51 protein-coding genes (2 of these 51 running past the window's edge) are annotated in these 57,671 nt (G+C 44.3%); 30 read left to right on the top strand and 21 right to left on the bottom strand.

Annotated elements, in window-relative coordinates; genetic code table 11:
- From SFU91_04845 to SFU91_04775, 15 genes are all read left to right on the top strand, one after another.
- Positions 1-593, top strand: partial view of an NAD(P)H-dependent glycerol-3-phosphate dehydrogenase gene (locus SFU91_04845; GenBank protein ID MDX2128345.1) — the 3' portion only. It extends 409 nt beyond the left edge of the window; only the last 593 of its 1,002 coding nucleotides appear in the window; its start codon lies beyond the left edge, outside the window; its stop codon occupies positions 591-593.
- A gap of 59 nt (positions 594-652) precedes the next feature.
- Complete coding sequence (locus SFU91_04840) at positions 653-1,489, top strand: Rpn family recombination-promoting nuclease/putative transposase (protein MDX2128344.1); 837 nt, start codon at positions 653-655, stop codon at positions 1,487-1,489.
- Between the two features lie 166 nt (positions 1,490-1,655).
- Positions 1,656-3,851, top strand: a complete 2,196-nt coding sequence (gene scpA, locus SFU91_04835; protein MDX2128343.1) for a methylmalonyl-CoA mutase — start codon at positions 1,656-1,658, stop codon at positions 3,849-3,851.
- Positions 3,848-4,210, top strand: a complete 363-nt coding sequence (locus tag SFU91_04830; protein ID MDX2128342.1) for a hypothetical protein — start codon at positions 3,848-3,850, stop codon at positions 4,208-4,210. The genes scpA and SFU91_04830 overlap by 4 nt, the downstream gene beginning before the upstream one ends.
- Positions 4,211-4,472: 262 nt before the next feature.
- Entirely contained in the window at positions 4,473-5,717 is a 1,245-nt protein-coding gene (locus tag SFU91_04825) for an HlyD family efflux transporter periplasmic adaptor subunit (GenBank protein MDX2128341.1), read from the top strand.
- A 36-nt stretch (positions 5,718-5,753) separates the two neighbouring features.
- A complete protein-coding gene (locus SFU91_04820; protein ID MDX2128340.1) occupies positions 5,754-6,455 on the top strand; it encodes an ABC transporter ATP-binding protein in 702 nt (233 codons plus the stop codon).
- A 17-nt stretch (positions 6,456-6,472) separates the two neighbouring features.
- Entirely contained in the window at positions 6,473-7,768 is a 1,296-nt protein-coding gene (locus SFU91_04815; GenBank protein ID MDX2128339.1) for an FtsX-like permease family protein, read from the top strand.
- Positions 7,769-7,796: 28 nt separating this feature from the next.
- Positions 7,797-9,059 (top strand): FtsX-like permease family protein, encoded by a 1,263-nt coding sequence (locus SFU91_04810; protein MDX2128338.1) that lies wholly within the window; start codon positions 7,797-7,799, stop codon positions 9,057-9,059.
- A 37-nt stretch (positions 9,060-9,096) separates the two neighbouring features.
- Entirely contained in the window at positions 9,097-9,771 is a 675-nt protein-coding gene (locus SFU91_04805; protein MDX2128337.1) for a hypothetical protein, read from the top strand.
- Between the two features lie 285 nt (positions 9,772-10,056).
- On the top strand, positions 10,057-11,643 hold the full coding sequence (locus SFU91_04800; protein MDX2128336.1) for a T9SS type A sorting domain-containing protein: 1,587 nt from the start codon (positions 10,057-10,059) through the stop codon (positions 11,641-11,643).
- Positions 11,644-11,701: 58 nt separating this feature from the next.
- The gene (locus SFU91_04795) at positions 11,702-12,133 is read left to right on the top strand and encodes a TonB family protein (protein MDX2128335.1); all 432 of its coding nucleotides are present in this window, start codon (positions 11,702-11,704) and stop codon (positions 12,131-12,133) included.
- An 87-nt stretch (positions 12,134-12,220) separates the two neighbouring features.
- A complete protein-coding gene (locus SFU91_04790; GenBank protein MDX2128334.1) occupies positions 12,221-13,636 on the top strand; it encodes a sigma-54 dependent transcriptional regulator in 1,416 nt (471 codons plus the stop codon).
- Positions 13,637-13,732: 96 nt separating this feature from the next.
- A complete protein-coding gene (locus tag SFU91_04785; GenBank protein MDX2128333.1) occupies positions 13,733-14,188 on the top strand; it encodes an NfeD family protein in 456 nt (151 codons plus the stop codon).
- Between the two features lie 61 nt (positions 14,189-14,249).
- Positions 14,250-15,272: an SPFH domain-containing protein gene (locus tag SFU91_04780; protein MDX2128332.1), complete on the top strand. Its 1,023-nt coding sequence runs from the start codon at positions 14,250-14,252 to the stop codon at positions 15,270-15,272.
- 182 nt (positions 15,273-15,454) lie between these two features.
- On the top strand, positions 15,455-16,228 hold the full coding sequence (locus tag SFU91_04775) for a hypothetical protein (GenBank protein ID MDX2128331.1): 774 nt from the start codon (positions 15,455-15,457) through the stop codon (positions 16,226-16,228).
- Positions 16,229-16,366: 138 nt separating this feature from the next.
- On the opposite strand, the gene SFU91_04770 is transcribed toward SFU91_04775, so the two are convergent.
- A complete protein-coding gene (locus tag SFU91_04770; protein ID MDX2128330.1) occupies positions 16,367-17,059 on the bottom strand; it encodes a hypothetical protein in 693 nt (230 codons plus the stop codon).
- 240 nt (positions 17,060-17,299) lie between these two features.
- Here SFU91_04770 and SFU91_04765 point away from each other — a divergent pair, with 240 nt between their 5' ends.
- The 6 genes from SFU91_04765 (at position 17,300) to SFU91_04740 (ending at position 22,783) form a co-directional block, all read left to right on the top strand.
- On the top strand, positions 17,300-18,460 hold the full coding sequence (locus SFU91_04765) for a Glu/Leu/Phe/Val dehydrogenase (GenBank protein ID MDX2128329.1): 1,161 nt from the start codon (positions 17,300-17,302) through the stop codon (positions 18,458-18,460).
- 170 nt (positions 18,461-18,630) lie between these two features.
- The gene (locus SFU91_04760; GenBank protein ID MDX2128328.1) at positions 18,631-19,716 is read left to right on the top strand and encodes a serine hydrolase domain-containing protein; all 1,086 of its coding nucleotides are present in this window, start codon (positions 18,631-18,633) and stop codon (positions 19,714-19,716) included.
- Between the two features lie 97 nt (positions 19,717-19,813).
- Positions 19,814-20,209, top strand: coding sequence for a 30S ribosome-binding factor RbfA (gene rbfA, locus SFU91_04755; GenBank protein MDX2128327.1), 396 nt, complete (start codon positions 19,814-19,816; stop codon positions 20,207-20,209).
- Positions 20,210-20,333: 124 nt separating this feature from the next.
- Positions 20,334-20,918 (top strand): ferritin-like domain-containing protein, encoded by a 585-nt coding sequence (locus SFU91_04750; GenBank protein ID MDX2128326.1) that lies wholly within the window; start codon positions 20,334-20,336, stop codon positions 20,916-20,918.
- A 36-nt stretch (positions 20,919-20,954) separates the two neighbouring features.
- Complete coding sequence (locus SFU91_04745; protein MDX2128325.1) at positions 20,955-21,815, top strand: purine-nucleoside phosphorylase; 861 nt, start codon at positions 20,955-20,957, stop codon at positions 21,813-21,815.
- A gap of 56 nt (positions 21,816-21,871) precedes the next feature.
- Entirely contained in the window at positions 21,872-22,783 is a 912-nt protein-coding gene (locus SFU91_04740; GenBank protein MDX2128324.1) for a DUF2490 domain-containing protein, read from the top strand.
- Here the strand turns inward: SFU91_04740 and SFU91_04735 are convergent.
- Positions 22,760-25,153: a hypothetical protein gene (locus SFU91_04735; protein ID MDX2128323.1), complete on the bottom strand. Its 2,394-nt coding sequence runs from the start codon at positions 25,151-25,153 to the stop codon at positions 22,760-22,762. The two genes, SFU91_04740 and SFU91_04735, sit on opposite strands and share 24 nt — an antisense overlap.
- A gap of 195 nt (positions 25,154-25,348) precedes the next feature.
- Here SFU91_04735 and SFU91_04730 point away from each other — a divergent pair, with 195 nt between their 5' ends.
- The gene (locus SFU91_04730) at positions 25,349-25,984 is read left to right on the top strand and encodes a hypothetical protein (GenBank protein ID MDX2128322.1); all 636 of its coding nucleotides are present in this window, start codon (positions 25,349-25,351) and stop codon (positions 25,982-25,984) included.
- 253 nt (positions 25,985-26,237) lie between these two features.
- On the opposite strand, the gene SFU91_04725 is transcribed toward SFU91_04730, so the two are convergent.
- On the bottom strand, positions 26,238-26,390 hold the full coding sequence (locus SFU91_04725) for a hypothetical protein (protein MDX2128321.1): 153 nt from the start codon (positions 26,388-26,390) through the stop codon (positions 26,238-26,240).
- A gap of 39 nt (positions 26,391-26,429) precedes the next feature.
- Here SFU91_04725 and SFU91_04720 point away from each other — a divergent pair, with 39 nt between their 5' ends.
- The 4 genes from SFU91_04720 (at position 26,430) to SFU91_04705 (ending at position 30,723) form a co-directional block, all read left to right on the top strand.
- A complete protein-coding gene (locus SFU91_04720; GenBank protein ID MDX2128320.1) occupies positions 26,430-27,728 on the top strand; it encodes a Glu/Leu/Phe/Val dehydrogenase in 1,299 nt (432 codons plus the stop codon).
- Positions 27,729-28,532: 804 nt separating this feature from the next.
- Positions 28,533-29,933, top strand: a complete 1,401-nt coding sequence (gene bchZ, locus SFU91_04715; protein ID MDX2128319.1) for a chlorophyllide a reductase subunit Z — start codon at positions 28,533-28,535, stop codon at positions 29,931-29,933.
- Between the two features lie 12 nt (positions 29,934-29,945).
- Entirely contained in the window at positions 29,946-30,560 is a 615-nt protein-coding gene (locus SFU91_04710) for a hypothetical protein (GenBank protein ID MDX2128318.1), read from the top strand.
- Between the two features lie 4 nt (positions 30,561-30,564).
- Positions 30,565-30,723 (top strand): hypothetical protein, encoded by a 159-nt coding sequence (locus tag SFU91_04705; GenBank protein MDX2128317.1) that lies wholly within the window; start codon positions 30,565-30,567, stop codon positions 30,721-30,723.
- A 177-nt stretch (positions 30,724-30,900) separates the two neighbouring features.
- On the opposite strand, the gene SFU91_04700 is transcribed toward SFU91_04705, so the two are convergent.
- The 3 genes from SFU91_04700 to SFU91_04690 form a co-directional block, all read right to left on the bottom strand.
- Positions 30,901-32,253 carry an amidohydrolase family protein gene (locus SFU91_04700; protein MDX2128316.1) on the bottom strand — a complete coding sequence of 451 codons (1,353 nt, stop codon included), beginning with the start codon at positions 32,251-32,253 and terminating at the stop codon, positions 30,901-30,903.
- A gap of 1 nt (position 32,254) precedes the next feature.
- Positions 32,255-35,356 (bottom strand): amidohydrolase family protein, encoded by a 3,102-nt coding sequence (locus tag SFU91_04695; protein MDX2128315.1) that lies wholly within the window; start codon positions 35,354-35,356, stop codon positions 32,255-32,257.
- 278 nt (positions 35,357-35,634) lie between these two features.
- Positions 35,635-35,796 carry a hypothetical protein gene (locus SFU91_04690; protein MDX2128314.1) on the bottom strand — a complete coding sequence of 54 codons (162 nt, stop codon included), beginning with the start codon at positions 35,794-35,796 and terminating at the stop codon, positions 35,635-35,637.
- A 92-nt stretch (positions 35,797-35,888) separates the two neighbouring features.
- Here SFU91_04690 and ggt point away from each other — a divergent pair, with 92 nt between their 5' ends.
- The 3 genes from ggt (at position 35,889) to SFU91_04675 (ending at position 40,680) form a co-directional block, all read left to right on the top strand.
- Positions 35,889-37,619, top strand: a complete 1,731-nt coding sequence (gene ggt, locus SFU91_04685) for a gamma-glutamyltransferase (GenBank protein ID MDX2128313.1) — start codon at positions 35,889-35,891, stop codon at positions 37,617-37,619.
- Positions 37,620-38,404: 785 nt separating this feature from the next.
- On the top strand, positions 38,405-39,601 hold the full coding sequence (locus SFU91_04680; protein MDX2128312.1) for a hypothetical protein: 1,197 nt from the start codon (positions 38,405-38,407) through the stop codon (positions 39,599-39,601).
- Positions 39,586-40,680: a T9SS type A sorting domain-containing protein gene (locus tag SFU91_04675; GenBank protein MDX2128311.1), complete on the top strand. Its 1,095-nt coding sequence runs from the start codon at positions 39,586-39,588 to the stop codon at positions 40,678-40,680. The genes SFU91_04680 and SFU91_04675 overlap by 16 nt, the downstream gene beginning before the upstream one ends.
- A gap of 4 nt (positions 40,681-40,684) precedes the next feature.
- On the opposite strand, the gene SFU91_04670 is transcribed toward SFU91_04675, so the two are convergent.
- On the bottom strand, positions 40,685-40,825 hold the full coding sequence (locus tag SFU91_04670; GenBank protein ID MDX2128310.1) for a hypothetical protein: 141 nt from the start codon (positions 40,823-40,825) through the stop codon (positions 40,685-40,687).
- Positions 40,826-41,144: 319 nt separating this feature from the next.
- Between SFU91_04670 and SFU91_04665 the strand changes: the two genes are divergently transcribed.
- Positions 41,145-41,885 carry a Rieske 2Fe-2S domain-containing protein gene (locus SFU91_04665; GenBank protein MDX2128309.1) on the top strand — a complete coding sequence of 247 codons (741 nt, stop codon included), beginning with the start codon at positions 41,145-41,147 and terminating at the stop codon, positions 41,883-41,885.
- Positions 41,886-41,898: 13 nt separating this feature from the next.
- On the opposite strand, the gene SFU91_04660 is transcribed toward SFU91_04665, so the two are convergent.
- The 14 genes from SFU91_04660 to SFU91_04595 form a co-directional block, all read right to left on the bottom strand.
- Entirely contained in the window at positions 41,899-43,779 is a 1,881-nt protein-coding gene (locus tag SFU91_04660; protein ID MDX2128308.1) for a cytochrome c peroxidase, read from the bottom strand.
- A 66-nt stretch (positions 43,780-43,845) separates the two neighbouring features.
- On the bottom strand, positions 43,846-45,411 hold the full coding sequence (locus SFU91_04655) for a hypothetical protein (GenBank protein MDX2128307.1): 1,566 nt from the start codon (positions 45,409-45,411) through the stop codon (positions 43,846-43,848).
- A 262-nt stretch (positions 45,412-45,673) separates the two neighbouring features.
- A complete protein-coding gene (locus SFU91_04650; protein MDX2128306.1) occupies positions 45,674-46,096 on the bottom strand; it encodes a PAS domain S-box protein in 423 nt (140 codons plus the stop codon).
- Positions 46,097-46,253: 157 nt separating this feature from the next.
- Positions 46,254-47,003 (bottom strand): glucose 1-dehydrogenase, encoded by a 750-nt coding sequence (locus SFU91_04645; GenBank protein MDX2128305.1) that lies wholly within the window; start codon positions 47,001-47,003, stop codon positions 46,254-46,256.
- A 40-nt stretch (positions 47,004-47,043) separates the two neighbouring features.
- Positions 47,044-50,847 (bottom strand): magnesium chelatase subunit H, encoded by a 3,804-nt coding sequence (gene bchH, locus SFU91_04640; GenBank protein ID MDX2128304.1) that lies wholly within the window; start codon positions 50,845-50,847, stop codon positions 47,044-47,046.
- Between the two features lie 144 nt (positions 50,848-50,991).
- Positions 50,992-52,371, bottom strand: coding sequence for an FG-GAP-like repeat-containing protein (locus SFU91_04635; protein MDX2128303.1), 1,380 nt, complete (start codon positions 52,369-52,371; stop codon positions 50,992-50,994).
- Positions 52,368-53,624 (bottom strand): T9SS type A sorting domain-containing protein, encoded by a 1,257-nt coding sequence (locus SFU91_04630; protein MDX2128302.1) that lies wholly within the window; start codon positions 53,622-53,624, stop codon positions 52,368-52,370. Before SFU91_04630 ends, SFU91_04635 begins: the two co-directional genes overlap by 4 nt.
- 101 nt (positions 53,625-53,725) lie before the next feature.
- Entirely contained in the window at positions 53,726-54,637 is a 912-nt protein-coding gene (locus SFU91_04625) for an enoyl-ACP reductase (protein ID MDX2128301.1), read from the bottom strand.
- A 177-nt stretch (positions 54,638-54,814) separates the two neighbouring features.
- Positions 54,815-55,129 (bottom strand): DUF2480 family protein, encoded by a 315-nt coding sequence (locus SFU91_04620; protein ID MDX2128300.1) that lies wholly within the window; start codon positions 55,127-55,129, stop codon positions 54,815-54,817.
- 3 nt (positions 55,130-55,132) lie between these two features.
- Positions 55,133-55,315: a hypothetical protein gene (locus SFU91_04615; GenBank protein ID MDX2128299.1), complete on the bottom strand. Its 183-nt coding sequence runs from the start codon at positions 55,313-55,315 to the stop codon at positions 55,133-55,135.
- A gap of 77 nt (positions 55,316-55,392) precedes the next feature.
- Positions 55,393-55,776 (bottom strand): hypothetical protein, encoded by a 384-nt coding sequence (locus SFU91_04610; protein ID MDX2128298.1) that lies wholly within the window; start codon positions 55,774-55,776, stop codon positions 55,393-55,395.
- Entirely contained in the window at positions 55,733-56,059 is a 327-nt protein-coding gene (locus SFU91_04605; GenBank protein ID MDX2128297.1) for an iron-sulfur cluster assembly accessory protein, read from the bottom strand. Before SFU91_04605 ends, SFU91_04610 begins: the two co-directional genes overlap by 44 nt.
- An 86-nt stretch (positions 56,060-56,145) precedes the next feature.
- Positions 56,146-56,568, bottom strand: a complete 423-nt coding sequence (gene iscU, locus SFU91_04600; GenBank protein MDX2128296.1) for a Fe-S cluster assembly scaffold IscU — start codon at positions 56,566-56,568, stop codon at positions 56,146-56,148.
- Positions 56,569-56,623: 55 nt separating this feature from the next.
- A protein-coding gene (locus SFU91_04595; GenBank protein MDX2128295.1) for an IscS subfamily cysteine desulfurase crosses the window boundary here: on the bottom strand, positions 56,624-57,671 show its 3' portion. It continues 182 nt past the right edge of the window; only the last 1,048 of its 1,230 coding nucleotides appear in the window; the start codon falls outside the window, past its right edge; its stop codon occupies positions 56,624-56,626.

Here is a 57,671-nt window from a genome sequence, read left to right as displayed (position 1 = left end):
CAAGCCACGCGGAGGAGCTTTCACGCAAACAACCGACGACAGTAGTCGTTGCTTCGCATGATTTGAAAACATCGCGCAAAATTCAAGAAGTCTTTACTGCACCGATGTTTCGAGTTTATGTGAATACAGATGTTGTTGGTGTTGAACTCGCCGGTTCAGTAAAAAATATAATGGCGATTGCCGCCGGAATTGCCGATGGCGTTGGGTTTGGCGATAATGCCAAAGCCGCGATTATCACGCGTGGGCTCGCGGAGATGTCGCGCCTTGGAGCGCAATATGGCGCCAATCCACTCACCTTTTCAGGCCTTGCCGGAATTGGAGATTTGGTCGTGACCTGTGCCTCTCGACATAGCCGAAATCGCTATGTGGGTGAGCAAATCGGCAAGGGCCGGAAACTTCAAGAAATTATCGATGAGATGGTCATGATTGCCGAAGGCGTTTCAACCACCAAAGCCGTGATGGATCTTGCTAAAAAAGCCGATGTCGAAATGCCCCTCACAGAAGCTGTTTATAAAATGCTCTATGAAGGGAAAGATGCGCGCACCGCGGTTTATGAACTCATGACCCGCGAGCCAAAGCATGAATTGATGTAACTTTGTCTTAAACTCGTTTCGTGAAGAAGAAATTATTGAAGCCTTATTAAAGCAATGGTATGAAAGCGATTTATATCAACCCTTTTACCGATTTCGGTTTCAAAAAAATTTTTGGTGAAGAAGCCAGCAAGCCCCTGCTTATGGATTTTCTCAATGCCTTGCTTGCGCCAAAGAAAAAAATTGTGGATCTCACTTTCAAAAATGCCGAGCAACTTGGCATCACCGATATTGAACGAAAAGCTGTTTATGATATCTATTGTGAAAATGAAGATGGCGAGAAATTCATCGTTGAGCTTCAAAAGGCAAAACAAAATTATTTCAAAGATCGAACCGTTTACTATTCCACTTTCCCGATTCGTGAACAAGCTGAAAAGGGCACTTGGAATTACAATCTCAAGGCCGTTTACTGCATCGGTATTTTAGATTTTACTTTTGATGACTACGAATCAGAAGCTGAGAAATCTCAAGTGCTTCATACCATTCTCCTGAAAAATCAGAATGGAAAAGTTTTCTATGATAAGCTCACCTTCATTTACCTTGAAATGCCAAACTTTAATAAAAATGAAGATGAATTAACTTCAAGGCTTGATCAGTGGCTATACTTCATAAAGCACTTAGAAGACTTCACCGAGATTCCTAAAATCTTTAAAGATTCCATTTTTCTTCAGGCTTTTGAAAAAGCGGAGATTGCTAAATTCAATTCACCCGAATTAGACCGCTACGAAAGCAGCCTCAAGCAATACCGCGATTTGAAAGGCGTGAATGATACTGCCTTTCATGAAGGAAAATTAGAGGGAAAATTGGAAGGGCTTCTTGAAACGGCACGCACAATGATAAAAGAAGGTGAATCCCTCGAAAGGGTTAAGAAATATACTGGTATTTCGATTGAAGATTAAAATAAATTAGCCAAAGAAATTCGAGAATAAATAGGAATTGTTACAAGGCCTGTTTCAATTTTTTTCTTAAAACTCTTCATAAAAGACTGTACCTTTATCCCATATCATTGGCTCTGTGGAAACAATCGTGAGCCACCGGCAGATTCAGTAACCAAATGTCGCCGCAATGTCAAACCTTACACCAAAGTTCGCTTCTTTTCAGGACGCCCTGAAAGCCTTCACCGAAAGTTCTCTTTTTGCAAATCCAACCGATAGGAAGCGTCTAGATGCAGAAAATCCCAAGTTCGAGACGGCCGAGCGAATTCCGATTCCACATCAATTCACCAAAGAGGACATCAAAGATTATAAGCATTTAGATTATGCTGCCGGTGCACCGCCATTTTTACGAGGGCCTTATGCTTCAATGTATGCCGCAAGGCCTTGGACCGTTCGCCAATATGCCGGGTTTTCAACCGCCGAAGAATCAAATGCATTTTATAAGCGCAATTTGGCGGCAGGGCAAAAAGGACTTTCCGTCGCCTTTGACCTTGCAACGCACCGAGGATATGATAGCGATCACCCTCGCGTTTCCGGCGATGTCGGTAAGGCTGGTGTCGCAATCGATACCCTCGAAGATATGATGCGGCTTTTCGAAGGTATTCCGCTTGGGGATATTTCCGTTTCGATGACGATGAACGGTGCCGTGATTCCAATAATGGCCTTTTACATTCTTGCTGCAGAGGCCCAAGGCGTTCCAAAGGAAAAACTCTCCGGCACCATACAGAACGATATTCTGAAGGAATTTATGGTGCGGAATACATTCATCTATCCACCCACACCTTCAATGCGCATCATTGGCGATATCTTTTCTTACACGGCCAAGAATATGCCAAAGTTCAATAGCATCAGCATCTCCGGCTCTCACATGCAAGAAGCCGGCGCTACCGCCGATATCGAACTCGCTTACACTTTAGCAGACGGGCTTGAATACATTCGCACCGGATTGAAAGCGGGTCTTTCGATTGATGACTTCGCACCGAGGCTCTCCTTCTTTTGGGGCATTGGAATGAATTTCTTTATGGAAGTTGCGAAACTTCGTGCTGCACGCGTGCTCTGGGCAGAAATCGTGAGCAACTTTCAACCGAAAAATCCAAAATCAATGGCGCTGCGTGCCCACTCGCAAACCTCCGGCTGGAGCCTTACCGCGCAGCAACCGTTCAATAATATTGTTCGAACCTGTATTGAAGCTTTAGCCGCAACTTGCGGCGGAACGCAGTCGCTTCATACCAATGCACTCGATGAAGCCATCGCTTTACCAACCGATTTTTCCGCTCGCATTGCCCGAAACACTCAACTTTATCTGCAAGAAGAAACTGACTTATGCCGCATTATCGATCCTTGGGGCGGCTCATACTATGTTGAATACCTTACCGGAGAACTGATCAAAAAAGCGAAGGCGCATCTCGAGGAAATTGAATCACTTGGGGGGATGACAAAAGCAATCGAGCAAGGATTACCTAAAGCAAGAATCGAAGAAGCGGCAACACGAAGGCAAGCGCGAATTGATACCGGAAAAGAAGTGATTGTGGGTATCAACCGATTTCGAACGGAGCATGAAGAACCGCTCGATACACTTGAAATCGATAACACCGCCGTTCGCGCCTCACAGATTGAACGCATCGAAAGAATTAAGCGTGAGCGAAATAACGCCGATGTGAGTGCTGCCCTTGAGTCACTTCGCGAAGCGGCGGCAACCGGAACCGGAAATCTCTTGGCGCTCGCCGTTGAAGCCGGACGAGCAAAAGCAACGCTTGGCGAAATTTCTTCAGCACTTGAAAAAGTTTTTGGTCGGTTTAAGCCTGAAATCAAAGCCATCAGTGGCGTATATGCAATGGAAACAGCACATGATAAATTGGTGGAAGAGGCGCGAAAGCTTTCAGATGAATTCGCGGCTCGTGAAGGCCGAAGGGCAAGAATCCTTGTTGCGAAAGTCGGGCAAGATGGGCACGACCGTGGGGCAAAAGTCATTTCTACAGCCTTTGCCGATTTAGGCTTCGATGTGGATATCGGTCCGCTTTTTCAAACGCCCGCCGAAGTCGCAAAACAAGCCGTAGAAAGCGATGTTCACATTCTTGGCGTTTCGAGCCTTGCCGCCGGTCATAAAACATTGGTGCCCGAAATTATCGGCGAATTAAAGAAATATGGACGCGAAGATATTTTAGTTGTTGCCGGAGGGGTCATTCCCGAAAAAGATTATGCATTTCTTGAGAAAGCCGGTGTGGTTGCGGTTTTCGGTCCCGGAACAGTAATCGCAGATGCAGCAAAAAGACTTCTAAACATTTTAATCAGTCTTCAAAAGCCAATTCAAACCGGTCGTCAATGACAATAATCGTTACAACAATAATTGTAGGTGTGCTGATTGCAGTTCTCTACAAAACCTTTCTTGCAAAGGAAGGCTTAGGCAGGAATCCTGAAACCGGTCAAGAATTTGAACGCGATCGATTGAGCCAACAAATTGAAGAGAATGCAGAAAGAAGCCGAAGAAATAATGGCGATGATTCCGGCGAAAGCTTCATGAACACGGTAATGATTGCCGATTCGTTAACCAATGACCCAAAAAGTGAAGATTCTCGTGATTCTGAAAGTGGAACAGATTCCGATAGTGATTCCGATTCAAGCACAGGGTCAGATTCAAGCGGCGACTCCGGCGGCGACGGTGGCGGTGGCGACGGCGGCGATTAATCACCGCGAACTGGTTGAAACCGCACACATAAGTGTTCGAAATCGAACACTTTTTTTTATTCAATCATAAAAATTCAAAATCACTCAAAAAATTAACCCACCTGAAATCCCTTATCCCACTTCACACAAGCGGAGTTAATAAAGAAAATCACAACTTTGGCATAAGGTTTGACTACTTGTATGTGAGGAATTCTTGGAATAAGAAGACATAAATGACCAAGAAAACCCCTCAATTGGAAATATTTCGAAAGAATCAAAAGCAATGGATAGACCAATACAACCGGAAGTATTACGACGAAACGCTCAAAATAAATGGCTGAAAATCGGCGGTGGTGTGGCTTTTGTCTTAATGATTTTCCTTGCAATTAGTTCGCTGCTTCAGCCAAAAATTGAACGGTCTTTGGTGCGAACGGCTTTGGTCGAAAAGGGTGATGTCGATGCCGGAATCGGCGCAACCGGTGTGGTTGTTCCGGAAGTAGAAGAAATCATCACAAGCCCAATGGATTCTCGTGTTCTGAAGGTTTTGCATCGTGCCGGAGATACACTCAAGAGCGGTGAACCTATTTTATTGCTTGATGCGGGGGAAGCCTTCTTAAAACTTTCACGCCTTTCCGATCAAGTAAGCCTCAAAAAAAATGCCCAAGAACAACTTCGGGCAACCCTTCAAGGGAGAATCAAGCGATTGGCCTCTGATATCAAAATCAAAGAATTGGAGGTGAAACAAAATCGTGTAAAGCTTGATCAAAATTCTCTGCTCTTTGAAAAGGGAATTGTTTCTAAAAACGACTTAGAGCAAGCCTCACTTGCTTTGGAACGCGCCCAAGCCGAGCTTGCTCAATTACAATTGGATCAAGAAAATGCCACACTTTCAACCCGTTTGCAATTGGAAGGCGTTGAACTTGAAATGAACATTCTTGACAAAGAAAAAAAACAAGCAACCGATGAATATGAGCGATCAATTCCAAAATCGCAACGTCCCGGCATTCTCACCTTTGCGCTTCAAACGGAAGGAGTCACGGTTCGCCGAGGAGAGACGGTCGCGCGGGTCGCAGATCTAAGTGCGTTTCGAATTGAAGCCAGTGTTTCAGATGTACATTCAAAAACAATTTATGTGGGCATGCCCGCTGAAATTCAACAAGGCACAGAAATCATTAAAGGCCACATTGGCTCCATTCAACCAACGGTTGAGAACGGTGTAGTCAAAATTTTTATCACACTTGATCAATCAAAGCAATCCAGCTTTCGCTCCAATCAACGCGTTGATGTGACACTGATTGCCGGAAAACGACTCGCAACCTTGCGTGTCAAAAAGGGTGCGATGATAACCGCCAATTCGAAGCCGGCAGTCTTTGTTGTGCGAGGGTCAAAAGCCATTCGAACGGAAATAGTACTCGGGATTTCAAATTCGGATTACATCGAAATATTAGGCGGCCTTCTTGAGGGCGATGAGATCATCCTCAGTGATATGAAGGAGTATGCCGGTGCAAAAGAAATTTCAATCAAATAAGCATCTACTTTTAAATCAACAAAAATACACACCGCTATGTTGAGACTAGAGAATGTCAATAAAATTTATCGTACCGATACGCTTGAAACCCTAGCACTTTCAAGTGCCAATTTATCGATTGAAGCCGGCGAATTCGTCTCAATTATGGGCCCCTCCGGCTCCGGAAAATCAACGTTGCTGAATATTATGGGGCTCTTAGACACACCCACAAATGGCGTAATCGTGTTAGATGAAAAACCCATCATTTCATATAGTGATAAAAATCTTGCAAAACTTCGTAATGAAAAAATTGGATTCATCTTTCAAACCTTTCACCTCATCACCGACCTTCGCGTGACCGATAATGTCGAACTGCCATTGCTTTATCGGAACCTTTCTACAGGCGAGCGACGCGCTTTGGCACTCGAAGCCCTAGAGCGTGTGGGTCTTTCCTCGCGAACAAAGCATTTCCCAAATCAACTCTCAGGTGGCCAGCAGCAGCGCGTGGCAATTGCACGTGCAATCGTTGGGAAGCCAAAACTCATACTAGCTGATGAACCCACCGGAAATCTTGATTCTCATATGGCTGGTGAAATCATGAATATTCTTAAAGAACTTAACCGTGAGGGTGCAACCATTGTAATGGTTACTCACGACGAGCGAATGGCCGAAGAAACCCATCGCATTATCCGAATATTTGATGGAAAATTAGTCGGAGATGCCGTCCACAATGAATTTGCAGGCAATAAAACCGCTTAAAGAATTAAGGAGAAAAAATGATTAAAAACTATATCACCATTGCGCTGAAGGTTCTCATGCGCCGCAAATTCTTTACCGCCGTGAGCCTTTTTGGAATCAGTTTTACACTCATGACGCTTGTTGTGGCAAGCTCATTCTTAGATTACAGCTTTTCTGCCAAAGCGCCGGAAGAAAAATTTGATCGTGTGCTTTGGGCGGAGCGATACAGGATGCGCAGCCCCGACAAAAATTCCAATTGGAGTAGCGATGGTACGGGCTACTATACCGTTAATCATTATCTGCGTAAGTCGGTTGAAAAACTTGGCGATATGGTAGAAAAGTATTCAGTATTTACAAATAGTGGCGGGGGCATCATTTATCTCGAAACCGAAAAAATCAGCTTCCGAAATCGCCGAACAGACGGTGCTTATTGGGAAATCATCGACTTCGAGTTTCTTGAAGGACGAGGACTTTCAGACGATGACGATAAAAACCGCAATAATGTATGTGTCATTAACGAAACACTTCGCAACCGTTTCTTTAAGGGTGAGAATGCCGTGGGAAAAACCGTCTTATATGACGGCTATAACTATAAAGTTGTGGGTGTTGTCAAAGATGTCCCTGAAACACGCAGTATTGCCTTTTCCGATATGTGGCTGCCGATAAGTTCGACGCTCAACCAAAACTACAACAAAATTCCAACAGCCAATGAAGATCTAATGGACGGCGGTTATCAAGCAATGTACTTGGTGAAAAGTAAAGCGTTTTTCGATGAAGTGAAAACCGCCTCGCAAGCTGCATTGAATGAAGTCATCTTTCCCGACCCCAAAGAGTACAGCTTTCTCGAAACTCGCCCACGAACGAAATTTGAGTCTGTCTCAGCCAATCTATTCTTCGATTGGGAGCAAATGCTATCCACAGAACAGTCTCATAAACTCATGCTGGGTATAATTCTAGCTTATCTTGTTTTTATGATTTTGCCGGCAGTTAATCTTATCAACCTCAATACCAGCCGAATGATGGAACGCGCTTCCGAAATTGGTGTAAGAAAAGCCTTTGGTGCAGCGAGCCCCACATTAGTTACTCAGTTTATTATTGAGAATGTTTGCCTTACGGTAATAGGAGGCGCTATAGGGTTAATCCTCTCTGTATTTGCTTTACGAATGATAAATGAAAGTGGAATATGGAAGTATGCAGATTTCGGATTGAACTGGAAAGTCTTTCTAATCGGCCTTTTTCTTTCGTTACTATTTGGTGTGATATCCGGAGCCTACCCGGCTTGGAAAATGTCGCGCCTGAATGTGGTTCAAGCTCTTAAAGGAATTCGAAGCTAAATGACATGAGAAACAAAAGGAGAATACAATGATTAAACATCTGATCAAGTTGGTATGGAATCGCAAGAGAGAAAATGTGCTGATGAGCATAGAACTCTTCTTTGCCTTTATGGTACTTGCAATGATTGCAACTCAAAGCTATAGTCTCTATGAACGCTGGAAGCAGCCGCTGGGATTTAGCTATGAAAATATTTGGCATCTCTCCATTAATACCAATTCAAATGAAAACCGATGGACCGAGGAGCGGATCAAGGGATATGAAAACCTCATTCGTGAATTGAAATCCATAGATGGCGTTGAAAGCGTTACGATGTCTTCAATGACGCCTTTTCATAACATGAATTGGAATAGTTCAGATAGCAGCGGAATCCTTGCCCAGCCGGTGATGGTGGAGCGAATGGGCGTTGATGATAACTATGCGGAAACAATGGGCATTCGGGTGATTGAAGGCCGTTGGTATGAAAAAGCGGACGATGCCTTAGACTATTACCCGGTTGTGGTCAATCAAGCTCTTGCCAAAGCCTTATATGGCGATGAATCCCCTATAGGTAAACAACTTCTCCCTCGATACGAAACACCTGAGATTCTTGCTCGCTGGCAAAAGCGATTCCCAAATCGGGTTCGTAAACAAAATCGAATTGTGGGCGTTGTCGATGCGTTTCGTAAACAAGGAGAATTTGATGAAACCAAATACTTTGCGTTTAGCCGAGTCAACACGAATGATACGCTCGCGTTCCCGCCTGAAAACTTTTTCATAAGGGTTCGTGCCGATAAAATGACCGGTGAATTCGAAGCCGCAATGGTAAAAAGACTTGAACCTCTTATACCGGGTTGGACCTATGCCACGGAAACTTTGAAAGCTCATCATGATCAACGCTTCAAAGAAACCATTTCCCCAATGATCACTTTCGCAATTGTAGGAGGATTTCTCATTCTTATGATCTCGCTCGGAATTGTTGGGGTGGTTTGGCAAAATGTCGCGCGAAGAACCCGAGAAATCGGTTTAAGACGGGCGGTAGGAAGTACTGCAAATCTTATCTACTCGCAGGTTCTGCTTGAATTGCTTGTGGTCGCTGTGTTTGCAATTGTAGTTGGAAGTTTTGTATTTCTTCAATTCCCGATTCTCGATGTCCCGTTTCTTGGTTTTATTGAAGGCTTAAGTTGGAGACATTATTTAGTTGGGTGTGGTGCATCCTGCGTAGTGCTACTTGCAATTGCATTTCTATGTGCTTTGTATCCCAGCCGTGTCGCAACAACGGTTGCCCCGACAGAAGCCTTGAGGTATGAATAATTAAATAAAATCCTTAATCGTACAGAAGGTCACCAAAATGGGAAATAAACTTGTTCCAAAAATTATTCTAGAAGGAACGCGCCTAACCTTCAAAACAGATATTGCCTTCAAGCTTAATGAACATCCTGAGGTCACGGGCAAGAGGAAATACCGCTATCACAATCCGGTTGTTTCCGGAGAGTGGTGCGGTTTCACCAATACGCCTTGGGGAAGAGGACTAATCAATTTTAATCCGGATGAAGAAGCAAAAGCAATTGCAACTTATAACACTTGGGTGACTCTCTTTGAGCAGCTTAGGTACTACTCGTGGATCGTTGATCGGTTTCATCTCTCTACCGCGATGTTTCAATTTCTTCAGCACCAGCGCGAACTCGATTTTCAATGGCTTGAAGAGCGGCTTTCACGACTGAATTTTAGACTCATCTTTTTAACACGCACTGCCGAGTCCTTCGAAGCTGCGCGCAAAGAGCGGTTGAAAGTTTCAGGTAACCCAAAACAATATGATGATCTCACACGCTTTGTTCGTGAGCAAGAAGTTCTGACCCAGCTCGTGAAAAACTCGAAACTGCAAAGCCTTACGGTTGATATCTCCGATAACAATCTTGAGCGCGCCGTTGAATCCATTGCAGCTTGGATGAAAGATACAGGTGGCCTTACCCTTGAAGATTTACCTGAAGATTTATTTATCGGCAACTCAAAATATTCTTGTTAGTCGCGAATCCCAATATTAACAAGCCTTTAGACCAACAGAAAAAAATTCTCTTTTAACACGAAGTTTACAATTCAATTGAATCCTAAAAATATTTCCCTTCGTAAAGTAGATGTGTGAAGTAAAAATCTGAAAAAAAAGTATTTCACATATCCGTTTCTCTCAGACTAAAAGTAAAATTTGAAAACATCATTAAGTAAAAGTAAGAACACTGAAAAAGTCATGCATTATAGTCTAACAAATTACTCAGTATTATCAGGATTACTAAGTTTGAGTCAACTCCGAAGCATGTTGTCCCATTTTGCTTTGCTGCTTTTACTGCTTTCTTCACGTGGGATGGCGCAAAGGCGTGCCATCGATCATATTGGCAATTCGAATAAGTCATTCTATGAAAGCTTTCTCGATTTAAGCTTTGGTAATAATGGTGTTGGGTATCATCAGTTTGGAAACAACGATCGTTTTTATGCGGTGGCAGTTCAAGCAGATGGAAAAATCGTTGCCGTTGGTGAAACCATCACAGGATCATTCTCTTCTAACCTCATTGTTGGTAGATTTCTTTCAAACGGAGAGTTTGACAATAGCTTTGGAACAGGTGGAAAAGTCTTTTTCAACTTCGGTGAGCAAGACATTGCTCGTGATATACTCATAGATATTGACGGTAAAATACTGATTGCCGGAAAGATGAACGATAAATTCGGGGTGCTTCGTCTTAAACCCGATGGCACTTTAGATTCCTCATTTGGGAGCAATGGTGCCGTAATTCTTAATCAATCTGACCTGACGCATGAAGCACGCAGTATGGCCATTCAACCCGATGGTAAAATTGTAGTCGCTGGAGGTACACCAACTTTTCTCAACGAAATCTTTTGTGTCGTTCGCCTTACTTCAAAGGGTGATTTAGATGAAACATTTAGTAGCGATGGCAGAGCCGTCTATGGCTTCGGAGGATTCGATGATGTGGCGCGCAAAGTATTGGTGCATCAGGTTGAAGGGCAATTAAAAATTACTGTCATAGGATCGAGTACCATTAATGGCAATGCCGATTATGCTGTCGTGCGATTTAAGGAAGATGGAACGCTCGATGAATCGTTAGCGGGAACAGGCGCTTTGCGATTCCCCTTCGAAAACGGAAACGAATTTGGGCGAAGTGCCGTCATTTTAGAAAATGGCGACCTGATCATTGTCGGTGATGTGCTCTCAACCACTGCCTCTCGTATCGGAATGATGAGGCTTAAACCAAATGGCGAACTCAATGAAAACTTTGGAAACTCGGGTAGAAAATTTTTGGAGAACAACACAAACTGGTCAAATTTTTATCCGCAGAAATTAAGACGAAACGGAAATAAGCTAATGATTGGGGGACATGTAAGTGGCTCATTCGGGCTTGATTGGTTTCTCTATCAAATTAACGAAGATGGAAATCTCGATGAATCCTTCGGCAATTCGGGTGTCATCACTACAAATTTTGGTGCGAGCGAATATGCGAATGATTTTCTTGTTCAGACCGATAAAAAAATCATCCAAGTAGGCCATAACAGCACGCGGACAATGATTGCAAGGTATAGCGTTTCACCACTTAGAACACCAAGCAATGAGAATGAAATCAATGGATTTGAACTGGTTCAAAATTATCCGAACCCGTTCAACCCAAGCACAACGATTTCATATCGGCTTTCCAAGGCAGCGCCTGTAAGCTTGAAAGTCTTTGATGCCTTGGGTCGTGAAGTCGCGACACTGACAAATGGCTTCAAACAGGCGGGGACTCATCAGGTTCAATTTGATGCTTCAAAACGAGGATTATCAAGTGGCGCATATTTCTACAGGTTGCAAGTAGAAAACAGAACTTTGAGCAAAAAAATGGTTCTCACAAAATGAATTTTTTTTTCTGTACATCATCAAACACTGATAACTTAATTTGAAAGGACAACATCGTATGAAAAGACAACTCATCTTTAGCCTACTCTTAGGCGCAGCAATGTTTGCAACCGAAGCCACAGCAAACGAAAAAAACTCCCTCAAAAGTGGAGTGATTAATTCAGAACACGCTCGAGAAGGGGAATCAACCTTAGCGAAGAATCTTCGGGCAAAAATGAGTTTCCCGGAAGTCGCTCGCAGGCTCGGGCTACAAGGAAGCGTTCTGGCAGAACTTAAAATAAACGCCGATGGGGAAATCAACGAAGTCGTTATCCTTGAACCTTCGCAATATGCTGTCTTCAATGAGAGTGTTCGAAATGAACTGACCGGTGCAAACGTGGCATCATTCTTCAGCGATGATGACATGCCAAAAAGCGTAAAAATTAAATTTACTTACACCAAAAAATCTGTTCGTATCGAAAGCCGCGGTGAAGAAATATCGGCTGAATAATTTATGACGCATCATTTCGTTGGTTGTAAAAACCCGTTTGCTCAGTAGGGCGAACGGGTTTTTTTGTTTTTATTGAGTGTGATAAATATGAAAAAAGCAACGACCATTCTTATTGCTGACGACGACACATCCGTTGTCGCTTCACTCTCTCTGCTCCTAAAACAAAGCGGTTACCAAGCCTTTTCCTCGGCAAACCCAAAAGAAACACTTGAAGTGCTTCAAAAAGAAAAAATTCAAGTGGTAATTCAAGACATGAACTTCACCCGTCGAACCGACGGTGAAGAGGGGCTTATTCTTCTTCGAGAGATTAAAAAAAAATATCCTGAGCTTCCGGTAATCTTAATGACAGCGTGGGGATCGATCGCCTTAGCAGTAAAAGGAATGCAATGGGGTGCAGCTGATTTTATTACAAAACCGTGGACAAACGAAGAAGTGCTGCATCGCATTGAAACCCAAGTAGGTTTAAAAGAGGTGGATTTTGAAAAAAAGGGTGAGTCGAATTTAAGTCGAGAGTCGCTTGATCATCAGTTTGATTTCAGTATGATCATCGGCGAAAGCCCCAAAATCTGCTCTGCGCTTGAAATTATTGGTCGTGTTGCAAAAACAGATGCCCCCGTTCTCCTTTTGGGCGAAAGCGGCACCGGAAAAGAACTCTTTGCAGAAGCCTTGCATAAAAACTCAAATCGCCATAAAGGTCCATTTGTCAAAGTCAATGTGGGCAGTATTCCTAACGCACTGTTCGAATCTGAACTCTTTGGGCATGTAAAAGGCGCATTTACCGATGCCAAGCAAGATCGCAAGGGGCGATTCGAAATGGCTTCGGGCGGCACCATTCTTCTAGATGAAATAGGGGATCTCGATTATGCTTCACAAGTCAAACTCCTTCGCGTCATTCAAGAACGAACCTTTGAACCTTTGGGCTCCAGCAAAACCCAAAGTGTGAATGTGCGTATCGTAGCCGCCACCCATCGAAACCTTCAATCGCTCATTGCCGAGGGAAAATTTCGAGAAGATTTATTCTACCGCCTTAATCTCATCACAGTGATGATTCCGCCGCTGAGGGAAAGAGTTGCAGATATTTCGGCGATAGCGGAATACTATCTCCGTCATGCCTCGCACCTCTATCACACCTCTTTCGATAGCAAGGAAAAGAAAAATTTATCCTTTACCGCAGGCGCAATTCGCTTCTTGAAAGAGCAGCCGTGGAAAGGCAATGTGCGCGAATTAAGGCATGCCATTGAACGCGTGGCACTTCTTGCCACATCACCCGAAATTTCAGAGCAAGATTTTATTCGAGTGCAGTCGCTTCTTACCGACTCAATACCCTCCGGTTCAGGATTTCCAACACTTGGAACAATGACACTTGACGAAATGGAACGCACAATGATAGAAAGGGCAATCGAAGAGCATAATGGGAATATTTCAAGAATTGCGGAATCGTTAGGTATCTCGCGCGCAGCCCTTTACAGAAGGCTCGAGAAATTCAGAATCACAATTCCATAAAGCGATTAGCTAAAATTGAATAAAAACTCTCTAAATTCCGTATGAAATTTAATCTTTTAGAAATTCTACTCGCAAATGACTTAAAACTGTTAATGTATGGATTGGAATACAATTGATAACTATTGGTTTATTGCAGCCGTCATACTTCTAATTATTGAAATTGTAACTCCCGGCTTTGTATTGGCCAGTTTCAGTATTGCAGCTTTTGCGGCCGGTTTTTGCCAAATGATCGGACTTGGAATTGGTTTTCAGTTATTTGTTTTCGCGGCAGTCTCCTTGGTCACTTTTGCTACGCTGCGCCCAATCGCAAAAAAATATTTCTATCATTCAAAACCGACCATTCAGACTGGTGTCAATGCAATAATCGGGAAAGATGCCAAAGTGATTGAATCCATTCAAAACGAATCCGGTGTTGGAAGGGTAAAAATTTTGGGCGGAGAAGATTGGAAAGCCTCATCTTTAACCGGTAATCCTATTCATGAGGGATCCATTGTTGAAATTAAACGCGTCGAGGGTGTCACTTTGATTGTTGAAGAAAAGAACACCCTTTAAGAGAGTTTCTTCACACGATTCTGTTGGCAATCTTTTACAATAACTAAAAAACACAACCGATATGGGATTTCTTATTTTCTTAGGGCTTGTTGCCCTTTTTGTGATTATTCTGATTTCGAAAGGTGTGCGAATTATTCAGCAAGCCGAGGTAACCATTGTCGAGCGTTTAGGTCGTTACCACAAAACACTTGAAAGTGGTATCAATATCATTGTTCCAATTATTGATAAACCCCGCGAAATAGAATGGCGATATACCCGAACCGACCCCGCCGGTCGCACAGTTTATATCTCAAGTCGAACGAGTAAAATCGATATGCGAGAAACGCTTTACGATTTCCCGAAGCAAAATGTCATTACCAAAGACAATGTGACAATGGAAATCAACGCTCTCGTGTATTTTCAAATTATTGACCCCGTTAAGGCTACATACGAAATCGGCAACCTTCCCGATGCCATTCAGAAAATCACGCAAACCACGCTGCGCAATGTCATCGGTGAATTAGACCTTGACGAAACCCTCACTTCACGCGATACCATCAACGGAAAACTCAGAATTATTCTCGATGATGCCACCAATAAATGGGGTGTAAAAATTAACCGCGTTGAACTTCAAGACATTGTTCCGCCGCGTGATATTCAAGACGCAATGGAAAAACAAATGCGCGCCGAGCGTGAACGCCGTGCCGCAATCTTAAACGCCGAAGCACAAAAGAAATCAAGCATATTAGAAGCCGAGGGCGAACGCGAATCTCAAATCAATAAAGCGGAAGGGGATAAACGCTCCAATATTCTCCGTGCAGAAGGTGAAGCCGAAGCCCGCATTAAAAAAGCCGAGGGGGACGCCACCGCGCGAATCCGAACCGCCCAAGCCGAAGCTGAAGCGATTCGTTTGGTGACCGAGGCCATCTCTAAATCCAGTAACCCGGGTAATTATCTCATTGCCGTCCGTTACATCGAAGCAATGAAAGAAATGGTGAGCGGAAAAGACAACAAGGTGATTTACTTGCCTTATGAAGCAACTGGAATTTTAGGCTCTCTTTCAGGGATAAAAGAGCTCTTTGGAAACGAACCGAAAAAACCTTAATCACTAGGTTCACAGAATTTTTTTGTAAGTGAAGAAGCGCCAAAGAGCGCTTCTTCACTGTTTATAGATCTTTTGAAAAAAAATTAATTCGACTAAAACGACCAAGCCGCTTTTGGGGTTCTCTTAATGTGTAGTCATAAGAAGTGATGAAATGAATAATTGTAATTGCGATTTTGCCCTTCATGAACAAAGCAAATCAAAACGACCAAGCTGGAGAAACATTTAATCAAAACCCAACCGCGTCGCCCAAACCGATCAGACGAAAATTTTCGGGTTTCCGCCTAAACAACAATGATATATCAGCCAGCATTATTTTAGGGACTGAGCGAACCCCACAAGCAATGTGGTATCAAGCTCGTCCGGCTGTATTTTATGCCCTAACCTTTGCCATCATTTGCTCCGTTGCTGCATTTGCACTAAGCGGTAAAGCCATATCAATTCAATTCGGGTCAGTTTTCGGAATCATTTTTGGCTCCCTTTACTTTTCTATCCAAAGGGTGTTAATTCGAAACTACGGAGAATCAATTTTTAGCTTGCTGATTCACGGGTTTTCGGGAGGAGTTTCAGGGGTTATTGCCTCTGTATTCACAAAGTTAATTCATCCCTACGGCATCTATAAAGATGTTATCGATGCTATCTATGGTACCGGTGTGGGAGTAAATTCCGAACCTGAAAGAGCGTTTTTTATTATTATGGGTGGCGCATTTTTTGGCGGGTTCTTGGGAGTTACGCAATCACTTTTGGCTGTTGCAAGGCTCTCTGCGATGCAAACAGAAGAAGAAAGTAACGATGGAAACAAAGCCGCGTCTAATGAAGAAAGCGAAGCGGAAAAATTGGAGGAGAGAATAAATCATTCAAGAGATCAACATCCAAAAAGACAGTCGCCTCCCAATCGTGTGTATGCGCCGAGAGGGATTGGCCGAAATGGGATGTTCGGCGGTTTTAGTCACAATTGATATTCAAAAAGTACACTTAAAGCACCTTGAATCAGCAACGCACTTTAGGCGAACTTTATTCAAAACATAATCGGCACCTTAGAATTTAACCCTTGCCATCCTGCAAGGGTTTTTTTGTTTCCGTTCAAGCAGTCACAATTAAAAAGAAAAGGAAATGAGCACCCCTAAGTCATGAATCGGCGAGGGCGTGAAAACCAAGCGCGTGCGAAGTGCGTCTTCAAGCGGAGCATGACGAGAAGTCGAAAGCAAAAATTGCCACAAGTCGAACCCCAAAAGAAAAGCACCTTGAATCAAAACGCCAATTCCACTGCCAAATAGCGCGTCTTCATTTTTCCGATTTCGCGATAGTGCCATTAAGGTAATGCCTACACCCATATACCCAACATCAAGCCCAAGATTCACTAAAAGAACTTTTGAAAAGGAATGCTCCTCGTTCAACTCACTTAGCAAAGCCGATGAAGAATTTGAAATCGAATCAAGCCCCGCGAAATCTTGCCCAATCCCATATAGCGCGAATCCCGCAATCGCGGCATTCACTGCGCCCCACCCAACAGCTTGATAACCTGCATATTTTGCCTTTGAGGAAGAATTCAGTGATAAGGCCACCCCGCTTGCAATTGAGACCGCCGCCCAACCCGCCAAAACTTTCATTCCGGATGATTGACTCTCAAGACGTCGCGTTGTAAAATGCGTCACTTCAGGAACATTTTCCGGTATAGAATTCGACACTTGTCCAAAAAGAAAATTCTGACCAGCAAAAAGCAAGATGATTATGAGGAACAACAGACGTTTTGCTAAATCTGAAGGAAAAGGAATGCGAAGTAATGGCATAAATTTTTTTTGAAAATAAAATTTGATTAAAAAAGCGAAAGTGCAACTCTGATAGTAAAATCAATGACCTACAGGCGATTTAAAAAAATTAAGGAAATGAGTATGGATGCGATTAATCGTTTGCTTTTGGTAAAATCTTTTCTAACTTGCTTTCACATTGCTGATAACTTTAGTCACATTAAACGAACTTTATTCCGTTATAAAAAACGGATTTTTTCCAATTAACTCACATTGACCATTATGACCAATTTTGCCGTTGCTCCTGAAGAAGTTGTCTCCCTTTCGCTCTTTGAAGAACTTCAAAAATTTGAACACGAACAGCTTGTCTTTTGCTCCGACCCTAAAGTTGGATTAAAAGCCATTATTGCTATCCACAATACCACGCTTGGCCCAGCTTTAGGTGGGACAAGAATGTGGACTTATGCAACCGATAACGAAGCAATTATCGATGCCCTACGCCTTTCTCGCGGAATGACTTACAAAGCCGCTGTTGCGCGCCTTAATTTGGGCGGCGGAAAAGCCGTGATTATCGGTGATTCCAAAAAGCACAAATCAGAAGCCCTTTTCCGAACCTACGGCCGCTTTGTCGAAGGGCTTGCCGGCCGCTATATCACAGCCGAGGATGTCGGCACCGATGTGCGCGATATGGAAATGGTGCGGATGGAAACCAAGTATGTCACGGGGATTTCTCGCGCGCTGGGCGGTAGCGGCGACCCTTCTCCCGTCACCGCACTCGGCGTTTATATGGGCATGAAAGCTGCTTGCGCCGAGCGATATGGCAACGATAGCTTGAGCCGCAAAGTGGTAATTGTTCAAGGCGCCGGGCAAGTGGCGTATCACCTTTGCGGATATCTTCGCAGCGAAGGCGCAATCGTGAAAATCACCGATATTTTCGAAGAAAAGGCTCGCAGAATAGTGACAGAATACGGCGCTGAGTATGTCAAGCCCGATGAAATATTTAATCTTGAAGGTGCCATCTTTTGTCCGGCAGCGCTTGGTGGCGTGCTTAATAGCGACACCATTCCAAAACTGAAAGTAGATATTGTGGCAGGCTGCGCTAATAATCAATTGAAGGACGAAGGGTTTCACGAGCAAATGCTCATCGATAAAGGCATTTTGTATGTGCCCGATTTTGTGATTAACTCCGGTGGGCTGATTAATGTGGCCAATGAACTTGAAGGCTACAACCGCGAACGCGCGCTCTCGCAAGTGAAGGAAATCTATGATGTCATTCGCGATATTTTAAGAGTAGCCAAACGCGATAACATCCTCCCGAATTCCGCGGCAATTGCCCTTGCGGAAGACCGCTTACAGAAAATCGGGATGATTAATAATATTTACGCCGGCGTCAGTCGCTACAACGGCCGCTTGGGTGAAATGAACAATCATCGAACAAAATAGATCTGAAACTCAAATCATTTCAAAAGGGTTACTCGAAAGGGTAACCCTTTTTAATTTCAAAAACTGAAAGAATGAAACTCAAGTCCATTTTCATAAAATTTGGGGGAGCTCTTTGTTTATTTTTTCTCTGTTTTAGCTGTTCCAATCAGAATAGTGAAATAAAAAATTCATTGATTAGCAAGTATCCCGTGATAACCCAAGCCTTCACCGATACCCTTTCCACTTATCTTCAAGAGTACCCCGAAGGGGCGGAACTCGCCATTGCGGTGGTGAAAGATAGCCTCGTTGAGTTTTACGGAGTGCGAGTTTCAGCCAATGAACTGCTGACAATCGAGAACGCCGAGAATATTTATGAAATTGGCTCCATTACCAAACTCTTTACCTCAATTTTATTTCTTTCGTCTGTTTCGCGCGGAGAAGTGGGGCTGAATGATTCATTGCAACAGTTTTTCCCTTTCCCCTTAAAAGCGGGTGAGCGAGCCGGCACGCCGGTAACACTGACCCATCTCTCCAATCACACATCCGGCTTGCCGCGCGTGGCGGGTTCATCTATAAAACCAATGATTGAATTTATCACGAGTTTTAAGTACAACCCTTATCGTTCGTTTACACAAGAGGCGCTTGAAAACTATTTGAAAAATGAAATGGAATTGGATACCATACCGGGCACCACAGAAAGTTACTCCAATTTGGGTGCATCGCTTTTGGGAGAAGCGTTGGTGAGGCGAACCGGTAAAAGTTATGAGGTGTTGCTGCAAGAACGAATTTTTCAACCGCTTGGCATGACGCAAAGCACCACTAAACGAGATGCAATTGAAGGTAAGCTTGTGAAGGGGATTAACTTATTTGGCGGCGAGGCAACCAATTGGGATTTTGCTGTCTCTGCCCCCGCGGGAGCGATTCTATCTTCTGTAAAGGATTTGTCGCGTTTAGTGCAAGCGGCTTTAGGGCTCACGCCTACAGCGTTAATTGAGATATTAGATCAATCGCGTAGAGAAACCTTCCGCGTGAATGAAAGCAGCGGGGTCGGCTATGGCTGGCAAATTGCTTATCGCAAAAGCGGCGAACCGATTTATTGGCACAATGGTGCAACCGGCGGATATACTTCTGCGCTTGCCATCAACCCCGGCAGAAATTCCGGTGTGGTGGTTCTATCGAATGTAAACCCGTTTACTGCTGAAAATCTCACGACGCTATGCTTCAAGCTTTTGAGGGTTATTGAATCCCGAAGTGAAAGCGAAAGCAATCTGTTATAATGAAGAAAAGCAGCGAGAAAAGTTCGAAATGCGAAGCTCGAAAAATGAAAGTAAATCTCTAAAAGAGGTGTAACTTCTTAGAACAAAAAAAATCATTATGTCAATTCGAACAGAGCGAGTGGCCGAGCTGCTTCAACGCGAACTGGGCACTATTTTTGAGCGCGAACTTCCACGCAACGGCGGGTTAACGACTATTGTCAATGTGAAGGTCACGCCCGACCTTGGAATTGCAAGGTTTTATTTATCCGTCTTAGGTAGTAAAGACCTATCGCAATCCATTTTGGAGCATTTACGCAAGGAGAATAAGCATTACCGCAAAGAGCTCGCGTTCAAGATTCGAAATCAATTTCGCCGAATCCCTGAACTTGAATTTTACCTTGATGATTTTACGGAACAAGCCTCTCGCATCGATGCGTTGCTGAAAGAAGCACGTAAAAACGAAACTCGAAATTCAAACCATACAGGCGAAAGCGAAACCACTAAGAATGAATAGAATCATTAGGTCACATAAAAAATAATCGTGCGATTCCTCACAGCCCTCAACTTTGGCTCAAAGTTTTTTGTTGATTCATTGTATTATAAAAAGCTTTTTCGATTTAGAATCAATTTCAACTGATATGAACCGTCGTGACTTCCTCAAAAACACCAGTCTTCTTAGCCTTGCCGGCGGTGCCGGTGCGGCATCGCTATTACTCAGTTCTTGCGAATCAAGCGTAACAAGCAATGATAAAGTACTAGAAACCGATCTTGCATTTTTAACCGAGGCTGTTGAAATGGAAGGTGTTGCCGTTAAAACCTATGATGCAGCCGCAAGCTCAGGATTGATTACTGATACGTCGTTGCTTTCGGTGGCAGTGCTTTATCGCGATCATCATTATTCTCATTTTCAAGAGTTAAATGCTTTGCGACGCCGCTTAGGTTTTGCATCATACGACATAAATATTGCACTCCCTGATGCACGAGTTAGCGGCTTAACCAATCAAACCAGTGTACTCACTTTAGCAAGAGATTTGGAGCTCCAAGCAGCAGAAGCATACTTCCGTTGGGTCACTGGAGAGCTAAACATTCCCGAAGTTCGCAGGTTCTTTGCCAATACTTATCCGATTGAAACTGCACACTTTATTGTCTTAAAGGGTGTTTTAAGCGGTGATATTCCCGGTTCTATCGACTCCTCCCAATTGGAGTTTCTAAAAAGATCATAGTTTTTAAGGGCATTTTACTAAGGTGATAAAGTCCAAATGATGAAAGCTGAATCGATTGATGCTCACACTGAAGAAGAATGGGAATCGCGCGCTGAGGAAGCCGCCGGATTCATTCTTCGAAAGATAGGCGCATTTCGGCCGCGAACCGCTGTGGTGCTTGGTTCAGGGTTAGGTAGCTTCGGTGAAAGAATTTCTCCTTATGCCTCAATTGAGTTTTCCGAAATTCCTCACTATCCTTTGCCGGGCGTGGCAGGGCATCAAGGAAAAATGATTTTCGGAACCGTAAGCGAAGCCGGGCGAGAAAATCAAGTGGTGCTCTTCAAAGGTCGCTCACATCTCTACGAAGGCAAGCATCCCGAAGAAGTCCTTTTCTACCTCAGGCTGCTTTCAAAACTTAAAACATCAAATCTCATTCTCACGAATGCAGCAGGCGGCGTAAACCCCGAGTTTGAAGCGGGCGAGCTTTGCCTCATCACCGATTTTCTGAACCTTCAATTGCCCTATCTATTTCGCTTTGGAAGAAAGTGGCAAGGGACGAAAAAACCGTTGATTCCTTTCGATGACGCATTGATGAAATTGGCGATAAAAACCGCTCTTGAAAAATCCATTCGCCTGAGAACAGGCGTTTATGCAGGGCTTTTAGGCCCTTCGTATGAAACCCCCGCCGAGATTCGCACGCTTGGGCGAATGGGCGCGGATTTGGTAGGAATGTCCACGGTGCTTGAAGCAACGGTAGCGGCGGAGCGAGGATTGAAAGTCTTGGGGATTTCGCTTGTAACCAATAAAGGTGCGGGGCTTTCTCTCGAAAAACTTTCTCACGAAGATGTTCAGCATGTTGCAGAAGCGGCAAAGGAGCGATTTTCAAGCATACTTTTCGGTATATTAGCGGCTGTTTAATTAATCGCTGGTACTGAAGCACGCTCAGTACGCGCACATTCGGATTATACGTATTAATGCAGCCCGAACCTGCGCACAAAATGATTGCTGCTACGCCACTTCTTGTGTTTTTCTTTTATTGTTTTTTTCTTTGCGCATTTGCGCTCCCCTTTGCTTTAAGCCCAAACAAATTTTTCCCAATAAAGCACTCGCCTCCAAGGCAATTCGGAATCAAATCACGTGCAATCGGAAGATCCAAATCGGTGATACGCGCAGTTTGGTTGGGGTATCTACTCGTCATGCAAAGTGCCGTTGAACCCATTCTAGCGCAGCCTTTTACCCACGATGCCGCCTCGTGGTCGAGCGGACTCGCTATTGTGCGGTTCAAAGAGACGCCGCTTTCATTCAACGGGTTTGTTCAAGTGCGATTTATTCAAAACAGCACGCAATTTCAGACCACCGTTTTTAGTGGGCTTTTGAATTATCGCATTTCACCTGATTTTTCTGCAGGCTTAGGCTATACCGCGCTCACCCCAATCAACAATCGTATTCTTGAAATTGCATTCCTGCAAGGCCTTTGGGAAGTAAAATTGGGGCAAGTGGCTATTCCAATTCGAGCAAGGGCGGAGTGGCGGTGGTATGTGGGCGTGAACAACTTTGATGATTTGCCACCGGGCTCGTGGCGATTTCGACTCCGTGCCGATGCTGTTGTTCCGATCTCAGAGTCATTGAGCGGAGTGGTCAATAATGAATATTTCTTCATCCCCGAAACCCAATTCTTCAATCAAAACCGCTTTCAAATCGGGCCCCGAATCATCTTTTCCCCCTCGGTTTCACTCGACGTGCTCTATCAAAACAGAATCATTGGTTCAATCCCGAATGCAGCAAATCGAATGGAACATACCTTCCTTACAATGCTAATTTTCAAGCTTGATTTCAATTACTTTGAGCGCGAGTCGAATTCATCAACGACGACCAAAACGAATTGAATAAAGCGAGCGGTGTGCTTTACTTGCGGATGACACAAGCTGTGTGTAGGGTGAATCAAGTACATCAATAAACCCGATGTTGTAATTCTCTCCGTCCGTTCGCCCCGTCAAGGCTTGATCTGCATATTGAAACCAATGACATCCAACCAATTGAGGTTCCTTTGAAACGGAGGCCACAAACGCTTCATAGGCTAAAGCACGCGCAGCGGTGGAGTGTTTATTCACCAACCCACCCGAAAGACCGCGATCTTCCGCGCCAAAATGAAATTCACCAATGATAATCGGTTTAGTTAAGGTCTTATTGGTTTGGGCAGCTCTGAACACCTTAATCCGCTTCCAAGAAGTGAGCGAATCCGCATAAACATTAAAACTAACCACATCGCACAGTTCATTTGATGCTTGAATCAATTCAGGCGTGAAAGTGGCAAAACGGCAACCGAGATACAAGTGGTTTGAATCAACTCGTTGAAGGGCTTGGCGAACCGTTGAAAAATAAGCTCGTGCAAAAATCAAGGTCAGATGAGAGAAATCGGATGTTGCTTCCGCGGTTAATTCAGCGGGGAAACTTAAGTTCTCCCAAGAAGCTGGACGAGAAGAGAGTCGCCACGAATTGGTAAGCGCCTCTATAGAGCCGTTGTAACGCGCTTTAAGAGAATCTATCAATACTTGGCGTGAAACCGATGTGGAAGAAAAGATTTGCTTGATTAAATAAAATGAATTTGAACCATCGGGCGTGATATCCCACGGCAGTTCATTATCAATAAAGTAACCTAAGATCATCGGGTCATTTCGCAAATCGTTTCCGGTAAGGTTTTTCCCATTTGCACGCGCAATTTCATTTTGAAATACCCGTAACGCGTGCTCTGCAAAAGCTGGATGAAAAACGTCGGGCATAAAATAATCCGGACGAATTGACGGGGCACCGATATAACTATAAAGGGTTATCACATAAGGAAGTTTTCGTGAAGGCAGAACATATTGCTCTCCCTTTCTTTCTCTTAGCGAGCGCGCGGCTGATTGCGGGGTAAAATCGTTTGACCAGTTTCCAACTGTATTAAAACCCCACGAGCGCAAGCGCCTATAAGCGATATCGGGAAGAATTCGGTAAAGGTCTCTCGGATTTTGTGGTGAATATTTGAGAAGACAATTCTGCCAGTAGTAATTCACCATTGAACTGCCAACACCCGGGAAATATCCAAGATCAGGGATTTCTTTGGTCAGTCCTTCACTTTTTTCGGGTATGGTTTGGTGAAATCGAGCAAATGATGCTGCTTTTCGTGAAGAAGCCGTTTCACTCTTATCGGGAGATGGCAATTGATATTCAACTTCATAACTTCCGCTATGGGTCGTCAAAAGCCCCATTCCCAAAGAAAAAAATGGGTTTGTGGTGTTGCTTCGAGAAGGTGCCATAAACCACCACTTTTCGTTTGCCATTCCCACACGAAAGAACCCCGCTTTTCCAATGACATTCGAAAATGTTAGTGATTTTCGCCAAGCGCCTATTGCATTTTGCTCCGGTTGCGTCGCTTTAGACAATGCCTTGGATTCTTTCTGTCGCTCACGAGTAAGAAACTGGGCTGCTTGTGATCTATTTGAATTTGAAGGGAGCTTGCCTTCCCAATTTCCATACGCAAACTGACCGTAAGCATCGATTATCCCTCGGAAGAGGGAATCAGAATTAAAGAAAAAGACACGTTGAACTTGCAGCGTATCGAAGGAAGGATTCTTAACCGATAGCAGCAAAAGAGAAATGGAACTCTCTTCAAATCCTTGAGGTGAAAGAACATTCCACACCGGTAAAGCCCCACCCAATGGAGGATAGCCCTTCAAGCGTTTCGGAGAATCATTTGCATAAGCCGAAGGGAAATACAAATGAATGCGGGATTGCTTTTGAGGCGGCAGACGAACCCAGCCCGAAAGCCTCGTGGATTGATCGAATGGCTTTGAATCGAGCCCAAGAAAAATAAAAACTTCACGGTGCATCGGGTTAAAGATATCAATGCCTACGGCAGTTTCTCGAGCATCGGCAAATGATTTAAGAGCAAGAGAAGGTTCAAAGTGAAATCGCGCCTCGCCCCACGCTTCTCCTTGATGTTGGGGTGGCAATTGATAAACAAAAGTGAGTGCAGAATCTGAAACGGCTTCGGCACGGACAAACGAATTCGTTGATACTTTAGCCATTACCATTTCACCCTTTTCAAGCTTTACAGTATGGTGTAGAGGAGATTGTGCTGATTCCTGAGCAATGATTGGAATACAAAAACTCATTGCTATTGAGAGAACCACGCACATCATCAACGCGCGATGACTCGACCTTGAAATGGAAATCAATCCATAAAACTGATGGGTGCTTGTATTGAAGGTGATCATTGATGTGCCACGAACCAGAAGTATTGTGAAAGGTGATTTGTTTGTGAAGTGCTCTACGTAAAAACCCGTAGTAAATGATGCAGCATAAAATTACGCATTTTTGCCGATGGATTTGCACGTAACAAAGGGTGTAACTTTGTGTAAGAAATTTATCAAAAAAGAGAACAAAAGGTCATACAAACTTTGGAGGTACAAATGAAAAAGAAAATAATTTCAATCCTGATAATCGTAATGTCGTTCATCACCTTGCCGTATGGCTCGGTGGCGCAAACTGTAAATGAAAAGCTTGAAAAGTTCGCTTCGATTCGAATTGAAAACGGCCAATTGGTAACATCCGATGTAGAATTGCTTTTCCCCGAATTTATTCAAACCCAAAAGCTTCGCTTGAACGGCGGTAACCCGAAATCGGCTGCGGTATTTCAAACGGTAAATTCAATTGCGCATGAAGCGCTCGCAGCGGATTTGGTATTCACCGTACAAATCGCAAAGCCAAGAGCGAAAACAAACACCTTGCTTTCGTCTATCGTGAGTGAAAAGGCAGGCATCAAAGCCGCGTTAGTTGAAAAAATTCAAATGGTTCAAAGCAAAGGTTCGGCAAAATCGGCAGTGGTGATGAAAGAAATGAAATCATCTTCAACGGTACTTGTTGCGTCAATGGAAGAGTTTGAATCTGCTTATCCGAATTTGGTTTCGAATAAGGTTTCACTTGTTTCTGAGTCTAAACTTACCCCTTCAATGAAGGAATCAAAAGGCTTAAACTATGAACAGATTTCGATAACCCTCATTCGCGAATTGAAGGAGTCGAGTGAAACGCCGGTTGCCGGAAGATAAATACGGAGTTGTTCTTTGTGCTGTTGTTGCATAGCGGAAACAGTGTGTGGTTTTCGCTTTGTTGGTAGAGACACGCATCGGGTGAAAGCTCGGTGCGTGATTTTTTTAAAGACGGCTTGTGAAGAGATTCATTTTGAATTGACGGGTTAAAATGTATTTTTGTTGCCCGATATTAACGGAAGGCATTTTTGCCGTTATAATGTCAGGAAAGAACATTGAACATTCCATTAACTGAGAGACAACGCCGTTTTATTCAACGGCAAAACTGATTTATGGCCATTGATACCGGTGCCCTGTCCCAAATATACTGCCCTTCTCTATTGCCAATAAAGGCGAATCGAATTTCATTCCAATTTTCCATCTCAACTACTTCCAATTTCGGAGCGATAACCGAACCGGGAGTCATATTTCACAATTTGTTCGCAACTAATTTAAGGAGAACCAAATGAGCACACCATTAGCCACGGCGGTCTATAAAGAGCCTGCGCCGATTAAAGACAAAGACAATCCTTTTGAATCGATGATGGAGCGGTTTAACATCGCCTCCAAAATTCTTCAGCTTGAAGATGGGGTATATGAATTTCTGAAAACCCCGGCGAAGCAAGTGATTGTCTCTATTCCAATTCAAATGGATGACGGGCGAATCGAAATCTTTGAAGGGATTCGCGTGATTCATAACGATATTCTTGGCCCTGCAAAAGGCGGTATTCGTTATGCTCCTGATGTTACAATTGACGAAGTGAAAGCGCTTGCCGCGTGGATGACGTGGAAATGTGCTGTTCTTAATCTTCCCTTTGGTGGCGCAAAAGGAGCCGTTCGGTGCGACCCGACAAAACTTTCAAAAGTAGAACTCGAAAAAATCACGCGCCGCTACACCGCCAATCTCTTTCATATTTTTGGGCCTGATAAGGACATTCCCGCGCCCGATATGAATACCAACGAGCAAACAATGGCGTGGATTATGGATACCTATTCAATGCACGCACAGCATACCGTTACAGGCGTTGTCACAGGAAAGCCGCTCATCTTAGGCGGCTCGCTCGGCAGAAAGGAAGCCACCGGCCGCGGCGTGATGATTTGTACGCTTTCTGCAATGGATAAATTGGGGATGTCGCCGTCGAATTCTACGGCCGTTGTCCAAGGCTTTGGAAATGTTGGCTCTATTTCCGCCAAATTGCTTTACGAGCAAGGCCTGAAAGTGGTTGGCATTAGTGATGTGACCGGAGGGTACTACAATCCGAAAGGATTCAATATTCCAAAGTGCATTGAGTATGCACAAAACAACAAAGGCTTGCTCACCGGCTTACCTGAGTGCGATAAAGTGACTAATGAAGAGCTTTTGGAATTAAATTGCGATGTCCTCGTCCCGGCTGCTAAAGAAGATCAGATAACGATACGAAACGCCGGCAAACTTCAATGCCGCTTGATTGTAGAAGGCGCGAATGGACCAATGACCGCCGATGCCGAACCGATTGTTTGGGAGCGCAATATCCGTGTGGTGCCCGATATCTTGGCCAATGCGGGTGGGGTAACGGTTTCGTATTTCGAGTGGGTGCAAGACCGGCAAGGGTATTTCTGGTCACTTGAACGGGTTAACCGTCGCTTAGAACGTGCAATGCGCGCTTCTTTTGAAGCCGTTTATGAAACTGCGATTCAACACAAAACCACGCTAAGAATCGGGGCGTATATTTTGGCAATCGATAAAGTTGCCAAAACCTTAAAATTACGAGGAATTTACGGTTAAAATCGAATTTCAGTAGTTGATTTATGATAGAGATTACCTTTTTACCGTTTAGGGTGTCTAAAAATCGGAATAAAGGTAATTAATTTGATGAAAAAGTAAGGTCAGAGTTATTACAAATTGTAATGAAAGGAGATCGTTCTTGATATAATTCGGTGAAAAGGAAACGGATATAGGGCAAAACTGTGAATTTAAGGGTATAGACAAGTTTTTTTTATCTTTGGCACGCTATTTGCAAAATCATACATCAGTTAAACTATCTAATCGATAGTGATCTTTGTGTTTTGTTTTGGGTGATGAGGAAAAGGTCGGCTTCGTGCCGGCCTTTTTTGTTTTAAAAAAAATATGATGTGTAATCCTTCGCGCTCCAAAGTGAGGTGATTGAGCCTGCCACTGCACTGAGCCTCTCGAAGTGCACTCTTCACGAAACTATGGCTTCGACAAGCTCAACCCCCTCAATTTGGTTTTTGCGGAAAGTCTGAGATTTCTCACTGCGAGCCTGCCGATCATCTTTAATCCTCGAAATGACATTTTTTAGTTTTATCTCCGTGTCCTTTGCGTTCTTGCTTAGTGAACTTTGTGTTTGTAATTCCAAAACACAGGGTTCTTTGAGAAAAGCCACAAAGAACACAACACATTAATTGTGCATTCGCGTCATTGCGAAAACAAAAGGAAAGTTAGATATCGGACACTCGTTCAGAAATTGCCTAATAATACACCAAGAACACAACGCACACTTTCAGATGATGGAAAAACTGTAAATTCAAAACCAATTGAACCGCATTTTTGAATCCAAACGAAGTACCAATGACCCGTATTATCCGCGATGAATCCACCACCAGCTCCTACTGGGCAGCTGTCAATACACTCGCCTGCTTGCCCGATGTCCATATCATTGCCGATGCACCAATCGGATGTTATAATTTAGCGGGCGTGGCTGTCATTGATTACACCGACGCCATTCCATATCTCCGCAACCTTTCGCCTACCGACCTGACCGAAAAAGCCATTTCAAGTAGCGGTACTACAGGAATTACCAAAGACACAATCGAAAAGCTCTTGGGTACCGGAAAAAAACTCATTGTGATGTCCACCGCCGAAAGCGAAATGGTGGGTGCCGACCACACCCAAATGCTCGCCGCGCATTACCCCGAAATCCATTTCTTCAGCTCAAATTCATTGCTTGAAGATGAATGGCAAGGGCGTGACCGTGTGCTGCAATGGTGCTTCGAGCATTACGACGATGGTGCACCTGTTGTCATCAAACCGAAAACGGTCAGTATCATTGGCCCCACTTACGGCTGTTTTAACTCGCCTTCCGACCTCGCCGAAATCAAACGACTTGTTCAAGGCGTGGGAGGCCAACTTGAATGTGTTTTCCCAATGGAATCTAAGATGACCGATCTATCGAAGCTCAAACACAGTGATGTGGTGGTGGTGATGTATCGCGAGTTTGGTGCAGCCTTGGCGAAAAAACTACAACGCCCGGTGCTTTACGCGCCATTTGGGCTCAAAGAAACCGAGCAATTTATCAAAGACCTTGGCGCACTGCTTCATACCGAATCGGAAGCGCAGGCGTTTTTGAAACGCGAAAAAGAAACGACACTGAAAATTATTTGGGATTTGTGGCGAGGCCCGCAATCGGAATGGTTCCCTACAGTTCAATTTGCCGTTTGTGCCGGCGAAACCTACGCCGTTGGGCTGAAAAAATTTCTCGAAGGGGAATTGGGAATGACCTGCATCTTTTCCGAAGTAACCGCCAAAGCCGATAACAGCGAAATTCGCCGCCGCATTCAACAAAAGCCGCCGCAAATTCTCTTTGGCCGAATGCCCGATAAAATCTACCTCGCTGAAGTGGCAGCAAAAACATTCTTCATTCCGGCCGGATTCCCGCTTCCCATCGTGCGCCGTGCCTTAGGAACACCGTTTATGGGATTTTCAGGAGCGGTATATTTGGTTCAAGAAATCGTGAATATGCTCTACGATACCCTCTTTCAATTTTTGCCGATGCACAAAGCCTCCTTTTCAACGGAAGCAAAACTGCATTGGACACCCGAAGCAAAAGCACAGCTCGAAGAGCGGACACGCAAAGCCCCGTTTATCTCTCAAATCTCCTTTAGCCGCGAGCTTAAGCAACGCGTCGAAGATGCTGCACTGAAGAAAGGCTTAAGCGAAATTACGTCTGATTTCTTTGCAACAGTTCAATAGCGCCACAGAGTAATGAAGACGCTGCTTTGTTTACACGGAATCTTTGACAGGCCATCCGTTTTTGACGCGTTCAAAATAGCGTTTGAATCAAAAGGATTTCAAGTGATAGTCCCGAACCTCCATTTACGATGGGGATTTACACGAATTGAAACAGCCGCAGAAACATTCAAGAAAACGATTTCTTCCCTTACGCTTGAAGCAAAAAATGAAATCGTGCTCGTAGGATTTAGTATGGGTGGAATCATTGCTCGGTACTATTTGCAAGAAATGAACGGCTTGGCAGATTTGAAAGAGAAAGCAAAGTTTGAATCCTTCATCACCATTTCTTCACCGCATCACGGAAGCCTTTTGGGGTATGGCTCGCCCGGGCGAGGCGGATTCAGCCTTCGGCCATCAAGCCCGCTTCTTAGGCAGCTCAAAGAAAGTGAATCAAAATTAAGCGGGCTGCGGATTCTTTCGCTTTACACCCCGCACGACTTGATGATTCTCCCCGCCTCAAGCTCAATATGGAAACTTGCAACGAATATCGAAGTCGAGGAAAAAACCCACGCGGCAATGCTAAAGTCGGAACGCGTCTTCGACGAAATTGAGAAGTGGATTGAATTTGAAGGAAAGATAGAATCATAAAAACATGAAATTAACCTATAAAAATTACACCGGAATTGCTTCATTAGACAGTGAAGAGGGCTTCTATCACGGAGAGGTCATCGGGATAAAAGATGTCATCACTTTTCAAGGAGAAACTGTTTTAGAAGCAATGAAATCGTTTCAAGAATCGATTGAAGATTAACTCGACTTTTGCCACACTCGTGGAGAAGAACCCGAAGTTAATTTTTAGTAAATCATCGAAAAGCAACAAACCCCATTGTAGCACGTTCAATTTTCAAAACATGTATTTATGTTTTGAAAAAAAACGGGCGATTTGCTCGCCCGTTCATCTCTCTCAACTCTTATTCCCACTGTTTCATTACTGCCCATATCGCTTTTTATATTTTTCATAGAGCCGCGTGTGTTTGCTTGTGAGCTCAACGCGTTTGCCTTGGATAAAGGCCATTTCAACTTGCGAAAGAATTTCAAGCGGGTCGCCTGAGCTTAGAAAAAGCGTCGCGTCTTTTCCAACTTCTAAAGAACCCACACGGTCATCAATACCAAGTACTTTCGCGCTAGAAAGCGTAATGGCTTTAAGCGCTTCGGCTTTTGGCAATCCGTAAGCAGCGGCAGTGCCCGCATTATAAGGCAGATTTCGCTCTTGCTCACCGGAGCCGTTATCGGCAATGCAGAAATTAACGCCAAGGTCGTAGAGCTTTTTGGGCAATGAATAAAGAGCATCGTAGGCGTCGGAGCGGTTTGAGGGAAGGCGATGAATTTTGGTGACTACGACCGGAATTTTTTTGGCATTCAAAAGCGGAGCCAATTTCCAAGCATCATAACCGCCAATAATCACCGCACGAAGCTTTTCACGTTCTGCAAAAGCGACCGCAGCTTCAATTTGAGATTCTTCATCCGCAAAAAAGTGAACAGGAATCTTGCGCTCAATCGCCCCGCGCATTGCTTCCCATCGAACATCGGTTTCGTGAAAAGTGCCGCTTGTTGATTCCGCATCTTTGGCTTTGAGATACGCACGCGCATCGGCAAAGGCTTTAGCCAATTCTTTGAGATTGCGATCGCGGGTTTTGATTTGCTCTTCGCGAGACTGTCGGAAAAAGCCGCCGGAAGAAGGCGTTATTCTTGGAAAGTTGATGGCAAGTGCAAGCGGGGCACGAAGCGTCATTTCCTCCCAAGTCCACCCGTCCAATTCAATCGCTGCGGCTGTGCCTGTAATCAATCCGCCGCGAGGATAGATGCACGAAATCAAAACACCATTCGCCCGTGTTGTCGGTATCAATTGGCTTTCTGCATTAACCGCAACTTCCGCGCGGATATTCGGATTAAGCAGACCGGTTTCGTTAAGATCGACCGTCATATCCACTGCGCCAATTTCTTGCAAACCCACAGAAGAAAACGCATTGATTAGTGCTGGGTAAACATGCTTGCCTTTTGCATCGATTCGCTCGGCATCTTGAGGAATGGAAACAGATGTTCCGATTGCTTTAATCTTTCCATTCTCGAAAAGAAGGGTTGCATTGGGAATATCGTCGCCGGAAACCGGATGAACCGTAGCCCCAATAATGGCAATCGGTTTTGATTGCTTTGGCGAAGGCACTTCTTGTGAAATGGCATTGAGTGATAAAAGCATCAAACCGCCCAAAGCAAAAAGTTTTGTAAGCCTTGAAATATTTTGTGATTGCATAAGCAGTGTTTGAATGATTATCGATTTCATCTTACTCTCCTCCGGCAGTTTCTTTATAAAGCAAGGCGGAGTCGTGGCATTGACAGTTGTACATATCTTTTATGGTGAAGTGCCTTGGGCGTCGTGGCGGTGCACCGGCAGAGGGAGTGGCAGCTTCTTTTGCTTCCGAAAGCAGGCGTTGAATCAGCGCGGTTCGCTTGGCTTGAAGCTCTTGGTTCATTGTGCGGTCGAGCGCGCGGTCGAAATACTTCCGCCCATCAATCCACGTTTGTTCGCAATGTGTGTAAGTGGAAAGTGGGTTTCCGCTCCAAATCACAAAATCAGCATCTTTGCCCGCTTCAAGCGAGCCAACGCGGTTATCGATACGAAGCTGTTTGGCAGGATTGAGCGTCACAAACTTCAGTGCTTCTTCTTCCGAAACGCCGCCATACTTCACCGCCTTTGCGGCTTCGGTATTCATTCGTCGCGCAAGCTCATCGCTATCGGAATTAAATGAAACCGTTACCCCGGCATTGTGCATAATTGCGCCGGCAAAAGGAATGGCATCATACACTTCAAACTTATACGCCCACCAATCGCTAAAAGCCGAAGCCCCTGCACCGTGCCGTGCAAGTTCCGAAGCGGCTTTATAGCCTTCAAGCACATGTTGAAACGTTCCGATTTGAAATCCGAAATCATCAGCCACGCGAATCAGCATAATGATTTCATCTTGTTTGTAGGAGTGGGAATGAATCAAGCGTTTCTTATTGAGAATCTCGACAATCGCATCAAGTTCTAAATCGCGGCGAGGCATCACCTTCGATTTCCCGCTGGTGAATTCCTTCCACTTGCGTTCATAATCTTGTGCTGCCTTGAATTCATCGCGAATGAGTTGCTCAATGCCTTGGCGTGTAAAAGGATAACGGGTATTGCCGCCTGCGCCTTGTGCATTCACACGTTTCGGGTTTTCGCCGAGTGCAAACTTTATTCCTGAGATGGCGCCTTCAAATTTCATTTCTTCAGGCAAAGCACCCCAACGCAGTTTAATCACTTGATTTTGCCCGCCAATGGCATTGGCAGAGCCGTGCAAGAGATTCGCTGCGGTTAATCCACCCGCAAGTTCACGGTAAATACCGATGTCGTCGGAATCAACCACATCACCAACACGAACCTCAGCCGTAATTGCTTGTCCCACTTCATTCACGCCGCCGGCAATCGCTGTATGCGAATGGCAATCAATCAGCCCCGGTGTGATATGCTTTCCTGTAGCATCAATAACCACGGCATTTTGCGGCACTTTTAAATTTTTTCCAACCTGAATGATTTTCCCTGCTTGAACGAGCATATCGGCATTTTCAAGTTTACCTTGTTTGCCGCTTGTCCATATCGTGGCATTCTTAATAAAAAGCACCGAAGGTAGTTCCGGTTGCTTGGGAACACCAAATTCACCTTGTGGATATAGAAGCGTGAATGAGGGCAAGGGCGCGCTTGGCTTTTTCTTTGAAGTATCGGGCTTTGCTGTAAAAGCGGTCTTTAATATCGCTGCCCACGAGGCGTGCTCGCCTGAAGCAAGGGTTGCGGTTCCGAATAACCCGCCTTCGCTGAGTACCGCAGTGAATTGATGTGTTCCGGGTAGCCCGAGCGAATCACCATTGAAAAAGAAAAGTAGTCTGCCGCCGGAGAGCTGAACCGTGGCGGATTCTCTTTTTGAACCCACAGAAATACTTGCTTTTGGAGCGGTGCTCTCGCCGGTGACATCGAGCGAAAGTTTAGCGAGTGAAGTGTTGGATGAAGAGAGACTCCAAAGTCCGCGGAAGTCAACGGGTGATTCTTCTTTAATCACATATTCATTGCCATCAATCCAAGTGGCAAGAACTTTTGTCTTTTCAGAAAACAAAGCTCCATCGGTGATTGAAAACGACGCGTGTTTCCCTGCTTCAAGCGAGCCAAGTTTTGAATCGACACCAAAAAGTTTTGCGGGAATTGTGGTAAAGGCAGCGAGCGCGGCATCGTCGCTAAGTCCGTGATCAAGTGCTTTGCGAACTTGCGGGAATAGCTGTGCGGGGTCTCGAAGTCCGTATCCACTCAGTGAAAAAGAGATACCCGCATCCAAAAGTCGCTTCGGGTTCGAGGCTGCCAATGCCCAATGCTCGAGATCGGCGAAGCTCACTTGATTGGCTTCTGCTGCCGATTGCACCTCAGGTGCAGAGGGAAAGTTGACAGATAGCACAAGAGGAATCGCGGTTTTCTTTACTTCCGAAAGCCTTCGGTATTCATAGCCGCTGCCCAGTGCCCAAAGCTTTAGACCAAATTCTTTGGCTAACACTGCTGCGCGGAAGAGCGAAAGTTCATCGGTGGTTTCTACCATTGTCGGCATTTTACCACTCACCGCGGGGCTTAGCGCATCCAACTCCGAAATAAACTCCGGTCGCTGTGAAACGGGAATTCCCTTTGCAGGCACCTTTAACGCCTCTTGATGCCACTTGGCATCATAAAAAGTTTGCCGAAGAAGCGCAATAACACCCATCAATGAATTTGGATATCCACGCGAAAAGAAATCAACATCCAAACTGAAATGTTGCGCCACCGAGCGTTCGATAACCAACGCATTCGGCGAATCATCGCCCAACGAAAAGAGCGCGCTTTCACCCTTTAAGATTCCGCGTTTCGGAACCGAAAGTGTGGCAGTAAAACCCATTGCTCGGTATTTCTGCGCCCACGCGGAGTCTTGCTTAAACTGTTCAAGCGCTTTGGTGGATGAAAAGACTTTATCGCTCCAATATTTAGTGCCGCGAACCTCTGCTTGAGGGCCTCTCGGCGGCTCCGGCATACCGTAGGAGGAGTAAGATTCAATGAGACCGGGATAAATCATTTTCCCCGAAAGGTCAATCACCATCGCATCGCTCGGTATTTTAACCGCAGCTCCAACGGCTTCAATAACCCCTTCACGAATAAGTAATGTGCCTTTGTCAATCACTCTGCCCGGGGCTTGCACAATTCTTGCATTCGTGAATGCCACCACCCGTGGTGTGTTTTGGCGTAAGCCATTCGCCGGTGAAAATCGCTCTTGTGCCATTGTTTGGAACAATGCGACGTTCAATAAAGTGAGTAATCCAACATAACCGGAAAATAATCTCCGAAAAGAGAAACGCATAAGATGCTCCTATGATGGTACTGAATTAAAAAAAACTTGCGGCAGGTGCCGTAATGATGTGTAAAAAGAAAGAAGAAGAAATGTAATTCACCTGTATGAAAAACAGGTTACAGATAAGATAAACAAGTTCAATTAAAGTTGAATCATTTGATTTTTTTATCAAATACGATTCAAATAATTATTCATGATTGCACGAATGATTGAGTTCCAGAAAAGAAAATTGAATTTGGATAAACAAAAAAAGCGACCCGAAGGCCGCTTTGACAACCAAGAGATGATTAGTCATTCCGGTTGTTGTAGTCGCGCCGGTCATAATGAAACCGACGGTTGTGCCGTTCGTGATCGAAGGGATTATCACCTTTGTAATAGTTTTCGGTCAAAAAGAGAATCACGGCTATAAAACCAAGAACCGCGAATAAAACCCATACCACCATCGACATACATCCTCCACTTCATTTTAAGAGTCACATTCTATTATCTTCCCACACTTATACGAACAATGAATTCAGAGGCTTCATTTCAAAAATTAATTATGAAGATTAGACTTGGTCTTAATGAGTTTTTCAAAACGCTCCTGCTTTGGAGTGTGTGTACTTCAATTCACCAACTGTCGTCGCTTGTGGCTCAAGATCGCATAACGGGGAAAAGCTTTGCAACACGCTCTGAGGTGATTGCGCAAAACGGAATGGTTTGTACCAGTCAGCCGCTTGCCACGCAAATCGGGCTTCAAGTCTTAAAAGATGGCGGCTCGGCCATTGATGCCGCAATTGCTGCAAATGCGGCTTTAGGACTAATGGAACCCACGGGCTGCGGCATCGGCGGCGATCTCTTCGCGATTGTGTGGGATGCCAAAACCAAAAAGCTCTATGGCCTCAATGCAAGTGGCCGCTCGCCGTATTCTCTTTCGCTTCAATACTTTAAGGAAAAGGGATTGAAGCATATTCCGGCGACAGGGCCGCTTCCGGTAAGCGTTCCGGGCTGTGTGGATGGTTGGTTTGAGCTGCACAAAAAATTCGGCAAGCTGCCAATGAAAACCATTCTTGCGCCGGCGATTCGCTATGCGAAAGAAGGCTTTCCCGTTTCAGAGCTTATTGCCTATTACTTGGAGCGAAATGTGGCATCTCTTTCTCAGTTTCCAAATGTGAAAGAAACGTGGGCACCCGGCGGGGCAACACCCAAAAAGGGAGACATTTTCCGAAATCCGAATCTTGCATCAACGCTTGAAAAAATAGCGCAAGGCGGGCGCGATGCCTTCTACAAAGGCGAAATCGCAAAAGTCATTGATGCGTTTATGAAAAAACAAGGCGGGTTTCTCAGTTATCAAGACTTGGCCGAGCATACTTCCGAGTGGGTTGAACCCGTTAGTACAAACTACCGCGGCTACGACATTTGGGAACTTCCGCCGAATAGCCAAGGTATTGCAGCACTGCAAATGCTCAATCTTTTGGAAGAGTATAATGTCTCCGGTTACGGGTTTGGAAGCAAAGAACATATTCATCTGTTTACCGAAGCCAAAAAAGTTGCATTTGAAGATCGCGCAAAGCTTTATGCCGACCCCGCCTTCGCGCAAATTCCCGTCAAAGAATTGATTTCAAAACCTTACGCGGCAGAGCGCAGAAAACTCATTTCAATGAACCGCGCATTACGAAAAGTCGATCACGGCAATCCCGTTCTTAAACAAGGCGGAACCATTTATTTAACCGTGGCCGATAAAGATGGCACAATGATTTCTTTCATTCAAAGCAATTACCGTGGAATGGGCTCGGGAATGGCTCCCGATGGGCTTGGCTTTATGCTGCAAGACCGAGGTGAAATGTTTTCTCTCACCGAAGGCGAAGCCAATACCTTTGCCCCTCACAAGAGGCCATTTCAAACCATTATTCCCGCATTTATCACCAAAGACGGCGAGCCTTATATGAGTTTTGGGGTGATGGGCGGCGAATTTCAACCGCTTGGGCATGTGCAGATTGTGATGAATCATATCGACTTTGGAATGAACATTCAAGAAGCCGGTGATGCCCCGCGTATCGCGCACGAAGGATCCTCCGAACCTACGGGCGAAGTGATGACCGACGGCGGAACATTGTATCTCGAAACCGGATTCCCGCACGAAACTATTCGTGAACTGCTCAAACTTGGTCACCGCATTGGCTATAGCCTCAGCGGTTATGGCGGCTATCAAGGCATTCGATATGACAAGAAAAATCGCGTCTATTATGGCGCATCGGAATCGCGCAAAGACGGTCAAGCCGCGGGGTATTAATTAAGGTGGTTATTCCGGCAGTTAAAAGCACTTGTCAAGCACGCAGCAGAATCCTGTATGCACCAAAACGAGGTGGCCACGGCTTGTCGAAACCAACGTGTCGCATCCTAAAATCTGAAGCAGTCATCCCGCTTGTCCGGAATCCTGCACGCCCTTCACTTTGTCATTTCGAGACTTTATAATGCTCGTCAAGCTCGCCGCGAGAAATCTCCGACCCTCCGCACGCACAAAACACTGTCTGAATCAGGATTTTCAGGATTCAAGGATTAACAGGATTAATCCACCAAAACGAGGTGGTTGAGCCTGTCGAAACCAACGTGTCGCATCCTAAAATCTGAAGCAGTCATTCCGGCTTGTCCGGAATCCTGCACGCCCTTCACTTTGTCATTTCGAGCGCCGCGAGAAATCTCCGATTCTCCGCACGCCAGAGATTTCTCACTCCGCTATGCACCGTTCGAAATGACATTACTTTTTTTGGTCATACCGTCTTGTCCTGAATCTGTGAGCCTATCATTTGAGGTGGCCACGGCCTGCGCCGTACTGATCCCGTCGATGATTTTTTGTTATTCTAAGTGGTGATTGAAAGGCAATGGAAAGAGACTAAAGTGTGTAATTGGTTTTCAAACCGTCCTGAATCCCGCACTCCTCTTATTTCAATCAGAAAAACAACAAAAAACTCTAATTTTAGGTTATTTTTAACAATTACTTCCTTATTAATCTTTGCACATGAAAACAGGGCGGCAGGTGCAAAATGAACATTTTTCCCGCTCCCAAAAAAATATTTCATGAAAAAAATATACTCTCTTTTGATGCTCTGCATCCTATGCGGAGCAAGCTTAACACAAGCGCAAACCGTGAACCAAAACCTTTGGGTAACCAATGGACAGGTAAATGCGACAGTCGTTGTAGGCAATACAGCCTATATCGGAGGTTCTTTTACTGAAGTCGGCGCTGCGTCAGGACAAGGAGTGGTTTTGGATACAATCATAGGCAACCGAGATGCAGCGTTTCCAAAAGTCGCTGGTTCTGTTAATGCAGTGGTTTCTGACGGCAACGGAGGTTGGATTATTGGCGGTGACTTTAATGCTGTTGGCGGACTAACTCGCAATGGACTAGCCCGCATTAAATCCGATAAAAATGTAGACACGATGTGGAATCCGAATGTGAATGGCCCTTTATATGCATTATTAACTTCGGGAAACACGATATATGCAGGTGGTGCTTTTAGTATGGTTAATGGCAATGTAATGCGAAATAATTTGGCAGCATTCAACCTTACAACAGGCACGGCGTCATCTTGGAATCCTAATGCAAACGGTTGGGTTAATGGGCTTGTAGTCTCGGGAAATACAATCTTTGTTGGAGGTAATTTCAACGTGGTCAATGGTAGTATTGGACGAAACTACTTGGCAGCGTTTGACATCACCACTGGCACCGCAACCTCGTGGAATCCGAATGTGAATGGCGGTGTCAATGTACTGGCCGTCTCAGGTAGCACGGTTTATGCGGGCGGTGCTTTCACAATGGTCAATGGCAGCACGACGCGGAACAACTTGGCCTCGTTTGACATCACCACTGGTAACGCCACCGAGTGGAACCCAAATGTGAATAGCAGTGTCAGGACTTTGGCGGTCTCAGGTAGCACGATTTATGCAGGTGGATCTTTCACTTCGGTCAATGGTAACATAGTGCGCAATCGTTTGGCGGCTTTCAATAGCACCAATGGCACCACAAGAGCGTGGAATCCAAATGTTGGTGGCTTTTCTTTTACATTAGTAAATACTCTTGCTGTATCGGGTGGCACGGTCTATGCGGGCGGGGATTTCACTTTTGTCAATGGCAGCTCAACCCGAAACCGATTAGCCGCGTTTGACCTCACGACTGGTATAGTAACAGCTTGGAACCCAAATGCAAATGGCGATGTATACCTTTGGCGGCATCAAATAGCACTATATTTGCTGGAGGAATGTTCACTACTGTAAATGGAGGAACTCCTCGAAATAACTTGGCAGCATTCAATTCAAGTACCGGAACTATTACAAGTTGGGATCCGGATGTTAATGATGCTGTTCATGCAATTTCATTTACTGACAATATTATTTATGCAGGAAGATTGTTTAACAGAGTTTCTGGAAGTATTTCTTGTAACCGTTTAGCTGCATTCAATCTTTCAAATGGAAATCCAATTAGTTGCAATCCAAATCCAAATAACTTTGTTTATGCACTTGCAGTTTCTGGGAATACTGTTTATGCAGGTGGTCGATTTTCAGTTGTTTATGGCAACCTTGCACGCAACCGATTAGCAGCATTTGATATTACAACAGGAATACCAACAACTTGGAATCCAAATGTGAACGGTGATGTCTATTCTTTAGCAATATCGGAAAATACAGTTTTTGTAGGTGGCGTATTCGATACGGTTAATGGAAATATCCCACGAAAAGGAATAGCAGCGTTTGACCGATCTACCGGATCGGTAGTTGAATGGAATCCAAATGTGAACGGTACAATCAATGCTTTGGCGGTTTCGAACAGTACGGTTTATGCTGGCGGCTCTTTCACTTTGGTAAATGGGAGCACAGCGCGTAACTATTTGGCTGCAATTGATATAAGTAACGGCTCCACATCGGCGTGGAATCCGAATCCGAATGGAGTAGTCCGTTCGTTGTTTATCTCAGGAAGCACTTTGTTTGTAGGGGGAGCATTCACTAGGATTGGAAATCAACCGCAAGCAAACTTCGCTGGTATTAGCACCAGTGTTTTATCCGCAAAAGAACCTGATGTGCCGCAGCGCCTTCAGTTTGCGCTTAATCAAAACTATCCGAATCCATTTAACCCCGCCACAACGATTCAATACCGTGTCCCCAATCGGAGCAATATTGAATTGGAATTATTTGATGTGTTAGGAAGAAGGGTTGCGGTTTTATATCAAGGCGTAAAAGAAACAGGAACACACTCGGTCGTATTTAGAGCGACTGGAATTTCAAGTGGCGTTTACTTTTACAGGCTGAAATCGTCAACTGGATTTATCGAAAAAAAAAAGATGATACTGGTCAAGTAGATTCTTAATTCATTATTTGAGAGTATTTACAGGGCGCAGGTGTAAGGCATGCGCCCTTTGTGTTACCAGCAGATTTTTTGAGTGCAGAGAGTCGGAGATTTCTCGCCGCGAGTTTGCCAAGCAACCATAATCCTTGAAATGACATTGTTTGGTTTTATCTCCGCGTCCTTTGTGCCTGTAATTCCAAAACACAGAGGTCACAGAGAATTAACACAAAGAGCGAAAAGAATGATTGCGCCTTCGCGGCTTTGCGTGAAACAGTAGCCTCTTTGCAGTGGTTTCGACAGGTTCAACCACCTCACTTTGTGGCGTGCTGAAAATCGGAGATTTCTCGCAGCGCGCTTGACGAGCTCAGTAATGCCTCGATATGACTCCTTCAAAAAAACCAAGTCGCGGGGTATTAAACTTCTAACACTTTCTTAATCAACAAGGGATTTTCTCTCGATTATCTTTATGAAAAAAAGATGAATCGAAGAAAATTTCTTTCAACACTTACCGGTGTAGCGTCACTCATTGGTGCTGGGTCGTTGCCCGTGATTTCTGGATGTCAAGAATCTGTGGTGTCGAATTCAAAGCCACTTTCTCCCATCAATGTGAAAGCAAGCGGTCGCTTGGATAGTGTTTTACTTACTTGGGGAATTTCTGAAACTGCATTTCCAAACCGGGATGCAGAAGGAAAAGGGAAGTTTAGAATTTATCGCACGGCGATTCCTTCATCGCCTTATGTGTTTTTGGCTGAAGTAGATTTTTCTCAACGCTCATATACAGATGCAAATCTAAAGAAAGGGGAGCCGGCGTTTTACAAAGTTTCTGTTATTGATGAAAATGGAAATGAATCCGATTTATCAAGAGAATCAAACGAGGCGCGGCTTTCAATTCAAGTTGAACCCAATGAACTCCCAACCCTATCAATGGCAATTTATTTTAATTACGATGGAATCCGTGTCAATGGCGAGTTGGAACGCTCGGATGTAACGCTCTCTCGAACAGCATTGGGTTTCATTGCAATGTCTCGCTTTTGCACGCACGCCGGATGTAGCAATATGGTGTTTCAAAATCAAGAATGGACTTGCCGATGTCACGGGTCGAAATTCAGTGCAACCGGTGAAGTGCTTGCTTCACCGGCGCAAACCAAATTAACACGGTTCAAAACTGAATTGTTGGCCAATGGTTCCTTGGTCGTCAATTTTACGGATGCAATGTGAAAGCAATCGCCACTTACCGAATACTTGGGATTGAATGAGGCCTTGAACGCATTGCTGTGGTATCAGTTAAAGTTCTCATAAATGCAACAATTGCCTTTGATTCCGAAGCGGAGAGTTTCAAGGAATCTGTTGGAAGGGTTTGATTCGGCAAATCAATTCCTATGCCATAACCTCCTCCAACATTATAAAACCTTACTACTTCATCCAATGTTTTATACACCCCATTATGCATGTAAGGTGCTGTTAGTGCAATGTTACGAAGAGTAGGGGTTTTGAACATATAACGGTTAAGGTCAATGCCGTTTGTGGCCATTTTACCTTCATCGGGATCGATATGAGCTTTCACCCAAAGGGCTTTTTCCGGCACGCCGATAACCTCAGCTTCGGTTTCTGTAAAGGTTGGCGGAACGGTTCCGTTAAATAAAGGAATGAAGTGACAGGTCGCGCACTTTGCTTTACCGGCAAAAAGATTGAATCCTTTTTGTTCGGTAGAATCCATAGCCAATCGGTTTCCTCGCACATACTGATCAAATCGAGATTGAAATGAATTCAGCGATCGCATATACATCGCAATCGATTTCGAAATCATTTCAGGGGTAATGGTTTGAGAAGAATCAAATGCAGCGCGGAAAAGCAATTGATACTGAGGAACTTGATTGAGTTTGCGCGCGACTTCCTCCAATGAACTGTTCATTTCCGCTTGGCTGTGAACCACATACTTTACGCGGTCTTCAAGATAAAGCGTGCGTTGATCGTACGATGAACTTGATTGAAACCCCGAGTTAATCACCGTGGGTGTGTTGCGTAAAAGGGTCGTGTTTCCTTGAAGCGGCTTCGCGCGTGCAAGCCCATCGGTAAATGCTTTGTCAGGGTTGTGGCATGAGCCGCAGCTTCGTTCATTCTCACGAGAAAGGCGAGTATCGTGAAAAAGCATGTAGCCCAATTCAACCTGTAACGGATTGAGCGATGCCGTGTATTCAGGCGCAAAGGGCAGTGATGAAAGCGCGTTCTCTGAAAAAATTGTTTTCGCCTTTGGGTCAAAAGGCCTGTAAGCAGTGAGAATAGGAATCTTCAAATTTTCTTGAAGCAATAGGATTTCTTCTGAAATAGGATTGGCATGAGAAAGGATAAATTCCAATCGATTGAAATCGTCGAATCCGATTTCGGTGTGTAACATTGAAATTGCCGCTGCAACTTTATCCATAACACGCAGTGCCGATGCGTGATGCTCGGGGTTTCCGTACTCATTGAGAGTAGCTTTAATTCCTTCAAGTGAGTATGCCGCTTCTCTTAATGAGTGTTGAGCAATCGGCGAATCAAATCCGGTAATGCCTAAAGTGATGATGCGTGCAATTTCAAGACGCATTGCATCAAACACCCGGTCGTCGGTTAAAGGCTTTTTCAGAACGAGATTATCCAATCGTTTGCATGCTTTAATCAAAAACCCAACATGCTCTCGCACTTCTTCTTTATCCTTGAGATCGAAAGAGGGAAATAGTTTTTCCTCCAAAACTTGAAATCCTGTTGGTGGTTCAATCTTAAATTCTTCTCCAACGGTTTCAAGGGCAGGGCCATTCATTTCTTCTGAGGTGGCAGGTGCATAATACTCCGTCAGAAACTCCATTCTCTTATAATGCTTCCGCGCTCGAGCGAATCCGTCTTGAATGTTTGATTGCGTTGGGGAGGAGTTGAGTGATGCGTTAAAAATTAGTGAATCCAAGTGTTTTAGTGAAGTAACCAAAGAATCCAATTCTTGCTGATAAATCGGTTTGATTTTTTTATCGGCAAAGGACATTGGCTCTTCCTTTTGAGAGGGCGTTGAACAAGCGGCAATTAAAATGAGTGCAGCCGTTGCGGTAAGAGTAAGCCGTGAGAAACAAGTCGTATTTTTCATGAAGGTTGTATTGGATGAAAAAGAGCCGCAATTGCGGCTCTTTTGTAAACAAATCGTAATGTAAACTTATCGGGGAACATTGGTTAAAATTAACACATAGCTGCCTTCACCAAGATTGGTTGGTGTTTGAGCGGCGGCTAAAGTTCCTTTATCGGGGTTGCGGAAATCGCGCCCGGGATTAACGCCACCTTGTCTCCAAGTATGCGATTGAACGCAAACCAAAAAGGTGCCGGGTTTTCCGGTTTCTTTTGAAACATCAATCATCGCTCCGTATTCCCAGTCACCGATGGCTAACCGTCCATCAGAGCCAACGAACCAATTGTTGACCGCACCGTTCGGGTTTTGAGCGGCGAGATACTTTGCTTGCAAAGCACCACCATCTCTCGGCGGGCCAACTTCTAAAAAGGTTGAAATAGAGGTGGTTGGCGTTCCAATTTGCCATTGATAAATACGCGGATCATGATTTTGGCGCGTGCTGTTAAAAACAGTTCCTGAACGGTAGCGATTCGGATCTTCTTGGATATAGACATAGTTATCGGTCACGCAAATATTATCGACATTCATAAATTCCTTTGCTGGCCCTGCTACATCATCGCCATCAAATACCACTTCAAGCGTTCCTGCTAATGGATTGCTTGGATTAAGTTTTAAGCGATAAACGCGGCCGTACATTGTGCGCGAACTATCGGCATTAATTCCTGTTCCCCATTGCTGACCGGTTACGCAGAAATAAATTTCTGTAGCTGCGGCGTCAGAACCTTTTCGATAATCCAAATCTTCAACCCGTCCAAAAGAAATGGCATTGAGCGCGGTGGCTTGTTGATTAAACTCTGCAGCAGCGCGGGTTTTAGGATTGGTGATTTCGCGGAATTCGACATTGTAAGTTTGTCCAACAACATTGGCGCGTTCACGGCGAACATTATCGGTACGGCTCATCACATAGAGCTTTCCATCATCAAAGTTTCCGTTTCCTTCACCCACATAAAGCGCAATTTCGCCACTGGCTTGAAAATCATCGTCGCCGATGATGGTAACAGTCTTATTAGCGTAGGTGTTTTTGGGTAAGGTAACGGCATTCTCGGTGCTCCAATATCCAAAGTTTGTCGCAATTCGGTCGGTTGCGGAAGGAGCGCCATACGGATCAACGATATGAATTTGTGAATCTGCACCGGTTTCTCCGCAAGTAATGTATTGTGGGGCAGAAACACCGTGAACTTCAGGCGTGACCATTGTAGCAGAGCAGAGGCGATATAGCCCATCGTTTGAAGTCATTAAATAATCGCCTTTAATGGGCTTGAAAGTGACATCAAGCGTAACACGAGAAACCGCAAAGTTATCTTCATGATTGTTGATAAAGGTGAAAGTGCCATCGGAATTTTTTAAGAGACCGGCACCATCCGACATCCCACCAAACACAAAATTGGGAGATTCCTTCAAGGTATCGTCACTGCTGATTAATGTAAACGCTTGAACACCATTCGCAATTGATCTTACAAAAGTTGGTGTTACGGATTTTTGACCGACTTCAACCAAAGAAGCGGGTTCATTGGTTACTTCCTTACATCCAAAAAGCACCGAGCTTCCTAGCATCATGCCGAGCGTCGCTTTTTTCAATAGAGATTGAATTTTCATATTTTTTTGTTGAATAATTAGTTAATTAAAAGAAAAAAACTGCAGACGGTGTGAAAATCATTGGAATTAGGAGAAAGTGCCGGAGACTGACTATTAGCATTTTCCATAAAGGCACTTTCAGAAAAGCGGTGCAATAATAGAGAGTCTACATTAACCCTATGTTAAGCAGATGTTTCATCTCTATTAATTGAAGAGGAATCCGTAAGGGGTAGGTTAAAAAAAAAGTACCCTTTGAGGGTACTTTTATAGAAAAAAATTAAAGTTACGCAGTTACGGTTTCGCCGTGGGCTTTAACGGTAGATTGAACTTGCTTGTATTCCGTAATATCGGCAATCGCCGTAACCTTGCATCGAATACCTTCGCGCACCATCATTGTAGGAACCACATAAATGTTGCGTAAAGCGCCATCCTTGCGAACGACAACCCACTCAGCCGGCATTTCCGGTGCACCAGCCATAAAGGCATCATGAATTTGTGCGGCTTGTGTGCGATAGTGTTCCGGAACAACCATAGTAAAATGATTGCCAAGTAGCTCTTCGCGTGTATATCCGTAAAGCTTGGTGTAAGCGTCATTGACTTCGACAAACTTTCCGTGCTCATCTGTCACGCAAATGGCCATACCCATATTTTCATAAATTGCGGCACGAAAACGGTCTTCCGTAGGAAATTCAAATTTCTTTGTCATAAAATACCTCCGATGATTGATTAATAACAGAATAACATTGGTACTACCCTTAAGTTTAGAGAAAGAGTGCGAAAGTGACAAGCACTTATTCTAAAATTATTTAAAAACAATGATTCGCTTATTGATACTCACTTCAAAATTTTGACGAATTATCTCATTATTGAGCTGTAAAACCACCATCAATCGTGAGTGCAGTGCCCGTGATAAATTTCGAATCATCACTTACCAAGAAAAGTGCCGCATCCGCAACGCTGTGGGTTGTAACCATTCCGGGCAAAGGATTAAAATTTTCAAACCAAGTTTTTGTCGCGGCGGGGTCGGGCGTGCTGGCAATAAAATGCTCAACGAGTGGTGTTTTAACCACACTTGGGCATAGTGCATTGACACGAATGTTCGACTTGGCATATTCAATGGCTGCCGTTTTTGTCAGATGAATAATTCCCGCTTTAGCCGCCCCATAAGCCGCAATATTTGGGAAGGCCACTAATCCGGCAATCGAAGCGGTGTTTAGAATAACGCCTGATTTTTGTGCGGCCATTACAGCTAAGCCGTACTTCATTCCATAAAAAACAGCATTCAAATTCAAATCCACAACAGCGCGCCAATTCTCAAGCGTGCAATCGGCAATCGGTTTTTGCTCGCCATCCATACCGGCATTGTTCATCAGAATATCAAGTTTACCATACTTATTCACTGTGGCTTGAATTAGGGCCTCGACTTCGGCGGGCTTTGTCACATCAGTCTTTATGAATAAGCCTTTTAAGTGATTAGCAACCTCATGCCCTTCCGATTCATTGATATCGGCAATAACAACCGTTGCCCCATTTGCAGCAAATAATTCCGCACACGATTTCCCAATTCCGGAAGCACCTCCGGTAACAATCGCAATATGATTGTGAAGTTTCATAAGTGTATTCAAATTGATTTTATAAGTAATGTATAAAACTTCATACTTTAATTCCTTCTAACCTGTCTTCAAGATCGGCATAAATATCGCGAAGCTTATCAAGCAAATCTTCATCGGCTTTCCACATACCACGTCCTGAAGCTTCCAAAAGCCTGCCCACAATATTCTTCATCGCTTCGGGGTTCAACGCCTCAAGCTTTTCGCGAATCTCCGGATTCAGAGCGTAGGTTTCGGCTGTTTTGGTGTAAACCCAATCATCAACGCTTTCGGTAACAGCATCCCATCCAAGCATATAAGTCATTCGATTGGAAATTTCCGTGGCACCGCTTCGCCCTTGCTTGATCATTCCCTCAAACCACTTCGGATTCAAAAACTTCGTTCGATATTCAACCCGCAACGCCTCTTTCACATCCATAATCTTCGTTTCGGCAGTGAAGGATTCAACATAATTCAATTTTGTGGATGAATTTCCGCGTCGTTTTGCGGCCAATTGAAGCGAGCCTGACGTTGAAAAGTAATGGTCAATATCAGAGATTCCGAATTCAACTGAATCCACTTGATGAACCACTCGCGTGACAGTTTTCATAAGCCCATCCAAGATTTGCGATTCGGCCTTTCCTCCTCGCTTCCCCCCGTATGTAAAGGCATTGCGGCGAATGAATGTATGATCTAAATCTTCTTCCGATTGCCACGCCGAGTCTTCAATCATATCATCAACATAGGTGCCGTATTGGCCTTGAGACTGCGTAAAGAGCCGCGCTGTAGCGCTCTCAAACGTCGCACCGCTTTGCATCGCCGCCTCAGAATGCTTGCGAATAAAATTCATCTCCAAAGGTTCTTCAGCTTTTGCAGCCAGCCGAACCAATTTATCGAGATGATCCATCACAACTGAAAAAGTATCGCGAAACACCGGTGAGAGCTGCATCACCACATCAATTCTCGGACGTCCAAGTGTAGCAAGAGGGGTAAGCGCAAAGTGGCTGATTTTTCCTTGACCATCATAAGCCGGCTCAGCGCCCATCAAGCGAACCGCAATTGCGATAGCCTCTCCGCGGGTTTTGATGGTGTCTAAACCCCAAAAAACGGTGGCAATGCTTTCAGGGTAGGAGCCTGTTTCAGCCAAATGCTTGGCAATGAGTTCATCAGCAATTTTTGTTCCTCGCCGAAACGCCACCTCAGAAGGAATTCGCCACGGGTCCATTGCATGAATATTTCTGCCCGTTGGTAAAACGCCAAAGCCGTCTCGAATAATATCGCCGCCTGCGCCGGAAGGCAAGTATTCACCCCGAAGCCCACGAATCAAGGCTTTTAGTTCATGCGATTGATCGCCGAGTAAGGATCGCATTTTCAAAACGGATGTAAGTGTTCCTTCAACAATGCCTCGAGCGTTTACTGGTAAAGTTGACTGCCGCATGAGGGATTTCAAAACTGTTTCAGCATGATGAATTGAGGGATTCGGTGTAGCAAGAATATCATCAACCCAATGCTCACAAACGCGCTCAATGGCGGTGCGTAATTCGTCCGCTACCTGCTGACCTTGTCTCGCGCTTTGGCATAACGCAGGATAGGAGGAAAAAGAATGCGGTTGGGTATATGAAGAAAGGATAAACGAAAAAATACCCTTGGCATCGTCCGTTGCCTTGAGCCATTCTAAAATGGTAATCTTTTGACTTTCAACAGGAATCGATTCTCCGAAAGTATGAAGCGAGGCAGAGATTAATCGTGATTCAAGTTCGGTGAGATATGTCGAAAGGCGAAGGATATAATCCCCAATCGGCTCTTGCGATAGTCTTGGGCAATCGTCATAAAGATTCATCGCTTCAGCCTTTGGGAGCACAAGTTCCTCCATTTCAAGTGTGGTTGCACGACCTTCTCGAAAATCGGAAATCAATTCTTTAATGGTATGCAATTCTTGATAAAGGCCTGCGCGTTGAAGCGGTGGAATGATGTGCGAAATCATTGTGGCATAACCGCGGCGCTTGGCCAGATTGGCTTCGCTTGGGTTATTGATTGGGTAGAGATAAAAATGAGGAACTTCGCCCAGCAATGCGTCTGACCAAGAGCGATTATTCACGCCCAATTGCAACCCCGGAAGCCACTCTACCGAGCCGTGCATTCCCACATGAATTAAGGCATCGGCCTTAAAGCTTCGGCTTATCCACCGATAAAACGAGATATACTGATGATGCGGGGTATTGGCTTTATCAAAAAGAAGTCGCATCGGGTCTCCGGATACGCCAAGCTTCGGTTGAACCCCAATAAAAATATTTCCAAAACGCAAGCCGCCGATAAACACCGAGCCATCGCGCAGTGGCGCGATGTCGCCCGGGAATTCGCCCCACCGTTTGGTAATTCGTTGCTGTTCTTTCGTAGAAACACTTTGCCAATACTCTTTTTGGGTGAACCCTTGAGCGGTTCGAGAACTTAGCGCGGTTTCATAAGAGGTGGTGCGGTCAATCATTTCAAAAAGCTCTTCGGCAGTCGCGGGGATTTCACCAACATCGTAACCCTCTTCTTTAAGGTGATTTAGAATAGAAAGTAGCGAACGCGGAACATTGAGCAAGGCTGCCGTGGCTTTTTTTCCTAAACCGGGTGGGTAGTCATACACCACAAACGCAAGTTTCTTTTCGTGGTTGGCCTTTCGGCGCAAGTCAGCCAATTTTGAAACCAGCCCCGTAAGTCGCTTAAGCCTATCGGGAATAGTAATTAAACGCCCCTTTGCTAAGCCTCCGAAAACAATTGGTGCAATCGCACCATCCAATTCAGGAATGGCAAATGTAACGGCGCTGTGCATCGAGCCAACACCGTTGCGAGTCCAATCGCCAACTTGTTGAACAAATAAAGGTTGCGAGACGATATATGGCACATTCAGGTTCGAAAGAATTTCCTCTGCAAAATGTCTTGAAGCATCGGGCTTGGTAGAACCTGCCGGGCCGCCCACAAGTCCAAAGCCAATCGTGTTAATCAACACATCAATTTTTTCGTGCTGAAGCCACTCTCGAACCACCACATGTGCCTCAACACCCATTACAAAACAAGGAATCGGAACCATATCTGCCGATTCAAATGCTTCAATGAGTTGGTTGATGTAAAGATTATCCTGCAAAAGATGTTTACGCATGAGAATAATCCCGATGCGCTTTTTGCCGTCAATCGATTTACCCTGTTTCTTTTGTTCTTTTTTATACCATTGAATAAAGTGGGCTGCATCTTTGAAATAGGATGATGACTTCGGGTGATAAACGCCCATCGTTGGAATCACAACAGCAGGCTTTGGCTCTGTAGGAACTTGATGATACTCTTTCAAAAGCAGGCGAAACATACTTTCGATATTTTCACCAATAGGCTGAGTCCAATAATTATATATGCTCATCCAGTTTTTGAAATCGCGTGCTTTTTCGGGGAGGAACGGCAAGGCAAGTCGAACAATTTTTTGAAGTTTGATATACCCATAAAGTGAATCTTCATCGCGCCCCTTTACAAGCAAGCGAACAATCTTCTTCATGCCTTCGGGCATACCTTTTCCGCTTTGGGTAAACTTCCCAAGCTTTGTCAGAGCTGCCGCTTCGGGCATAGAATCAACAACAATAATCGATTTTGTTTTCTCGGTGTCAATGAAAGACTTGAGTGCATCGGCATGATCCTTAAACACAATCATGCTCGCAAATAAAGCATCGGCGGTTGAGATGATGTCGCGGGCTTTTTCGGGAGAATCGAGCAGTTCAAAATCGTGACACCACCTGAGGGTACAAACATCTTCCAACTTTTTTGCCACATCTTGCCAAATACGGTGGCTGTATTGCTCCATCGAGAGAACGACGGCGATACTCGGCTTTTTGTTCATTGTATTCTCCTAAAAAAACGTTAATCTTTCGCTTGACAAACGTAGCGAGATTTTTAGGAAAGGAGAAGATGAATTTTGGGATAAGCCTTACTTAGACAGAATTCAAAGATCAAGAAACTGAGACCCAATCCGTTACGAAAGGCACTATTTGAGCAAAAGCATTTTTTTTGATTCCTGAAAAGAACCGGCTTTCAACCGATAAAAATATAACCCACTTGCAAGCCCACGCGCTTGAAACTGAACCTCATAGCTTCCAGCAGGCTTGAATTCATTGGCAAGTGTAGCCACTTTCTTTCCTAACATGTCAAATACCTCGAGTGTTAAGAAAGTCGAGCCTTCAATCTTGTAACGAATTGTGGTTGAAGGGTTAAACGGATTTGGAAAATTTTGTTCAAGTTCAAAAGCTATTGGCTTTTGGGGCTCTTCCGGGCTTTGAAGTGAATTTCCAAGATTCAAATAAACAAATATCGAATCAGTGTCGAATGAAACGATATCCATAAAGCGATCTTTGTTAATGTCAACAGAAACGAATTTTGGAATCCGAGGGCTTTGATGAAGCGCAATAAACTTTGTGAACGGTGTTGAGCCGTTATGCAAGGAGTAGCTTAGTGAATCGTTATGCGCATAGAATAAATCGTAAACTCCATCAAGATCAATATCGGCCGCTTCAATATCAAAGGGTGAAGTATTGGGAATAGAATCGACAAGATGAAACTTTCCTTCAGGCGTCCCTATGCGAAGCGCAAAGTCGCCGAATCGGGCATAAGCCCAATCGAGAATTCCATCTTTATTAAAATCGGCGATTGTGGCACCCATACTTATTTCATTTTCATGAAATGGTGCCATATACACAGGGCTTGAGAGAGTGCCATCGCTTTTGCAGTAAAGAATAAATCCTGCGGCAATACTCGATAGAGAAAAGAAAACATCAATTTTTCCATCCTTATTAAAATCGGCAAGTTTTAACTCTCGCGATGCCGGCTCTTCAGTGGCAATAACTACAGGCGTCGGGAAATTGCGTGTTCCGTTTCCGAAAAATTGATAGACATGAATGGGTTGATTTGAGCCAAGGTGAACAGCCAGAATATCGAGAATACCATCGTCATTAAAATCCGCAACTGCTAAGTGACGCGCATGTCCGCCAAGGGTGTACTTATAACCCGCAGTGGTTAAGCCATCTCCAAGACCATAAAAAATATAAAAGCAATTTTGATCATAATCAGAGACAAGTAAATCGGTATTGCCATCTGCATCCAAATCCGCCGTGGCCAATTGCTGGTGCCGTTTCCCTACATTCCAACTTGCCAAATGCGAAAACTGCCCCGAACCATTACCTAATAGTACCGTAACGGATTGCGACCCGCTCCGAATCAAGTCAATCTTTCCATCATTATTCATATCAGCAAAAGCAATATGCTGAGTGTTATAACGGTACCGAGAGCTCAAAGCGAAGCCACGCCACTCTTGTGCGAGTGAATCCTTAAGTAAAACAACGAGTGAAAAGAATAAAATGAGTGATTTCATTTGATGAGCAACATTCGTTGGGTTTGAGAAGACGAGCCTGTTTTAAGAAGATATAAATACATACCGCTTGAAAGAGCTTTCCCTTGAAATGTTTCTTGATAAAGCCCCGCCGAGCGAAAACCTTGTGCTAAGGTTTCAACCTTTCGACCAATGGCATCAAATACCTCAAGGGTGATGGAAGAAGGTCGCAATAATTGGAACGATATGGTTGTGGAAGGATTAAAAGGATTCGGAAAATTCTGATGAAGCACAAAATCTTGAACGGGCTTCACCGGAAGAGGTTTTGGTGCTGATAAAAGCGTTGCATCAAACCAATACAAGCCTTGTGTGCGCGAAACCAAAAGACGATTTCCGATGGGAATCATTGCGGCGAGTGTCGTCGGCGATTCGGTATCAAGCAGTTGCCAAGAGTCGCCGTCATTCGTGCTTGCTGAAATTCGAACAACACCCGACGCTGAGTTACCCGCATAAAAAAGAACAGAGCCGTTTGAGACAATTTTTGGAAAAATTCCGCCTTGAAGACCCGATGCACAGTTTTCCCAAGTCTTACCCGAGTTAAAACTGCGAAAAGCGGCAGGAACAACCCCACTGCCTACAAATAACGCACCTTTATGAATGGCAAAATCATTGGCTGTTAGACCAACGGCATTCTGTTGCAAATCAACATATTCCCACTGAGCTGCGCCACGTTTGCGATATTGAATCGCGCCATTCGCTCCGGCTCCTAAAACTAAAGTGTCGTTTACAGCGGTCATTGCATTCACCACATAAGTCACCGCCGAAAACATGCCTTCGCGGTAATTGCTCCACCCCGAAAGAGCTTTAAGATTACTGACAAATACACCTTCGCCCTGTGTGGCAGCATAAATGGAATCGCCCAGAATCACAAGGCTGGAGATTGATTTTGCTCCCAATCCTTCAAGACCTTGTGAATAGTCTATCCAATCTTTGCCACCATTGGTGGAATAATACACGCCCTTGGAAAAGGTGCCGGCAAAGGTGTGAGTCGCGTTGTCAGTTATGGAACTAATGTCATCTTCAGAAGACACAAAGCCGTAGAGAGACCACGTTTTACCGGAATCAAGACTTTTGTAAATCTGTTCGTAACCACCGGCAAGCAAGGTATCGCGGTGCCATTGAAAGGTAAAAATACCAAAATCAGATGTCCCCTGAATTGAAGTCCACTGTGCCGAAAGAGAAGTTGAAATAAGGAGAAAAATCGAAAGAAAGAGTGGTTTCAGAGTGTGTTTCATAAAAGAACTTTAGAGTTATAAATAAAAAGGCTACCGTGTAGCCCTTTTTATTGTTGGCATAAGCATTCTCTACGAACCACTCAACCTTTGGTTATTTCATTTTACGATTTATTCATCGTCAGTTTTTGGCCACGAAGATGCGGCGGTAGAAATTCATCAAAGCCTGCCTTTTTCACGGCTTCTTCATCTTGAATACCTTCATGCAAAAGCCGCAAAATCGGGAGTGTTGAACCCATATTGTTATAGCCACCATCGTGGAAAAGATTTTGCATCGTGACCTTTCGGGTTAAATCCGAAAGCAAAGTAACACAGTAGTCGGCGCATTCTTCTGCGGTTGCATTTCCTAAAGGTGAGGTGAGGTTGGCATATTCATACATTTTATCAAAATCGTCAATTCCGCTTCCCGCACGAGTAATGGTTGGGCTTTGTGAAACGGTATTGATACGAATATTTCTGCGTGAAAGGCGAGGGCCGTATCCACGAACTATCGATTCCAACAGTGCCTTGGCATCGGCCATATCGGTATAAGTCCAGTAATTGCGTTGCGCGGCGATGTAAGAAAGCGAAAGAATACTACCACCGTCGCGAATAGCATCTTTCTTCAATGCCGCGGTAATCACTTTATGAAACGAAAGGGCAGAAACATCGAGCGTTTTCATAAACCATTCATAATTCAAATCTTCATAAGGGCGCTCTTTGCGAATATTTTGCGACATCCCAACGGAGTGAACGATAAAATCAACGCCACCCATTTTTTCCTTCACCTCGTCAAAGCATTTTTCAAGTTCTTCCATATTGGTAGCGTCGGCGGTAAAGAAAGGCGCATTGACCAATTTGCACAATTCCATTACGCGGCCAACGCGTGCTGCAATGGCGATGTTGGAAATAGCCAACTCGGCTCCTTCGCGATGAGCGGCAAGTGCAATTGACCACCCGATTGAAGATTCATCCAATGGCCCAAATACAATTCCCTTCTTTCCTTTGAGTAAACCGTACGATTTTGTTTCTGACATAAAAGTTTGAAAAGTGTTGAAAAGAAAAATGTGGGTTAAGCCTTACTTAAACCCACATTCCAAAATGGATTGCCAAAAATATCATTATTTGAGGTGAAACGAAACCACTAAAAAATGATTTAACGCGTGGGTTCAAGGAGAGAAAAGTGAGGGGGTTGAAGTGATAAAAGAGATTGATTAGCTTGAAACGCGCTCCGCTTCGCTAAGTGTTTCAACTTCAGTATCTACGGTTTTGGGCTTTTTGTAAATCGGAACCGCCGCGCAAGCCTCGCCGTACATAATCTTTGAGGCATGCTGAACCAAATAGCCCGTTACAACCATATATGCCCAAGTGGGAATTGGGGTTGAACCGCACCCTTTAACAATAACCTTTTTGCCATCGTATTGCGACCAATCATGCGATTCAAGTTTTTCACGAAACACGGTTTCCTTCAAAATTCCATTCCAAAGAAAATCTTGAATGTCAAATTCCAATAAGGCTTTGGTTTCCATAAGTTAGTAACGTCTGTGTTTGAAAAATACCCGAGAATCTTGGGCTGAAGGAGATGAATTGCGTTCTTGTCCAAATATTTTATTGTAGGAAATTTGAACAAAAGTGACCATTATTTCCTTTGGAAAATCCAAAAATAAGGCCATTGTCAAGGCAAGTCCGCTTAAAATAAAAAGTGTTTCGAGCATGATGGTTTCTCCTTAGTGAAAATGTACTTCTAAGAAATTGTACTCAGTATAATACAGAAAAAAATGATTCGTTAGGCTTAAACAGCATTAATTTTATAAAGTCTAAAGTGATATTCCCCTAACTTTTCAAGAGCAATTTGGTCACCGGCTTTTAATCCTGATTCCACGACCCACTTTCCTGTACCGGGCTGCGACTTCGATTTTTTTCGAAAACAAAATTTCCCGCGTTCAATATCGGTTTCAAATGACCACCCCAGATCCGTTTCAATTTTAATCAGTTTCCCCTCCTTCTCACCATTTCCAATGGCGTCAAAAGGGAAAAACTCTAAAATATCGAAGAGGTTTATTTGCTTTTCATAAAACCACAAGTCATCTTGAGACTTCACTGAAAAGGTTTTTATCTCTCCCATTATAAAACTAAACCGAAAACGATTCCCCACAGCCGCACGAACGCGCCGCATTCGGATTCACAAAATGAAAGCCCTTTCCATTTAGCCCGTCAGAAAAATCGAGTTGAGTGCCTGCGAGGTAAAGAAATGACTTCATATCAACAAAGAGCTTGACACCCTTGTCTTCAAAAATCTGATCGCCCTTCTTCTCTTCATTTTCAAAATCAAGCCCATAAGAAAGACCGGAGCAACCTCCACCCTTTACACTGACACGAAGTCCGTAATCATCTCCAAGATTCTGTTGAGACTTCAAGCGCGTGACATGCGCTAATGCATTTTCAGATACGGTAATCATATTAATCTCCTTTCATTCTCTTTATACTCTAACCAATAGAATCAGAGAAAAGAATTGATTCAAAAAAGTCATTTTCTAAAACTTTATTAAGCATTGGCCAAAGCCTCTTGAGCCTTTTGACGCTTGACCTCTTGCTTCTTTCGGAAGTCTTCGACAGCCGCTTTAATGGCATCTTCAGCAAGCACGGAGCAATGAATTTTGACCGGCGGAAGATTCAATTCTTGAACAATCGTAGTGTTCTTAATCGTCGCTGCTTCTTCTATCGATTTTCCTTTGAGCATCTCGGTGGCTAGTGAGGAAGAGGCAATAGCCGAGCCACATCCGAAAGTCTTAAACTTGGCATCTTCAATAATGCCTGTTTCTTCGTTGACTTTGATTTGAAGCTTCATGACATCCCCGCATTCGGGTGCACCCACCAGACCTGTGCCAACCGCTTCGTCTTTATTATCTAAACTGCCCACATTGCGTGGGTTATTGTAATGATCGATAACCTTTTCTGAGTAAGCCATAAAAATTAATAATTAAGAGTTAAAAGTTAAGAGTTAAGAGTTAAAAAAGTCTTTATTAGTGATGATTCCATTGCACCGATTTCAAGTCGATTCCGGCCTTCGCCATTTCATAGAGCGGTGACATTTCGCGCAGGCGGTTCACCGCTTCTACGGAAATTTTGATTGCGTAATCAACTTCCTCTTCTGTAGTGAAGCGACCTAAGCCATAACGAATTGAGGAATGAGCAAGCTCATCGCCAACACCTAATGCTTTAAGCACATGTGAAGGCTCTAACGAAGCGCTTGTGCAAGCACTTCCACTCGAAACCGCAAGCCCTTTTAAGCCCATTAAAAGCCCTTCTCCCTCAACATAAGCGTAGCTCATATTAATGTTACCCGGCAATCGGCTTTCCATCGAGCCATTCACATAGACATCTTCCAATTGAGACATCACGCCGTCTCGTAACTTGTCGCGCAGGTAGGTGAGGCGCTTGATTTCATCCGGCATTTCTTCAAGAGCAAGTTCAAGGGCTTTGCCCAAGCCAACGATTCCCGGAACATTAAGCGTGCCGCTGCGCATTCCGCGCTCCTGTCCGCCGCCATCAATGACGCCATTAAGTTTTACGCGAGGGTTCTTGCGGCGAACATACAAAGCACCAATGCCTTTAGGACCGTAAATTTTATGACCTGAAATTGCAAGAATATCAATTTTCATTGCGTTGACATCAATCGGAACTTTACCAACCGATTGAACGGCGTCGGTGAAAAAGAGCACGCCTTTGCTACGGCATAATTCGCCGATTTTCGCCATCGGTTGAATGACCCCAATCTCATTATTAGCCATCATAATTGCCACGAGTATGGTTTTATCTGTAAAGGCTGCGGCGAGTTCATCAAGATTCACAATGCCATCGGGCTGTGGCGCAAGATAAGTCACGGTGGCTTTGCCTTCACGCTCTAAACGGCGGCAAGTATCAAGGACGGCCTTGTGTTCAGAAAGCAAGGTGATAATATGATTGCCCTTTTCGGCATACATTTCAACAGCGCCTTTGATGGCAATATTATCCGATTCCGTTGCACCGCTGGTGAACACAATTTCTTTAGCATCGGCACCGATAGCTTTT

This window comes from Chloroherpetonaceae bacterium (assembly GCA_033763895.1).
Classification (GTDB): domain Bacteria; phylum Bacteroidota; class Chlorobiia; order Chlorobiales; family Thermochlorobacteraceae; genus JANRJQ01.
Note: the sequence above shows the minus strand (reverse complement) of the source record. Positions and strands in the feature narration are given on the sequence as shown.

Excerpts from the sequence above, each read along its gene's own strand:
- SFU91_04840 (MDX2128344.1), top strand. The coding sequence starts at position 653 with ATGAAAGCGATTTATATCAACCCTTTTACCGATTTCGGTTTCAAAAAA.
- scpA (MDX2128343.1), top strand. The coding sequence starts at position 1,656 with ATGTCAAACCTTACACCAAAGTTCGCTTCTTTTCAGGACGCCCTGAAA.
- SFU91_04830 (MDX2128342.1), top strand. The coding sequence starts at position 3,848 with ATGACAATAATCGTTACAACAATAATTGTAGGTGTGCTGATTGCAGTT.
- SFU91_04825 (MDX2128341.1), top strand. The coding sequence starts at position 4,473 with ATGGATAGACCAATACAACCGGAAGTATTACGACGAAACGCTCAAAAT.
- SFU91_04820 (MDX2128340.1), top strand. The coding sequence starts at position 5,754 with ATGTTGAGACTAGAGAATGTCAATAAAATTTATCGTACCGATACGCTT.
- SFU91_04815 (MDX2128339.1), top strand. The coding sequence starts at position 6,473 with ATGATTAAAAACTATATCACCATTGCGCTGAAGGTTCTCATGCGCCGC.
- SFU91_04810 (MDX2128338.1), top strand. The coding sequence starts at position 7,797 with ATGATTAAACATCTGATCAAGTTGGTATGGAATCGCAAGAGAGAAAAT.
- SFU91_04805 (MDX2128337.1), top strand. The coding sequence starts at position 9,097 with ATGGGAAATAAACTTGTTCCAAAAATTATTCTAGAAGGAACGCGCCTA.
- SFU91_04800 (MDX2128336.1), top strand. The coding sequence starts at position 10,057 with ATGTTGTCCCATTTTGCTTTGCTGCTTTTACTGCTTTCTTCACGTGGG.
- SFU91_04795 (MDX2128335.1), top strand. The coding sequence starts at position 11,702 with ATGAAAAGACAACTCATCTTTAGCCTACTCTTAGGCGCAGCAATGTTT.
- SFU91_04790 (MDX2128334.1), top strand. The coding sequence starts at position 12,221 with ATGAAAAAAGCAACGACCATTCTTATTGCTGACGACGACACATCCGTT.
- SFU91_04785 (MDX2128333.1), top strand. The coding sequence starts at position 13,733 with ATGGATTGGAATACAATTGATAACTATTGGTTTATTGCAGCCGTCATA.
- SFU91_04780 (MDX2128332.1), top strand. The coding sequence starts at position 14,250 with ATGGGATTTCTTATTTTCTTAGGGCTTGTTGCCCTTTTTGTGATTATT.
- SFU91_04775 (MDX2128331.1), top strand. The coding sequence starts at position 15,455 with ATGAACAAAGCAAATCAAAACGACCAAGCTGGAGAAACATTTAATCAA.
- SFU91_04770 (MDX2128330.1), bottom strand. The coding sequence starts at position 17,059 with ATGCCATTACTTCGCATTCCTTTTCCTTCAGATTTAGCAAAACGTCTG.
- SFU91_04765 (MDX2128329.1), top strand. The coding sequence starts at position 17,300 with ATGACCAATTTTGCCGTTGCTCCTGAAGAAGTTGTCTCCCTTTCGCTC.
- rbfA (MDX2128327.1), top strand. The coding sequence starts at position 19,814 with ATGTCAATTCGAACAGAGCGAGTGGCCGAGCTGCTTCAACGCGAACTG.
- SFU91_04750 (MDX2128326.1), top strand. The coding sequence starts at position 20,334 with ATGAACCGTCGTGACTTCCTCAAAAACACCAGTCTTCTTAGCCTTGCC.
- SFU91_04745 (MDX2128325.1), top strand. The coding sequence starts at position 20,955 with ATGATGAAAGCTGAATCGATTGATGCTCACACTGAAGAAGAATGGGAA.
- SFU91_04740 (MDX2128324.1), top strand. The coding sequence starts at position 21,872 with ATGCAGCCCGAACCTGCGCACAAAATGATTGCTGCTACGCCACTTCTT.
- SFU91_04735 (MDX2128323.1), bottom strand. The coding sequence starts at position 25,153 with ATGATCACCTTCAATACAAGCACCCATCAGTTTTATGGATTGATTTCC.
- SFU91_04730 (MDX2128322.1), top strand. The coding sequence starts at position 25,349 with ATGAAAAAGAAAATAATTTCAATCCTGATAATCGTAATGTCGTTCATC.
- SFU91_04725 (MDX2128321.1), bottom strand. The coding sequence starts at position 26,390 with ATGACTCCCGGTTCGGTTATCGCTCCGAAATTGGAAGTAGTTGAGATG.
- SFU91_04720 (MDX2128320.1), top strand. The coding sequence starts at position 26,430 with ATGAGCACACCATTAGCCACGGCGGTCTATAAAGAGCCTGCGCCGATT.
- bchZ (MDX2128319.1), top strand. The coding sequence starts at position 28,533 with ATGACCCGTATTATCCGCGATGAATCCACCACCAGCTCCTACTGGGCA.
- SFU91_04710 (MDX2128318.1), top strand. The coding sequence starts at position 29,946 with ATGAAGACGCTGCTTTGTTTACACGGAATCTTTGACAGGCCATCCGTT.
- SFU91_04705 (MDX2128317.1), top strand. The coding sequence starts at position 30,565 with ATGAAATTAACCTATAAAAATTACACCGGAATTGCTTCATTAGACAGT.
- SFU91_04700 (MDX2128316.1), bottom strand. The coding sequence starts at position 32,253 with ATGAAATCGATAATCATTCAAACACTGCTTATGCAATCACAAAATATT.
- SFU91_04695 (MDX2128315.1), bottom strand. The coding sequence starts at position 35,356 with ATGCGTTTCTCTTTTCGGAGATTATTTTCCGGTTATGTTGGATTACTC.
- SFU91_04690 (MDX2128314.1), bottom strand. The coding sequence starts at position 35,796 with ATGTCGATGGTGGTATGGGTTTTATTCGCGGTTCTTGGTTTTATAGCC.
- ggt (MDX2128313.1), top strand. The coding sequence starts at position 35,889 with ATGAAGATTAGACTTGGTCTTAATGAGTTTTTCAAAACGCTCCTGCTT.
- SFU91_04680 (MDX2128312.1), top strand. The coding sequence starts at position 38,405 with ATGAAAAAAATATACTCTCTTTTGATGCTCTGCATCCTATGCGGAGCA.
- SFU91_04675 (MDX2128311.1), top strand. The coding sequence starts at position 39,586 with ATGTTCACTACTGTAAATGGAGGAACTCCTCGAAATAACTTGGCAGCA.
- SFU91_04670 (MDX2128310.1), bottom strand. The coding sequence starts at position 40,825 with ATGTCATTTCAAGGATTATGGTTGCTTGGCAAACTCGCGGCGAGAAAT.
- SFU91_04665 (MDX2128309.1), top strand. The coding sequence starts at position 41,145 with ATGAATCGAAGAAAATTTCTTTCAACACTTACCGGTGTAGCGTCACTC.
- SFU91_04660 (MDX2128308.1), bottom strand. The coding sequence starts at position 43,779 with ATGAAAAATACGACTTGTTTCTCACGGCTTACTCTTACCGCAACGGCT.
- SFU91_04655 (MDX2128307.1), bottom strand. The coding sequence starts at position 45,411 with ATGAAAATTCAATCTCTATTGAAAAAAGCGACGCTCGGCATGATGCTA.
- SFU91_04650 (MDX2128306.1), bottom strand. The coding sequence starts at position 46,096 with ATGACAAAGAAATTTGAATTTCCTACGGAAGACCGTTTTCGTGCCGCA.
- SFU91_04645 (MDX2128305.1), bottom strand. The coding sequence starts at position 47,003 with ATGAAACTTCACAATCATATTGCGATTGTTACCGGAGGTGCTTCCGGA.
- bchH (MDX2128304.1), bottom strand. The coding sequence starts at position 50,847 with ATGAACAAAAAGCCGAGTATCGCCGTCGTTCTCTCGATGGAGCAATAC.
- SFU91_04635 (MDX2128303.1), bottom strand. The coding sequence starts at position 52,371 with ATGAAATCACTCATTTTATTCTTTTCACTCGTTGTTTTACTTAAGGAT.
- SFU91_04630 (MDX2128302.1), bottom strand. The coding sequence starts at position 53,624 with ATGAAACACACTCTGAAACCACTCTTTCTTTCGATTTTTCTCCTTATT.
- SFU91_04625 (MDX2128301.1), bottom strand. The coding sequence starts at position 54,637 with ATGTCAGAAACAAAATCGTACGGTTTACTCAAAGGAAAGAAGGGAATT.
- SFU91_04620 (MDX2128300.1), bottom strand. The coding sequence starts at position 55,129 with ATGGAAACCAAAGCCTTATTGGAATTTGACATTCAAGATTTTCTTTGG.
- SFU91_04615 (MDX2128299.1), bottom strand. The coding sequence starts at position 55,315 with ATGCTCGAAACACTTTTTATTTTAAGCGGACTTGCCTTGACAATGGCC.
- SFU91_04610 (MDX2128298.1), bottom strand. The coding sequence starts at position 55,776 with ATGCGGCGCGTTCGTGCGGCTGTGGGGAATCGTTTTCGGTTTAGTTTT.
- SFU91_04605 (MDX2128297.1), bottom strand. The coding sequence starts at position 56,059 with ATGATTACCGTATCTGAAAATGCATTAGCGCATGTCACGCGCTTGAAG.
- iscU (MDX2128296.1), bottom strand. The coding sequence starts at position 56,568 with ATGGCTTACTCAGAAAAGGTTATCGATCATTACAATAACCCACGCAAT.